57 protein-coding genes and 1 pseudogene are annotated in these 49,097 nt (G+C 58.2%); 30 read left to right on the top strand and 28 right to left on the bottom strand.

Annotated features, from left to right (window positions below):
• A partial coding sequence (locus tag GOB87_RS10605; RefSeq protein WP_166316404.1) for a transposase occupies window positions 1–207 on the bottom strand: 207 nt, incomplete at its 3' end.
• Between the two features lie 162 nt (window positions 208–369).
• Here GOB87_RS10605 and GOB87_RS10610 point away from each other — a divergent pair.
• Together GOB87_RS10610 and GOB87_RS10615 are read left to right on the top strand one after the other, a co-directional pair.
• Window positions 370–1,110 (top strand): glycosyltransferase family 2 protein, encoded by a 741-nt coding sequence (locus tag GOB87_RS10610; RefSeq protein WP_166316407.1) that lies wholly within the window; start codon window positions 370–372, stop codon window positions 1,108–1,110.
• Window positions 1,107–1,856 carry a TVP38/TMEM64 family protein gene (locus GOB87_RS10615; RefSeq protein ID WP_129552042.1) on the top strand — a complete coding sequence of 250 codons (750 nt, stop codon included), beginning with the start codon at window positions 1,107–1,109 and terminating at the stop codon, window positions 1,854–1,856. Before GOB87_RS10610 ends, GOB87_RS10615 begins: the two co-directional genes overlap by 4 nt.
• Window positions 1,857–1,977: 121 nt before the next feature.
• Here the strand turns inward: GOB87_RS10615 and rfbA are convergent, their stop codons facing one another.
• A complete protein-coding gene (rfbA, locus tag GOB87_RS10620) occupies window positions 1,978–2,895 on the bottom strand; it encodes a glucose-1-phosphate thymidylyltransferase RfbA (RefSeq protein WP_129552041.1) in 918 nt (305 codons plus the stop codon).
• Window positions 2,892–3,947: a dTDP-glucose 4,6-dehydratase gene (gene rfbB, locus GOB87_RS10625; RefSeq protein ID WP_129552040.1), complete on the bottom strand. Its 1,056-nt coding sequence runs from the start codon at window positions 3,945–3,947 to the stop codon at window positions 2,892–2,894. The genes rfbA and rfbB overlap by 4 nt, the downstream gene beginning before the upstream one ends.
• Before the next feature lie 535 nt (window positions 3,948–4,482).
• On the opposite strand from rfbB, the gene GOB87_RS10630 reads away from it, so the two are divergent.
• The gene (locus GOB87_RS10630) at window positions 4,483–5,766 is read left to right on the top strand and encodes a hypothetical protein (protein ID WP_242006318.1); all 1,284 of its coding nucleotides are present in this window, start codon (window positions 4,483–4,485) and stop codon (window positions 5,764–5,766) included.
• 33 nt (window positions 5,767–5,799) lie between these two features.
• A protein-coding gene (locus tag GOB87_RS10635) for an IS5-like element IS1031A family transposase (protein ID WP_408737134.1) occupies window positions 5,800–6,634 on the top strand; the annotation gives its coding sequence in 2 pieces (ribosomal slippage) (window positions 5,800–6,195 and window positions 6,197–6,634; 834 coding nt in all).
• A gap of 110 nt (window positions 6,635–6,744) precedes the next feature.
• Here GOB87_RS10635 and GOB87_RS10640 read toward each other — a convergent pair.
• The gene (locus tag GOB87_RS10640) at window positions 6,745–7,005 is read right to left on the bottom strand and encodes a helix-turn-helix domain-containing transcriptional regulator (protein WP_035367658.1); all 261 of its coding nucleotides are present in this window, start codon (window positions 7,003–7,005) and stop codon (window positions 6,745–6,747) included.
• A 47-nt stretch (window positions 7,006–7,052) separates the two neighbouring features.
• Complete coding sequence (locus tag GOB87_RS10645) at window positions 7,053–7,721, bottom strand: hypothetical protein (protein ID WP_035367659.1); 669 nt, start codon at window positions 7,719–7,721, stop codon at window positions 7,053–7,055.
• A gap of 632 nt (window positions 7,722–8,353) precedes the next feature.
• On the opposite strand from GOB87_RS10645, the gene GOB87_RS10655 reads away from it, so the two are divergent.
• From GOB87_RS10655 to GOB87_RS10700, 9 genes are all read left to right on the top strand, one after another.
• On the top strand, window positions 8,354–9,229 hold the full coding sequence (locus tag GOB87_RS10655) for a DUF932 domain-containing protein (protein ID WP_035367761.1): 876 nt from the start codon (window positions 8,354–8,356) through the stop codon (window positions 9,227–9,229).
• A 63-nt stretch (window positions 9,230–9,292) separates the two neighbouring features.
• Entirely contained in the window at window positions 9,293–9,613 is a 321-nt protein-coding gene (locus GOB87_RS10660; protein ID WP_035367763.1) for a hypothetical protein, read from the top strand.
• A gap of 770 nt (window positions 9,614–10,383) precedes the next feature.
• Window positions 10,384–10,926, top strand: a complete 543-nt coding sequence (locus GOB87_RS10670) for a hypothetical protein (RefSeq protein ID WP_035367704.1) — start codon at window positions 10,384–10,386, stop codon at window positions 10,924–10,926.
• 182 nt (window positions 10,927–11,108) lie between these two features.
• Complete coding sequence (locus GOB87_RS10675; protein ID WP_035367697.1) at window positions 11,109–11,504, top strand: hypothetical protein; 396 nt, start codon at window positions 11,109–11,111, stop codon at window positions 11,502–11,504.
• A 97-nt stretch (window positions 11,505–11,601) separates the two neighbouring features.
• The gene (locus tag GOB87_RS10680; RefSeq protein WP_228120936.1) at window positions 11,602–12,087 is read left to right on the top strand and encodes a hypothetical protein; all 486 of its coding nucleotides are present in this window, start codon (window positions 11,602–11,604) and stop codon (window positions 12,085–12,087) included.
• 71 nt (window positions 12,088–12,158) lie between these two features.
• Window positions 12,159–12,422: a hypothetical protein gene (locus GOB87_RS10685; RefSeq protein WP_228120939.1), complete on the top strand. Its 264-nt coding sequence runs from the start codon at window positions 12,159–12,161 to the stop codon at window positions 12,420–12,422.
• A complete protein-coding gene (locus tag GOB87_RS10690) occupies window positions 12,419–12,652 on the top strand; it encodes a hypothetical protein (protein ID WP_035367701.1) in 234 nt (77 codons plus the stop codon). The genes GOB87_RS10685 and GOB87_RS10690 overlap by 4 nt, the downstream gene beginning before the upstream one ends.
• On the top strand, window positions 12,645–13,157 hold the full coding sequence (locus GOB87_RS10695) for a hypothetical protein (protein ID WP_242006319.1): 513 nt from the start codon (window positions 12,645–12,647) through the stop codon (window positions 13,155–13,157). Before GOB87_RS10690 ends, GOB87_RS10695 begins: the two co-directional genes overlap by 8 nt.
• 46 nt (window positions 13,158–13,203) lie before the next feature.
• Window positions 13,204–13,524: a DUF7673 family protein gene (locus GOB87_RS10700; RefSeq protein ID WP_075595226.1), complete on the top strand. Its 321-nt coding sequence runs from the start codon at window positions 13,204–13,206 to the stop codon at window positions 13,522–13,524.
• Between the two features lie 59 nt (window positions 13,525–13,583).
• Here the strand turns inward: GOB87_RS10700 and GOB87_RS10705 are convergent, their stop codons facing one another.
• The 4 genes from GOB87_RS10705 to GOB87_RS10725 all read right to left on the bottom strand — a co-directional run bounded on the left by GOB87_RS10705 (window position 13,584) and on the right by GOB87_RS10725 (window position 16,860).
• On the bottom strand, window positions 13,584–14,555 hold the full coding sequence (locus GOB87_RS10705; protein ID WP_075595225.1) for an LLM class oxidoreductase: 972 nt from the start codon (window positions 14,553–14,555) through the stop codon (window positions 13,584–13,586).
• Window positions 14,556–14,585: 30 nt separating this feature from the next.
• A complete protein-coding gene (locus tag GOB87_RS10710) occupies window positions 14,586–14,714 on the bottom strand; it encodes a hypothetical protein (RefSeq protein ID WP_198911712.1) in 129 nt (42 codons plus the stop codon).
• Between the two features lie 183 nt (window positions 14,715–14,897).
• Entirely contained in the window at window positions 14,898–16,391 is a 1,494-nt protein-coding gene (locus GOB87_RS10720; protein WP_166316416.1) for an aldehyde dehydrogenase family protein, read from the bottom strand.
• A gap of 247 nt (window positions 16,392–16,638) precedes the next feature.
• Window positions 16,639–16,860 (bottom strand): hypothetical protein, encoded by a 222-nt coding sequence (locus GOB87_RS10725; RefSeq protein ID WP_155116683.1) that lies wholly within the window; start codon window positions 16,858–16,860, stop codon window positions 16,639–16,641.
• 285 nt (window positions 16,861–17,145) lie between these two features.
• Between GOB87_RS10725 and GOB87_RS10730 the strand changes: the two genes are divergently transcribed.
• From GOB87_RS10730 to GOB87_RS10755, 5 genes are all read left to right on the top strand, one after another.
• Window positions 17,146–17,571, top strand: a complete 426-nt coding sequence (locus tag GOB87_RS10730) for a hypothetical protein (RefSeq protein ID WP_035367714.1) — start codon at window positions 17,146–17,148, stop codon at window positions 17,569–17,571.
• A gap of 667 nt (window positions 17,572–18,238) precedes the next feature.
• Complete coding sequence (locus tag GOB87_RS10740) at window positions 18,239–18,448, top strand: hypothetical protein (protein WP_007284577.1); 210 nt, start codon at window positions 18,239–18,241, stop codon at window positions 18,446–18,448.
• A gap of 12 nt (window positions 18,449–18,460) precedes the next feature.
• Window positions 18,461–18,880: a single-stranded DNA-binding protein gene (locus tag GOB87_RS10745; RefSeq protein WP_035367547.1), complete on the top strand. Its 420-nt coding sequence runs from the start codon at window positions 18,461–18,463 to the stop codon at window positions 18,878–18,880.
• Window positions 18,881–19,087: 207 nt separating this feature from the next.
• Window positions 19,088–19,297 (top strand): antitoxin VbhA family protein, encoded by a 210-nt coding sequence (locus GOB87_RS10750; RefSeq protein ID WP_035367548.1) that lies wholly within the window; start codon window positions 19,088–19,090, stop codon window positions 19,295–19,297.
• A gap of 12 nt (window positions 19,298–19,309) precedes the next feature.
• The gene (locus GOB87_RS10755; RefSeq protein ID WP_166316419.1) at window positions 19,310–20,377 is read left to right on the top strand and encodes a Fic/DOC family protein; all 1,068 of its coding nucleotides are present in this window, start codon (window positions 19,310–19,312) and stop codon (window positions 20,375–20,377) included.
• 341 nt (window positions 20,378–20,718) lie between these two features.
• Here GOB87_RS10755 and GOB87_RS10760 read toward each other — a convergent pair whose 3' ends face one another.
• From GOB87_RS10760 to GOB87_RS10800, 9 genes are all read right to left on the bottom strand, one after another.
• Window positions 20,719–21,168 (bottom strand): DUF4019 domain-containing protein, encoded by a 450-nt coding sequence (locus GOB87_RS10760; protein ID WP_166316422.1) that lies wholly within the window; start codon window positions 21,166–21,168, stop codon window positions 20,719–20,721.
• Between the two features lie 187 nt (window positions 21,169–21,355).
• A complete protein-coding gene (locus GOB87_RS10765) occupies window positions 21,356–21,547 on the bottom strand; it encodes a hypothetical protein (RefSeq protein ID WP_010516191.1) in 192 nt (63 codons plus the stop codon).
• Window positions 21,548–21,588: 41 nt separating this feature from the next.
• Window positions 21,589–22,851 (bottom strand): cbb3-type cytochrome c oxidase subunit II, encoded by a 1,263-nt coding sequence (locus GOB87_RS10770; RefSeq protein ID WP_010516192.1) that lies wholly within the window; start codon window positions 22,849–22,851, stop codon window positions 21,589–21,591.
• Window positions 22,848–24,278 carry a cbb3-type cytochrome c oxidase subunit I gene (locus GOB87_RS10775; RefSeq protein ID WP_010516195.1) on the bottom strand — a complete coding sequence of 477 codons (1,431 nt, stop codon included), beginning with the start codon at window positions 24,276–24,278 and terminating at the stop codon, window positions 22,848–22,850. Before GOB87_RS10775 ends, GOB87_RS10770 begins: the two co-directional genes overlap by 4 nt.
• Window positions 24,275–25,258, bottom strand: a complete 984-nt coding sequence (locus GOB87_RS10780) for a c-type cytochrome (protein WP_010516197.1) — start codon at window positions 25,256–25,258, stop codon at window positions 24,275–24,277. The genes GOB87_RS10775 and GOB87_RS10780 overlap by 4 nt, the downstream gene beginning before the upstream one ends.
• A complete protein-coding gene (locus GOB87_RS10785; protein ID WP_198133931.1) occupies window positions 25,255–25,935 on the bottom strand; it encodes a c-type cytochrome in 681 nt (226 codons plus the stop codon). The genes GOB87_RS10780 and GOB87_RS10785 overlap by 4 nt, the downstream gene beginning before the upstream one ends.
• Entirely contained in the window at window positions 25,919–26,689 is a 771-nt protein-coding gene (locus GOB87_RS10790) for a substrate-binding domain-containing protein (protein ID WP_010516201.1), read from the bottom strand. Before GOB87_RS10790 ends, GOB87_RS10785 begins: the two co-directional genes overlap by 17 nt.
• Window positions 26,690–26,728: 39 nt before the next feature.
• The gene (locus GOB87_RS10795; protein ID WP_010516202.1) at window positions 26,729–27,724 is read right to left on the bottom strand and encodes a substrate-binding domain-containing protein; all 996 of its coding nucleotides are present in this window, start codon (window positions 27,722–27,724) and stop codon (window positions 26,729–26,731) included.
• Window positions 27,725–27,779: 55 nt separating this feature from the next.
• A complete protein-coding gene (locus tag GOB87_RS10800; protein ID WP_010516204.1) occupies window positions 27,780–28,343 on the bottom strand; it encodes a DsrE family protein in 564 nt (187 codons plus the stop codon).
• Between the two features lie 631 nt (window positions 28,344–28,974).
• Between GOB87_RS10800 and GOB87_RS10805 the strand changes: the two genes are divergently transcribed.
• Window positions 28,975–29,247 (top strand): uracil-DNA glycosylase family protein, encoded by a 273-nt coding sequence (locus GOB87_RS10805; protein WP_166316425.1) that lies wholly within the window; start codon window positions 28,975–28,977, stop codon window positions 29,245–29,247.
• Between the two features lie 101 nt (window positions 29,248–29,348).
• Here the strand turns inward: GOB87_RS10805 and GOB87_RS10810 are convergent, their stop codons facing one another.
• Window positions 29,349–30,128 (bottom strand): helix-turn-helix domain-containing protein, encoded by a 780-nt coding sequence (locus GOB87_RS10810; RefSeq protein WP_081500012.1) that lies wholly within the window; start codon window positions 30,126–30,128, stop codon window positions 29,349–29,351.
• On the bottom strand, window positions 30,125–30,784 hold the full coding sequence (locus GOB87_RS10815; RefSeq protein ID WP_231869367.1) for a recombinase family protein: 660 nt from the start codon (window positions 30,782–30,784) through the stop codon (window positions 30,125–30,127). The genes GOB87_RS10810 and GOB87_RS10815 overlap by 4 nt, the downstream gene beginning before the upstream one ends.
• A gap of 64 nt (window positions 30,785–30,848) precedes the next feature.
• Here GOB87_RS10815 and GOB87_RS10820 point away from each other — a divergent pair, with 64 nt between their 5' ends.
• Window positions 30,849–33,824, top strand: a complete 2,976-nt coding sequence (locus tag GOB87_RS10820; protein ID WP_029605691.1) for a Tn3 family transposase — start codon at window positions 30,849–30,851, stop codon at window positions 33,822–33,824.
• On the top strand, window positions 33,814–34,290 hold the full coding sequence (locus GOB87_RS10825) for a DUF2726 domain-containing protein (RefSeq protein WP_338421435.1): 477 nt from the start codon (window positions 33,814–33,816) through the stop codon (window positions 34,288–34,290). The genes GOB87_RS10820 and GOB87_RS10825 overlap by 11 nt, the downstream gene beginning before the upstream one ends.
• Here the strand turns inward: GOB87_RS10825 and GOB87_RS10830 are convergent.
• The 3 genes from GOB87_RS10830 to GOB87_RS10840 are packed head-to-tail and all read right to left on the bottom strand — an operon-like array spanning window position 34,255 to window position 36,073.
• Window positions 34,255–34,491 carry a hypothetical protein gene (locus GOB87_RS10830; RefSeq protein WP_228120920.1) on the bottom strand — a complete coding sequence of 79 codons (237 nt, stop codon included), beginning with the start codon at window positions 34,489–34,491 and terminating at the stop codon, window positions 34,255–34,257. The two genes, GOB87_RS10825 and GOB87_RS10830, sit on opposite strands and share 36 nt — an antisense overlap.
• A gap of 35 nt (window positions 34,492–34,526) precedes the next feature.
• Window positions 34,527–35,186, bottom strand: a complete 660-nt coding sequence (locus GOB87_RS10835) for a hypothetical protein (RefSeq protein ID WP_007284571.1) — start codon at window positions 35,184–35,186, stop codon at window positions 34,527–34,529.
• A complete protein-coding gene (locus tag GOB87_RS10840) occupies window positions 35,174–36,073 on the bottom strand; it encodes a P-loop NTPase family protein (protein WP_166316428.1) in 900 nt (299 codons plus the stop codon). Before GOB87_RS10840 ends, GOB87_RS10835 begins: the two co-directional genes overlap by 13 nt.
• 144 nt (window positions 36,074–36,217) lie before the next feature.
• On the opposite strand from GOB87_RS10840, the gene GOB87_RS16575 reads away from it, so the two are divergent.
• From GOB87_RS16575 to GOB87_RS10865, 4 genes are all read left to right on the top strand, one after another.
• Window positions 36,218–36,532 (top strand): hypothetical protein, encoded by a 315-nt coding sequence (locus GOB87_RS16575; protein WP_194303322.1) that lies wholly within the window; start codon window positions 36,218–36,220, stop codon window positions 36,530–36,532.
• A gap of 454 nt (window positions 36,533–36,986) precedes the next feature.
• Entirely contained in the window at window positions 36,987–37,307 is a 321-nt protein-coding gene (locus GOB87_RS10850) for a hypothetical protein (RefSeq protein ID WP_035367557.1), read from the top strand.
• Window positions 37,307–40,969, top strand: coding sequence for a MobF family relaxase (gene mobF, locus GOB87_RS10855; RefSeq protein ID WP_035367558.1), 3,663 nt, complete (start codon window positions 37,307–37,309; stop codon window positions 40,967–40,969). Before GOB87_RS10850 ends, mobF begins: the two co-directional genes overlap by 1 nt.
• A gap of 355 nt (window positions 40,970–41,324) precedes the next feature.
• A protein-coding gene (locus tag GOB87_RS10865; protein ID WP_099046885.1) for an IS5 family transposase occupies window positions 41,325–42,082 on the top strand; the annotation gives its coding sequence in 2 pieces (ribosomal slippage) (window positions 41,325–41,646 and window positions 41,646–42,082; 759 coding nt in all).
• Here the strand turns inward: GOB87_RS10865 and GOB87_RS10870 are convergent.
• Both GOB87_RS10870 and GOB87_RS10875 read right to left on the bottom strand, forming a co-directional pair.
• Window positions 42,082–42,516 (bottom strand): annotated as a pseudogene (locus tag GOB87_RS10870) (MFS transporter); the annotation flags it as partial. The gene GOB87_RS10865 and the pseudogene GOB87_RS10870 sit on opposite strands and share 1 nt — an antisense overlap.
• A gap of 57 nt (window positions 42,517–42,573) precedes the next feature.
• The gene (locus GOB87_RS10875; RefSeq protein WP_007400745.1) at window positions 42,574–43,143 is read right to left on the bottom strand and encodes a hydrolase; all 570 of its coding nucleotides are present in this window, start codon (window positions 43,141–43,143) and stop codon (window positions 42,574–42,576) included.
• Between the two features lie 104 nt (window positions 43,144–43,247).
• On the opposite strand from GOB87_RS10875, the gene GOB87_RS10880 reads away from it, so the two are divergent.
• Entirely contained in the window at window positions 43,248–43,907 is a 660-nt protein-coding gene (locus tag GOB87_RS10880) for a TetR/AcrR family transcriptional regulator (protein WP_048851956.1), read from the top strand.
• 4 nt (window positions 43,908–43,911) lie between these two features.
• Here the strand turns inward: GOB87_RS10880 and GOB87_RS10885 are convergent, their stop codons facing one another.
• Window positions 43,912–44,799, bottom strand: coding sequence for an AraC family transcriptional regulator (locus tag GOB87_RS10885; protein ID WP_198911713.1), 888 nt, complete (start codon window positions 44,797–44,799; stop codon window positions 43,912–43,914).
• A gap of 69 nt (window positions 44,800–44,868) precedes the next feature.
• On the opposite strand from GOB87_RS10885, the gene GOB87_RS10890 reads away from it, so the two are divergent.
• The 4 genes from GOB87_RS10890 to GOB87_RS10905 all read left to right on the top strand — a co-directional run bounded on the left by GOB87_RS10890 (window position 44,869) and on the right by GOB87_RS10905 (window position 47,425).
• Window positions 44,869–45,564, top strand: coding sequence for an O-methyltransferase (locus GOB87_RS10890; protein WP_010512209.1), 696 nt, complete (start codon window positions 44,869–44,871; stop codon window positions 45,562–45,564).
• A gap of 106 nt (window positions 45,565–45,670) precedes the next feature.
• Window positions 45,671–45,808 (top strand): hypothetical protein, encoded by a 138-nt coding sequence (locus GOB87_RS10895; RefSeq protein ID WP_010512211.1) that lies wholly within the window; start codon window positions 45,671–45,673, stop codon window positions 45,806–45,808.
• Between the two features lie 68 nt (window positions 45,809–45,876).
• On the top strand, window positions 45,877–47,001 hold the full coding sequence (locus GOB87_RS10900) for an alkene reductase (RefSeq protein WP_035367506.1): 1,125 nt from the start codon (window positions 45,877–45,879) through the stop codon (window positions 46,999–47,001).
• A gap of 118 nt (window positions 47,002–47,119) precedes the next feature.
• A complete protein-coding gene (locus GOB87_RS10905) occupies window positions 47,120–47,425 on the top strand; it encodes an ArsR/SmtB family transcription factor (protein WP_166316431.1) in 306 nt (101 codons plus the stop codon).
• Between the two features lie 31 nt (window positions 47,426–47,456).
• Here the strand turns inward: GOB87_RS10905 and acuI are convergent, their stop codons facing one another.
• Both acuI and GOB87_RS10915 read right to left on the bottom strand, forming a co-directional pair.
• Window positions 47,457–48,449 carry an acrylyl-CoA reductase (NADPH) gene (acuI, locus tag GOB87_RS10910; protein ID WP_010512215.1) on the bottom strand — a complete coding sequence of 331 codons (993 nt, stop codon included), beginning with the start codon at window positions 48,447–48,449 and terminating at the stop codon, window positions 47,457–47,459.
• Window positions 48,450–48,506: 57 nt separating this feature from the next.
• Window positions 48,507–49,097 (bottom strand): TetR family transcriptional regulator C-terminal domain-containing protein (locus tag GOB87_RS10915; RefSeq protein ID WP_198911714.1); only part of this gene is annotated, 591 nt, incomplete at its 5' end.

The following is a 49,097-nucleotide window of genomic DNA, read 5'->3' on the forward strand; positions in this document are numbered from 1 at the left end:
AGGGCTGACTGAAGGTTCCGTTACTGACTTACCAGAAAAAAGGCTTGCCATGCCTTCGATCGCCTGGCGCTTCCATTGGGCGATCATCGTCTGATGCACGCCATGTTTCGACGCCAACTCCGCCAGCGTCAGTTCCCCACGGATCGCCTCCAGGGCAACCCGTGATTTGAACTCCGCCGCATACCGTTTCCGCGTAACCTTGCCCATAAAACACGTCCTCGTTCAGGCCAGATGATAGCTTATCGCCCTGTCCGAAAAATGGGGACCACTTCTAAATGGCCAACCCGACAGACTGCTAGGAAATTTACGATAAACCGTGTATCTGATTGCGCGGTTTATGTAGTTTACTGACAGAAAGCTCTAACTTTTATGATGGATGGCAAGCGGATTGCAGTGGTTCTGCCAGCGTATAACGCAGCGAAAACCCTGCAACAGACATATGACGAAATTCCGATGGATATCGTGGATGATGTCATTTTGACTGATGACGCCAGTAAAGATAACACGGCAGAGCTTGCGCGTTCACTCGGAATCCATGTTATAGAACATAACAGAAACCGTGGTTACGGCGGCAACCAGAAGACATGCTATGAAAGCGCCTTGGCACGGGGTGCTGACATCATCATCATGCTTCATCCTGACTATCAGTATTCTCCACGCCTGATCCGGGCCATGGCAGCCATGCTGACATCAGGCCATTATGGTGTCGTCATTGCCTCACGCATATTGGGCAAGGGCGCGCTGAAAGGTGGCATGCCGCTATATAAATACGTGGCAAACCGTGCCCTGACCTTGACGCAAAACATCCTCATGAATGCCAAGCTGTCAGAATATCATACCGGCTACCGGGGCTGGCGCAAGGAAGTGCTTGAAGCACTGCCGCTGGACCTGTGCTCGGATGATTTTGTTTTCGACAACCAGATGTTGGCGCAGGTTGTCAATGCAGGCTTTACGATTGGCGAAATTTCATGTCCGACACGTTACTTTGCTGAAGCATCCTCCATTAATTTCCGCCGTAGTGTCAAATATGGCCTTGGCGTTTTGAAAACGTCGGCTGCCTACCGGTTAAACCGTCTGGGTATTTACCGCGATAAAATTTTCAGAAAATGATCATACACCCCAGAAAAAATTATAAGTTCAACAATATTTCCAGAAAAAGCAGCGATTTTAATCGCAAGCTTTTTCTTTTATGTTTTTCTTTTATAATAATTTTTTCTGGTATTATTTTTTTACGGTATGATGATATTTCATATACTGTTCATACTATGCTTGCCCTTGCCAATAGTAACAGTATATATCATAGCTGGATAACCTATGAACTTATCCAGATCATAGTGGCGTTGTGCGGCATCCTGCCCGCTTCAGCCACGGCAATGGGAATTGGCGCCGCCTATGGTATCGTAGACGGCTTTCTCCTTGCCGCGCCCGCAACCATGATCGGGGCGCTGATTTCCTTCGGACTTTCCCGGACTTTCCTGCGCGGCTTCATTCACCGCATCCTGCGTAAAAGCGCCAAACTAGACAAGCTTGATCAAGTTCTCTCAGCAGAAGGGTGGAAAATTGCCTGTCTTTTCCGTCTTTCCCCTATTATGCCCTTTTCCATTACCAGTTATGCACTGGGCATGAGCGCCCTGTCCCTTCGGGCTTATGTAATCGGTACGCTCGCCTCACTTCCGGCGCTGCTGGGGTACATCACCATAGGGGCATTAACGGTACAAGGCTTCAGCTCTGCTACCGATGCAAGCGTTTCATGGGTGCATACTGCCATTCTCGTGATGGGAGGCATAGGTACGGTTGTATTAGTCGGGCACCTTAGCCGTGTCATCTCAAGAATTCTGTCTAAGCATATTGAGTGATCTGGCATTCAGTCGCCTGAACACAAAGGTGACACCTGTCCCATCGACCGGATAACAAAGGCATGAAAGCAGACCGACATCACGAATGTCCAGACGTTCAACTTTCATGCGCCTTTTTCTTTCAGCCCTGCTGTTGTCCAACAAGGCGCAGCATGTAGCCCAGTTCGGTCTTGCTCATCTTCTTTGCCTGCGCCAGCAGGGCGTCACGGTCAATATACCCCATGCGGAACGCAACCTCAGTAGGTGACCCGACCAGCATGCCCTGCCGGGACTGAATGGTCTGCACGAAATTGCCCGCCTGCATCAGGCTGTCGGGCATGCCGGCATCCAGCCAGGCGCAGCCGCGTCCCAACCGGTCAACATGCAGCGTGCCTTCTTCCAGGTACATCTTGTTCAGGTCGGTGATTTCCAGTTCACCGCGTGCACTTGGCCTGACCTGCCGTGCAAACTCCGTCACGCGTTGATCATAGAAATACAATCCGGTCACGGCCCAGCTGGATTCGGGCTGCTCAGGTTTTTCGACAATACTCAATGCACGGCCATGCGCATCGAAAGAGACCACGCCATACCGTTCCGGGTCACGTACCTGATAGGCAAAGACGGTGGCACCTTTCGCCTGCTGGACCCGCTGTGCCGCAGCCTGCAGCAGGCCACTCAGGTGATCGGCAAAGATCAGGTTGTCACCCAGCGCCAGCGCGCAGGGCGCACCATCTATCCAATCTTCCCCGATCAGGAAGGCCTGTGCCAGCCCATCGGGCGAAGACTGGATACGATAGGTGAAACGGACCCCGAACTGCGATCCATTGCCCAGAAGCCGTTGGAACTGCGGCATATCCTGCGGTGTGGTGATGATCAGGATATCCTGGATGCCCGCCAGCATGAGGGTCGTGAGGGGATAGTAGATCATCGGCTTGTCATAGACGGGCAGCAACTGCTTGGATGTTGCAAGCGTCATCGGATGCAGGCGCGTTCCAGACCCACCGGCCAGCAAAATGCCCTTTATCGGCTTGGCTTGTGTCGTAGCGGATGCGGTTGTCATGCTTGGGTTCCCAGCCTCTGGCCTGTATAGCGTTGGGCGCGGATGCCTTCCCACCAGACCCGGTTGTCTAGATACCATTGGACCGTGCGCCGTATGCCGGTTTCGAAATCATGCCGCGCTTTCCACCCCAGCGCCTGTTCTGCGTGGGTGGGATCAATTTCATACCGGAAATCGTGGCCCGGACGGTCGTTGACAAACTGGATCAGGCGTTCACGCGGACCTTTGGGGTCAGGCGCAAGTTCATCCAGCACAGCACAGATGGTTTTGACCACCTGCAGGTTGGTACGGGGCTGGCGCGCGCCAATGGCGTAGGTTTCACCGGGCTGGCCGTGTTCGATGGCCCGCACAAGCGCCTCGGCATGGTCTTCGACAAACAGCCAGTCGCGGATGTTCTCACCCGTGCCGTAAACCGGCAGGTTCTTGCCCTCGATGGCGTTGATGGTGGCCAACGGGATAAGTTTTTCGGGGAAATGCCAGATACCGTAATTATTCGTCGTGTTGGTCACGAAGGTGGGCAGGCCATAGGTATGGTGCCAGGCCCGCACGATATGGTCGGACGCCGCCTTGGATGCGGAATAGGGGCTGCGGGGATCATAGGGCGTGGTTTCGGTAAAGGGCGGGTCGCCAGCACCCAGATGGCCGAAAACCTCATCGGTTGAAATATGATGAAAACGGAAAGCTTTCTGCCGGGCGGCATCCAGTCCCTTCCAGTAGGTGTGCGCCGCTTCGAGTAACGTATAGGTACCAATCACGTTGCTCTGCATGAACACGCCCGGCCCATCTATGGAACGGTCCACATGGCTTTCCGCCGCAAGGTGCATGACGGCATCGGGCTGATAGGTTTCAAACACGTGTTTCATCGCCGGAGCATCAAGGATATTGGCGGCAACGTGGCGGTAAGAGCTGCTGGATGCGACTTCCGCCACGGCCTCGGGCGATGCCGCATAGGTCATGCAGTCGACATTAAGGACACTATGTTCTGTTTTGTGAATGAGGTGTCTTACCACGGCGGAACCGATAAACCCGCACCCTCCACTCAGCACTATCCTCATTGTGTCTATCTAATTCCAAATACTTATTGATTGTTTTACGAAATAAATACAGATCAGTCGATTGCCTTTGCCTCAATTCACCTCATTTGGTCCTCAACTTACCCATAACAAAGACGGAACCATTCGACCTGCCCTGTCACACTGCCATTGTGGCGGCATTTCCGCCAACCATCGGAACCTAAAGTTAAAACTCCGAACCCGATGGTGCCAAGGTTTCATGATACACTTCATTGAGCGTAAGTCCAACCGGCGCCGTACGCGGGCATTGCGGGTTGTGGAAGGCCCACTTCACGATAGCCGTATGAAGCCCTGCCCTGCTTCTAAACACATGCAGATAAACGCATTCGTATTTCAATGAACTGCTACAGACGCCGCGATTTTACATCCGGGACACAGCACGCACTGCTACATTCTGTGACCATGCGGTCGGCGTGACATTAACGGGCAACAAGCTTATCATAAGTGCCATTATTGCCTTATGGGAAAGGAAAAATTCACTGTGGCAGAGCGGCTTGCAAGGCTGGTATTTCCAGCAATGATTGGCACGGCATTCTTCCTTGTCATGGTGGCGCTGTACTGCCTTGGTTTCATGCCGCTCTATCATGAGATCATACAATTCTGGGGAATCAAGCCTTTCGATTTCCCATTCGTTGACACGGATACAGTGCTTTCCGCGATCCGCTGTATCAACAAGGGAGTGGATGTTTATGCCGCCAATCCCTGCGATGTCCTCAATCGTGTATACGACTATTCACCACTGTGGACTGTGCTGAGAGTGTTTCCCATGACACGGGCATGGCTACCTCCGATTGGCATGGGCGTGGATATTATTTTTCTCCTTTCGCTTTCGCTCCTGCCGGTTGGACGGTCGTGGCGGAATGCAAGGTGGATTACGGCGGGCATCGTATCAAGCGCAACCGTGTTTGCAATGGAGCGCGGGAATAATGATCTCGTGCTGTTCGTGCTTGCCGTGGGGGCTGCGACACTGGTGTGCCAGTCCGACAGATGGCGCCTGCTGGGGTATGGGTGTGCCCTGCTGGCCGGGCTGCTCAAATACTACCCCATGACCCTAATGCTGATTGCCACGCGCGAGCGCCCCGGCCGGTTCATGGCAGTTGCCGCCGCAAGTATAATGGCCGTTGCCCTGTTTTCCATTGTGACCTGGCATGATCTGGTCCGGGCATTATCACTGATTCCAACCGGTTCGTATTTTGGAGACATGTTTGGCTCGGTCACGCTGGGCGGTGGCCTGACCGAACGGCTGGGCCTGCCGCCTGTCGCCCTAAAAATCATTCGGCTTGCCCTGTCCCTTTTGGCAATCAGTATTGGGGTACGGCTTGGAACGCGTTCGCATGAATGTGGCGCGCTCACCGTATTGAACGAGCGGGAACGCGCGTTCCTGCTGGTCGGTGCACTGCTGATCCTGAGTTGCTTCTTTACGGCGCAGAATATCGGCTACCGTGCCGTGCATCTCATCCTCGTGCTGCCCGCCCTGTCTGTGCTGCGCGATACCAGCAATATCCGCATTTTCCGGTATGCCCTGCCTCTGGCAATCGGCCTGTTATGGTCAGGCGCATGGTACCATGACATCGTGGCCGTGGCTGCCGCCACAATCCGGCACCATGGTTACAGCCTTGTGCAGACAGGGTTATGGCTTGTGCGAGAGGCAATGTGGTGGTCACTCGTCACACTCCTTGTATCCTGCGTGACAGATCTTCTCCTTGCATCGAATACTGTCAGTGCATGCCTTCGTTATGTTAACAGGCACGCTTATAAGAGCCTGATCCGAAAGTTTTTGAACAATACCAGCCTGTTGTGATTCATCCGTCTTTACGAAGAGATGGAGTGAATGATGACATGGACTGGTATTGCCCGACGTGAACATAGCCGGGAAGGACTGCGATATCCATCGGATATGATGGACGGGGAATGGGCTTTGATCGTGCCATTTGTGCCCCCTGCGAAACGGGGCGGTCGCCCTCGCACGACGGATATGCGCGAGGTGGTCAACGCGATGCTCTACATAGCCTCGGCCGGGTGCGCGTGGCGCCTGCTGCCGAAATGCTTTCCGCCGGTCTCGACCGTCAGGCGCTATTTTTACGCCTGGCGTGATACCGGGCTGTTCGAGGTCATGAATACGGTGCTGGTCATGAGCCTGCGCGAGATCGAGGGGCGTGAAGCCTCCCCGAGCGCGGGCGTGATTGACAGCCAGTCGGTGAAAACTACGGAAAGCGGCGGGCTTTCGGGCTTATGACGCGGGCAGGAAGGTCAAGGGCCGCAAGCGCCATATCGTGACTGATACCTGCGGCTTCCTGATCTTTCTCCTCGTTCATGCCGCCGATATCCAGGATCGTGATGGGGCCGTTGATGTCCTGGCGGCAATACGCAGGCGCTTTCCCTGGCTGCGCCACATCTTCGCTGATGGCGGCTATGCTGGCGAGAAATTGCGATCCGCGCTCGCCTCCATGGGAAAATGGACGGTCGAAATCATCAGGCGGTCCGATACGGTGAAAGGCTTTCAGATCCTGCCGCGCCGCTGGGTGGTTGAACGGACATTCGCCTGGCTGGGACGGTGCAGGCGGCTCGCCAAAGATTGGGAACAATCCATTGCGTCCTCAACCGCATGGGCATTGATCGCCTCGATCCGCATGCTCACACGACGGACAGCAAGGCATTGTCAAGCTTGAAAAACTTTCGGATCGGGCTCTAAGCGGACACTTGAAACTGAAGCCCCCTCGCGGGGGCTGACTGCTCTGTGGCGGCCCGACAGGCCGCCATCCCTTCGGCGTGTGCCGCATCAGTCCGCCGCATGAAACGTCACCTTTATGCCGAACGCCGACATGATGCGGAACAGGCTGGTCAGGTCGAGATCGCCTTTTCCAGACAGGGCTTCCTTCGCAATATCGTCCGCTCCCTGCGCGCGCGCTATGACCGAAAGAGCATGAGCAAACGCCGCTGCGTCGCCATCTGCCCATGCCATGTTCAGAAGTTCCTCCTGCATCCGAGGATCTTGTGCCGCCTTGACGCTATCAAACACATCCAGTCCAGAAGTCTTCATCGGGTATTCCAAGTCCTTGCTATTGGGGCGCGGCAGTAGCTGGTTTTCTATGGTGCCATGCGAGATTTTCTGATTTCCTTCTGTGCTGTGCGGGCGTATCCAGCAGCCCGCAGCGACCAGCTTTTCTCTTGGCTGGTAACGCCATAAGCCGTCAGAAGGGGCAGGGCGACTTCAGGATAGGGAATGATTCTGGCTGGTTCATCCTGATAAGCCAATCCGTAAGCGCCGAACGGGGAAAACCGCACGATCGTCAGATCCGATGGAGCCGGAAAGGCTACCGGCGTGATAAAGGCCCGCATCGGGCGCTGATGACGCTTGAACAAAGTCACCCGGTTCTTGCCTTCGAGAGCCACGTAAAGCGGCATCGTTCCGATACGGGCATATCTCGGGGCCTCTGAGCAATATTTGTCGTTATCGCTCACAATACCATCAGACCATTCCATGATCTCGTGATCGTAATCTCTCCCCTGATCCGGTCGGTCCCGATACTGCCCCGAGATGACAAGCGTCGGGTCGATAGTCTCTGGAACCATGTCATCATAGCTGTAAAACGCATCGGAAAAGGGAAGCGCGTCGCGTAGAAATTTCTTCGGAAAAATCGCCCTGCGTTCGTAGAAGCGTTCATACGGATCATCGACTTCCGTCAGGCTTTCATCCAGTCGGTCCTTGAACGATACAAAAGCTCGACATGCTGAAATCAGTTGAGTGTCAGACAAGATTTTTCTCTTTTTGTGATTGCCATGAAATTCTTTCGGTCATCGGAATGTGGGAGAGCTATCTTTCGGGGGCTTGATCTCCGCTCTAGTTCGTAAGGCCGCGAGCCAGGTGCGCTGCCCCTGTCTCCCGACCAACTCACCGGAGCCAGCCGCCGCCCTGCGCTGCGCTGCGGTCGCCATCTGTCTCCGCCCATCCGGGTAACGATCGGAAGCCCGGTATATCCCCCCGATGCTCGCCCCCCCCAAGGGGGCTGCGCTGATGCCAGCAGCCTCGCTCCGGTCTAGGGGATCATCCACCCCATCTTCCTGCGCTCCCTTTGGTCGCTCCGTGCAGACGGGTCCCCTGAGATGACCCCTAGACCTGCGCTGCGTTGCCGGCGGATCTGAAGGTGTCGGGACGAAAGGCGTCGCTGCGCTGCCTTTCGCCCTGCCGCTGGCAGGTCGAACGAAAGGCTGGGGCTTTGATCCGGTTTTTGGCAAGCGGTTTTTTCGTGCTGAACGGGAATTTTTTCGGAGAATTTTTGCATTTTTCTCTTGCCAGACCCTTATTATATCGCGTATATAATAAGGGCACCGGACGAAAAGGAGGGAGACGGTCTCCCCCATCACCGGGGCCACGGGAGGGTAAACCCATGAATCATTTCGTTTCTTCTCGCTTTTCCCGCAATCTCGGCCGCGATCCGCTGTCCGACGAAGCCCTGCGCCATCTGGCGAAGTCCATCTTCGCGGAAGACAAGCACGAGAGCCGCAGCGACCGATACGCCTACATCCCCACTTATGAAGTGCTCGCGGGAATGCGGAAAGAAGGCTTCGAGCCGGTCTATGCCAAGCAGGGCGGTTCGCGCGTGCCGGGTAAGGCGGATTTTACCAAGCACCTGATCCGCTTCCGTCACAAGGGCGAAGCCGGGACCGTCCGCAAGGTCGGCGGCATCTATCCGGAAGTCGTGCTGGTCAACAGCCATGACGGCACGAGCGCCTATAAGGTCATGGCCGGGCTGATGCGTCTGGTCTGCCTTAACGGGCTGATGGTGTCAGATCGGGAGCTTGCTTCCGTGTCCGTCCACCACAAGGGCGACGTGATGGCGCAGGTCATCGAGGGCAGCTTCAAGGTGCTGTCCGAGAGCTGCCGCGCGGTTGAAGCCGCAGACGCTTGGTCCGGTGTCAGCCTGAACCATGACGAACAGATGATCCTTGCCGGGGCGGCCCATGAAATCCGCTTCGGGGAGGAAGCCGAAACCCCGATCGAGCCGCGCCAGCTTCTGGCCCCGCGCCGCCGTGATGATCTCGGTTCCGATCTGTGGACCGTCGGAAACGTGGTGCAGGAAAACGTCATCCGGGGCGGTCTCCGGGCATGGGGGCGCGATGCCAACGGCCGCCGCCGTCGCGTGTCCACCCGCGAAGTCAAAGCCATTGATGCGGACGTGAAGATCAACCGCGCCCTGTGGCGTCTCAACGAGGAAATGGCCCGGCTGAAAGGAGGCGGAGCATTCATGCAGGACGCCGCCTGATCCCGTCATCCGGCACGCCTCACCCGAGGCGTGCCCCCTGCCCTTCAGGATGGAACGTAACCCATGAGCGAAGCATTCGAAATTGCGCAGACCATTCCCACCGAGCGCCCCTTGAGCTTCGACGAAGCCGCCGCCCTTGTCCGCTCACACGTCGGGACACCGCAGGATGTCGGCTATCAGATGTTCGACAATATCGCCTCGGCCATCAAAGCCCTCTCGCACCAGAGCAGACTTGCCGGGGCCGATTATGATTGCCTGTCATGTGGCAATGGCTGGACCTATGAAGGCATCGACCCCGCACCCGACCCGGCCACCTGCCCCTTTTGCGGAAGGGAGGGCAACTCGCCGTTGAGGGCATGGGAGGGCGAACGCAAAGACATCTGACTCCGGGGGCGATATGCCCCCATTTCCGCGCGCGCCGAACCGGAAGCCCGCTTCGCGGGCTAAGAGTAGCCGGGCGGCCTACCGGCCGCCGTATCCTCTAGCGTAGCCTCTAACGTGTCCTGTTCCGTATCCTCTGGTGTATCCTGAATCGGCCAATTTTCGCACTGATGCCGCGCAAGCTGGGTGCTCGTGCGGGCTTTTTCGGGGGCTTGATTTCCGCTCTAGTTCGTAAGGCCGCGAGCCAGGTGCGCGCACCTGTCTCCCGACCAACTCACCGGAGCCAGCCGCCGCCCTGCGCTGCGCTGCGGTCGCCATCTGTCTCCGCCCATCCGGGTAACGATCGGAAGCCCGGTATATCCCCCCGATGCTCGCCCCCCCAAGGGGGCTGCGCTGATGCCAGCAGCCTCGCTCCGGTCTAGGGGATCATCCACCCCATCTTCCTGCGCTCCCTTTGGTCGCTCCGTGCAGACGGGTCCCCTGAGATGCCCCCTAGACCTGCGCTGCGTTGCCGGCGGATCTGAAGGTGTCGGGACGAAAGGCGTCGCTGCGCTGCCTTTCGCCCTGCCGCTGGCAGGTCGAACGAAAGGCTGGGGCTTTGAGGGGGCGGATACAAGGGTAATTTTTGTCGGGAAACCGCCATTTTCTGTGTGAAAAACTGCATTTTTCTCTTGCCTCTCTATTATTATATCGTGTATATAATAAGAACACCGGGCGGGAAAACGTGGGGGGATGGTCCTCCCTCCCCGCCCGGTGCAGGGAGGGTAAACCCTATGTCACTTCTTTCCGGTCTGGTGGGCTTCCTGTTCCGCTCTAAAAAGATGCCACCTCGCCCCAATCCAGCGGACGTTCTTGATCGCGCCATCACCGATACGAAGGCATGGTACAGCCGCCTGTCCGACCGGCTGGCTGATACCTCGGAAGATTCCTATGCGACCCGAAACGAACTGCGTGACCGGATGTATTATGTCCAGCACTTTGAAGAGGCGATGAAACAGGCCCGGGCCAGCAGTTCCATGACCGTCGATTTCAGCGTCAGGTATGGCGTCTATGATGACGCCGAGGACGACGCGATCGCCCGTTATGAAGCCGCATCATGTGGCCTGGAATATGTCCCAGACGAGCAGCGCGAAGAGGCCGAGTATGCGAGTGCCCTATGGGGTATCACCGACGTACAACAGGCGCTGGAAGCGGCGGGCTTTACCGTCCTCACCGGCTTTCATGCCTACCTGATCGACCCTGAAGAAAGCCAGCGCGCGATGGAAGCCTTCCATGCTGAGATACTGGCCGAGCAAGAGCAGGCAGCCTGCGCCTGAATCCGGGAGAGAGGCCGTCTTGCCGGCCTCTCCACCATTCGCGAGAAAAATTGCATTTTTCTCTTGAACCCTCTTTATTATATCTCGTATATATTAGAGGCGGGCCGGGAGGATAAAATCGTTCGATCCGTCGCACAGGGAGGATAAAATCGTTCGATCCGTCGCACAGGGAGGATAGCCCTATGTCCAAGGAAGACCACGCCGAAAAACAGGTATCGCCTCTTCACAATACCTTGCCGCTGATCCGGCTGGATCGCGACGAATACAGCACGATTTCGGCGATGAAGACAAAGCCGGATCTGATGGCCTACTGGACCCGTAAGGGCCGCGTTCGCGCCTGCGAAGCCGCCGTCCTGCCGGATCTGTGGGTCACGACCATCGGCAGCGACGGCACCGAGATCGAGGGCTTGGTGCTGTCATGCCTGTGGGAAGGTCCACGGGATCAGCGCACCAGCTACGATCTGGACTCTGTTTATACCGTCCTGGTCCCGTTCATCGGCTTCGGTCGGGTGGCGGGCTGGATGACAACAGATACCGTTCTCTCCCGTATCGACAGCACGGGGCTGCGTATCGACTGAAGCGATTCAAAAAACAAACGGGTTTTTGTTGTGATTTCGGCAGGAGGACCGCAGCATGAATGCCATATCGTCAATAAATATGGGCCGGAAGCGGAGCATGACGCAGACAAATGACAGTCCTGCGAATGGCAAGCGAACCGGACCGGTAGCCGATGCGGTTCTTGCCCTGCGCATCATGGTCGATGCACGGACCGAAGCGAAAATGGTCCTGATGGATCTCACGAGCTATGTCGATGCCGTGTCCCATCTGGAAGCCAAACTGGCAGAGGAAGCAGAACGCCAGAATATTTCGGCGGATTTTGAAAAACTCGCCGAGTACAGTCTCGAAGATGCCTTACGGGTTGTCGAGTTCGAGCTGGATGAGCTGATGGCCCATCTCATGAGCCTGGCCGTGGCGATGAAAGCAGAGAATGCGCCAGTCGAGCGCATCCGATCATGGGTGCAAAGCGCGGCCGATACCTACGGCATGGCCTTCCGGATCATGGTGCCCGTGTCACGGCTCAGATCACTGGTCGATGCCGCCCTACGGGAGCCGCCCCCTGATGACGCCGAGCCAGCCGGGGAAGCTCACCTGGACGACTAGGCCAGCAGGCACGGACGATCGTGGTAAACGTCCGTGTCTCTATTATATCGCGGATATAAAAGGATGAAGCGATGACTGATCGCGTGAGATACGAAGCTCTCGTCCGCCGCTATGAGCGGATGTCTGTTGCTCGGCCGGGATACCCGGTCGGCGCCGATGGCCCCTTCCCCGCACATATCCGCGTGGGATCGGTTCGTTTGCCCGTCCAGATGGAGGGCGGCCGGATCGTGGCGCTTGGCACCCATCCCCTGCCCCGCCAGGTCCTCGCGGATCTTCTGGTCGGGCTAGAGCGTGCGTGTCGGGTGTCATCGCGTATGGGAGGGCTGGCGTCATGACCTACCTCGCATCGCGACGGGTGGCGAAGCATCGCCATGTCTATCTGGCCGGCCCGGACCTGTCGGTCCTGGCTGTCAAGGAAAGCCGGGACACGGCAGCACGGTCGGCCGTGCAGCTCGCGCGCAGGCGCGGCATGTCGGTTTCCCTGTGGGCAATGGACCTGAAATTGAGGCCCGGATCGAAGATCCGGCCCCGCTATGGCATCTATCTCGGAGAAGCGCATGTTTGACCCTGCCCACGGCAGCGGGCGGCCGGCTCTCTCGTTATTATATCCGATATATGTTAAAGGAGAGGATCTGTGCCTTGAAAGAGTTTCGATGTCTGAATCCGCGTCTGCTGTCCCTGTCCTTGATCGCACCCCGCGCCTGACGCTGTTCCGCGTCAAGCCCGCAGTGCGCCGGCAGCTCGAAGAGTATGTAAACGATAACGACACCTCCATGCGCTGCGCCATCCTTCAGGCGCTGAACACGATCGGCGTGCATGTGGAGCGCGAGGATCTGGTGCCCGAACGCAAGCGGCGTCTCAAACCGCACACGGGCGACGACACGGGCGAGCTGGTCGGGCTCTCTGTCAGCCTGCCGGTCTATGTCCGCGTTGCGGCAGAACTTTGGATGCGCGAGCACCCAGGAATGCGCCTCGTGAACATGGTCCTGACCGGACTGAAGGAAATGGGCTTCGAGATTGATGACGAAGACCTGACTGCAAAATGGACCTGGAAACCCTTTGTGGGGTGACGCTCACAGCCCGCCAGCTCAAACCAACAAACCACGGAAAAAACCCATGACCGCGAAACAGGACAATCAACGGGCGGCACTGGCACGCCTGATTAAAATTGCAAAGGGTGATACGGGACAATCGCGACGTGTCGCGGATTTCCTGCTGGCATGGTGGAATGCAGGATCGTGCGGATCGTTTGATCTCACGTCGCTATGGGCGCTCGATAGGGCCATCGTGGAAGATATGACAGTCGTTTTCGGTCTAATTGGTCAGGCCGGCAATTACCCCGATCAGCTCGATCCTACCCTTGGCCCGGAATTCGCCGCGATCATCGCGCAATGGCGACCGGCACTGGCCGATCATAACCAGATGACGATGCGTTGACCGCAAGGTGCTGGCCCCAAGGGCCGCGCCACCCCATAACGAGTTGATCTCTTGCGGCCTCATGGCGAGTGTGCGCTAAACCGCGGCACGATATAAGAGCCAAGTTCATCAATGACTTCTGATGCCGGACGATGGCCATACTTGAGATTGAGAATTACATGATCGACGCCAATCGACTCAAGCGACTCCAATAGCGCCATCAGATGATTTCGACCCAGCCGGTAGCCCAGATGGATTGACACCGGCGGTGCGTCCGGACGTACGTCCAGGTCAATGTAAAGCGACTGGAGGAAAGGTTTGTAGACGTCCCCAACTTGGGCTTTGACCGCCTCTCGCCATTTCGCCACCATCGTCTTCTGCAATTGGGGTGCCCGTGGATAGGTGATCCACCCAGAACTCTCCCGCGCGATCCATTCTATGGACTGGCGACTGTTGCCCGTCACGAAAAATGGGATCTCGTCCGTAGTCGGCTTCGGAATCAGGTCCGCACTCTCCAATCGGCCGCTACTCCATTGCAGCGGCTCGAAGCTGGTTCGCTGAGCTTTGCGGATCACTTCCAGATGTTCTTGGAAAATGTTGCCTCGTTGATCCGGGTCAACGTCAAATGCAGGGAACTCCACAGGTCTGTCGCCCGAGGCGACGCCCATTAGGAAGCGGCCACCACTCAACTGGTCCACGCTTGCAGCCGCCTTGGCCGTGTGCAGTGGGTTGCGCAGCGGGATCGCTATCGACGCAGTTCCCAGCGCAATTGTGGACGTCTGTGCTGCGATGAAGCCCAAGTAGACCCAGGGATCAAAAACCTGGCCTACATCGCCGAAGCTGGGATCGCGCAACGGCACGTCCCGGAACCAGAGCGCGGAGAAGCCCAGTGCTTCCGCACGACGGCCCAACTCGACCTGGTTGCACATCGTCGGCGTATCGCCCTGGAAGGCCTCGATGGGAAAAAACAGCCCCAGTCTCAAGTGGCCGGCCTTGAAGGCTCGACCGAACCCCCGGTGCTGCTGATAAGGGGTTGTACTTGGCTGATACATTTTCAGGCTCCTCTGGCCTCAAGGTTTCCATCATCCGCGCGCAGCGTCACTGCCGCGTCGAAGCTGCGAACGCGGCCAGTCCTGAGTGATGCGCTCAGGCAAATCCGGGTTGGTGATGAAGGGACGACCGAACGCGATCAGATCGCCCCCATCCCGCACCTGCTCGCTGACGGAAGGGGGCGGCCATAAGGTCGTTCGGAATGGGCGGGAGCACGATACGGTTTTTCAGGGTGGAAGGTCCCAACAGTGTGCTTCCAAACAGTATTTCCCCGCCCATTCCAATATTCCTAAATATCCAGAAACCTCGATGTTGTTAGGGAAAATCTTGGCGATGAATTGAACTCAAAACACGCCGAGCGGCGCTTCGTTCAGGCTGATATAGATGTTCTTCTTCTCACTGTACGCGTCCAACATGGACTTGTGAGTTTCACGACCGAGACCGGACTTCTTGTATCCACCGAACGGGGCATGGGCCGGAATTTCGTGGTAGGTGTTGACCCACATACGACCGGTTTCGATGGCCCGTGCCACACGGATTGCACGGTTGATGTCCTGGGTCCAGACAGCGCCAGCTAGGCCATAGTCGGAAGCATTGGCCAGCGCCACCACTTCGTCTTCATCCTTGAACGGCAGCACGGTGACGACCGGTCCGAATATCTCCTCTTGGGCGATGCGCATGTCATTGCGCACGTCGACGATGATCGTCGGCTTGATGAAGAAGCCGGCATCGTATTCACCGCCAGTCAGTCGCTCACCACCCGTCAGGATGCGGGCACCTTCTTCCTTGGCCAGCTCGATGTAGCCCATGATGCGGTCGGTCTGGATCTGGCTGACCTGGGCACCCATCTGTGTATTAGGGTCGAGTGGATTGCCCACGCGAACCTTTTCAAAGCGCTCCTTGAGCTCGGCGACGAAGCGCTCATAGATTGACTCATGCACGAACAGGCGAGAGCCGGACTCGCATACTTCGCCCTGGTTCCAAAGAATGCCAAGTGCAGCCGCCTCGACAGCCCGATCCCAATTGGCATCAGGAAATATGATGTTGGCTGACTTCCCGCCAAGCTCTAGCGTGGCGGGAATGATCCTCTTGGCTGCCGCAGCCGCCACGACTTCGCCGATACGCGTCGAGCCGGTGAAAGCGAGCTTGGCGATCTGGGGATGATCGAGAATCGCTTGGCCAACCTCTGTGCCCAGACCAGTGACGACGTTGACCACGCCGGCCGGAAGAACCTTGGCGAAAATCTTTGCCAACTCCAGGATCGTGACCGGTGTCATTTCCGATGGCTTGATTACCACCGTGTTGCCCATGGCGATCGCTGGGGCGATTTTCCAGGCAGCCATCAGAAGAGGGAAGTTCCAAGGGATGACCTGACCGACTACGCCGAGTGGTTCGCTCAGCGTCAAACTCATCGTCTGGTGGTCAAGCATGGAAGCTTCATCCGAATGGCTGCGTATCGCACCGGCGAAGTAGCGAAAATGGTCGATGGCCAGCGGCACATCCACTCGGGCCTCGCGGACCGGCTTGCCGACATCCATGCTCTCAAACGCCACGAAACGCTCGGCATCGGCTTCGAGCAGATCGGCAATCTTCAACAGCGCGTTGGCACGTTCAGCCGGAGAAGTCTTGCCCCAGGACTTGAATGCGTGGGCAGCCGCCTGGACAGCACGGTCTACGTCTCCAGCCGTGCCGAGCGGAATCTTGGTGAGGAATGCACCGTTAGCCGGGTTGATACTGTCGATGGTCTCGCCACTTTCACTGTCAACCCATTGGTTGTCGATGAAATGACCGTAGTGGCTATCAGGGGCATGGTTTGGAGTGGTCTGGTTGTGTGTCAACGCGGTGAACTCCTGTGACCTGTGTGAATGACATAGCCAACATAGCTACATATCGCGATATGTCTATATCTGGATTTATAGATGCATGGTGTCGTACTGTGTCGTGTGCGCAAGTGCGCTCGCTGTTTTGCCCCGCTAAACTAAGCCTTCATGCTTAACTGTGCGTCCGCCTACTGCTTAATCCGATAAGAGAACACGTTTCGATTGAAATCTGAGACATCGATTTTTTGTCGGTTTAGCGCGGTTTTCATTGAGAAAAATGTGAATTTCTGCGAAATTCCTGTTCCCACGAATAGGGAATCACAGCCATGAAGAGACTGCTTATTGCAATCGGGGCAGCAATGGTCGGCGTCGCTGTTTCGTACTCGCCCGCGGCCCACGCAGAGCCTTGCGCGACCTTGTTGTGCATGTCGGGCATGCCCGCATCTGGTGCTGGATGTGGCGGACCTATCAGCGACTTCTTCAGCATTCAGGTATGGGGCTTTTGGGGATACGAGCCAGGAGCAACGGCGACGAAGCGAGCGGCCTATTTGAACTCGTGCGCTGGCGCCGCAGAGAACGAGGCGATCGTGCAGCGGATTATCGGATCATACGGAACGCTGCTCGCAGCCCCATAATAGATGATATGGTTCCTATCTCTGCGCCTTGGTAAAATATCGGGAAGAGGGTTCCGGGAATGATATTTTACCAGTCATTCGCTATAGTATTTTGGACGAGTGGGACTGGCCTGCTCACTTATTAAAGGAAGTCCATCATGGTCGATGACAGCGAAGACTTGCCCGAATGCGAACCTGCACCGATTGCCTCCCAACCTGCACCTGAAGACCCCCATAGGGCTACGATGCTGCTGTTTCACCAACTACTGTTTCGAGTAATGAGCTGGGCAGGAGAAGGGTATCGTATTCCTCGGGTCAATCTGGAAGGGGAAGCCATCGCGAATTTGAAAAAATTTGTGGTGGATAATGGATGGGGCTCGATCGCTATCCGAGAGAACATCAAAAACGCGGTTGTCAGGATAATTGGCGCGCGCGTTGAACAATATTGCAAGGATCATCCCGAGACAAAATTGGTTGATGAGCGCTCACGTATGATGAGTGAAGTGATGGACTATACTGCCCGCGCGAACATGATCAGTGATTTTATCCTGGCCAAGCCGGCAAAGCCACTCCGTCGGCGATAAGATCGCGTGGTCATCCAAGTATTCCGCACTGCACGTCAGTCTTGTCTTGGCGAACAAGACTAGAGTTTTACGATAACGGATGATGCGTGCGGGCTTTTTTCGGGGGCTTGATCTCCGCTCTAGTTCGTAAGGCCGCGAGCCAGGTGCGCTGCACCTGTCTCCCGGCCAACTCACCGGAGCCAGCCGCCGCCCTGCGCTGCGCTGCGCTGCGGTCGCCATCTGTCTCCGCCCATCCGGGTAACGATCGGAAGCCCGGTATATCCCCCCGATGCTCGCCCCCCCAAGGGGGCTGCGCTGATGCCAGCAGCCTCGCTCCGGTCTAGGGGATCATCCACCCCATCTTCCTGCGCTCCCTTTGGTCGCTCCGTGCAGACGGGTCCCCTGAGATGCCCCCTAGACCTGCGCTGCGTTGCCGGCGGATCTGAAGGTGTCGGGACGAAAGGCGTCGCTGCGCTGCCTTTCGCCCTGCCGCTGGCAGGTCGAACGAAAGGCTGGGGTTTTGAGGGGGCGGATACAAGGGTAATTTTTGTCGGGAAACCGCCATTTTCTGTGTGAAAGACTGCATTTTTCTCTTGCCTCTCTCTTATTATATCGTGTATATAATAAGAACACCGGGCGGGAAGGCGGGACCAATCCCCAGCCGCCCGGTGGAGGGAGGGTAAACCCTATGTCAGATGTTTATCTGTCTGTTTTCGCCGGAGTATTCGGTGTTTTAACCTTTGTTTTCTTTGCCGCCGCGTATCTGTCGGAAGTCCCAGAGGCTCCATCAGAAGGCGTTCTGGAAAACCCGCGCTGTCTTCTTTGTGGCGCTCTTGCCTGTTGCTGTTTTGGCAGCTTCGTCGCGCTGATGTTCTGCCTCACACTTATCAATCATTGAAGGAGCTCAACCATGTTCCCATCCATCAATCTCTCTGGTCGTGTCGGCAAGGATGCGACGCGCAAGACGTTCGGTAACGGCGGCGGATATGTGGTTTTCCGCGTAGCGTGCTCGAAGAATGTTCGTTCGCAGCAGTCCGAAACCGGCTGGCGCGAGCTGACCGAATGGGTCGAAGTCCGCGTCGATCTCCGGCAGGAAAAGCGCGCCGAGTATGTCGAAAAAAATGCGACACAGGGGCGGCAGGTTGAGGTCCGGGGTGATCTGCGTTCAGCCACGTTCCGGCCGCAGGGCGCAACCAATGATGTCACGATCTGGTACGTCGATCCGATGGATTTCGAATTCAAGGGCCGTCCCGTACAGCAGCGCGGGCAGGGGGCCGATGCTCCACCGGCCGACCAGTGGGAGGGTGAAGATCCGTTCGACCGGAAATAAGCAGGGGAGGGGAGCCGTCTTCGGGCGGCTCTTCGCTTGATTTTTCAGGCCTGTTCGCGCACATGCTATCGTGTCGTCGCGTGACGGGTTTACCCTCCCATATTTGCTTCGCAAGATGCAGACACGCGGCGACACCATCCCCATAAATTCTTGGTTCCGCTTGCAAAAGCGGCTATTATGACCGCTTACCAGTCAGGAGTGAGCGTGATGGGACAGACCCTTTCCGCCAGACCGATCAGCGCAGACGAATCCGCGCAGCGTCGTCGCGCCGTCGAGGAAGCCCGGGCGGCAAACTACCGGCAGGGATATGTCCATGATCCGGTTCTCGAAGAGGCGAACGAACGCTATATCCGGGGCGTAATTTCGCTCGAAGACCTGCGCCGCGAGATGCGCGACGCCATCCGGGCCGGTCGCTAATTCGCGGCCGCCATGAGTGCCGGCGATCCGGGGCGCGGTTATACCTATCCCACCAATTCCAACGATCCGGATCAGCAGGATGTCTTGCGCAACCGGCTGGACCTGCGGTCGCGCGCGGCACTCAATCGGGCCGAATACAGGATCACCAGTGACCGCATGATCGACATCCGGCTGGGCTCAGGCCCGGCCGGTAATTTCGATGCGGCGCACCTGAAAGCCATTCATCAGCACCTCTTCGGCGAGATTTACGAATGGGCCGGACATACGCGCAACGAACGGCCCGTTGTGGATGGACGGCCGGTCGAGCCTATCGAATTCATGACCAAGGGCAGCACGACTTTCCTGCCGGGTTCGAGGCTCGATCGCGGACTGGCCGAGGCATTCCGGCCGATCCGTGATCCCGATGTCCTGAAGGGCTCTAACGTCGAGCAGTTTTCCGCCGTGGCCGGTCGCGTCATGTCCGAGCTTAATTTTGTCCATCCTTTCCGCGAGGGAAATGGGCGGGTTCAGGAAGCCTTCATCGCCACGCTTGGACAGAAGTATGGGCATGATGTCGATTTCTCCGTTATCACCAAGCCGCGAATGCTGGCCGCCTCCATCGCGGGTGCTGATGACCCTGCCAACCCGGCCATGCGTCATCTGGTCGAGGACGCGACGGACCGCGGAAGGGTGGCTGCCCTTCGGACAGCGTTCGAGCATCTGCGACAGCAGGGTGCGGAGCCTTTGGCCCAAGACGTACGGACCGCGCGTCCCGGCGAACAGATCACGGGCGTACTGCTCGCCACAGATACGCACAGCAGCAGCGTGAACACGGGCAAGGGCATCATCGTCGTACCGACGCAGGATCTCGGCCGCCAGAGGGCGGCCTCAGGCGACGATGTGACCGTGACTGTCAAATCCGGGTTCTCCGCAGCTGCGGCAGACCGTACAGCGCAGGAAAAGCCCGCCGCCAGCCAGCGCGCTGCAAGCTACTGGTCCGGCCAGGTGCAGAAAGGGCAGGGCGCGCGATCCAGCCCCGCAGGCGTTATGAAGGAACCGGACGCGCCCGCAGCCAAGCCGCGAGGCCCGAAGCTCCGCTAACCAGAAGGACCGCGCCCTGTTTCTTTCTCCCGAAACGCTCTGGTTGATTGGCGGCTCCTGCGTAATTGGTGCGGTCGTATGGCATGTCCGCCGCCGGCCGCTTGGCGAGGCAACGCTGGCGACGCTCTCGCCCGGCACGCCGGCCGAGAGCGTGCAGGAACTGCCCGAGCAGAACCAGACAGGGCGGGAAGCTATCCTGCGCAAACGCTATCAGAGGCCATCGTGTGGAAAGTACGCTAAACAACGTTTAGCATGAACAGTAGAAGAACGTCTGGGTAGCGTGATCTTGTCTGAGGGCAAGTCGCTGTTTCTTTGTTGAACAACGGCAAGCAGCACGGAAGTTAGCGGATGAAATATTCGCTAACGCGCCAATATGGCTGTTCACGAGAAAGTACGACGGTTTCAACCGCGTTGGGTTTGTTAGCGAAACGCGTCTGGAACTGAATGATCTGATAGTCACCCGCCGGCGTGCCCGGCAGCGTTTTTGTCTGCATCACGCTTTGGAAGGTGCGTGATGACGGGCGTCCCAACGGTTGTCGTACAGACTGGATCGTAGTGGCCCACTGCGCCGAGGTGATCTTTGCCTTGAACAGTGTGCCTGCGGCTTGCCAGCTTGCATCCCACTGCCCTTCATCAAGCAATTCGACCCATTTGCGGGCATCCGCCGATGCCTTTGTTTCGGCAGGACGGGCAATGCTTGTCGAAATATTCTGGGCGGAAACCCGGGCGTCGTCCTGCCCGCTGATGGTCAAAAGCGCTGCGGCCGCAATGATAAGAGACATGATAAGCATTCCTCCGGTAAGCCTGTTCTGAAAAGCATAGATTGGCCCGATTGGCCAGTTTATGATGTTTTGAAAGCATAAATGGGCCGGCTGCTCGTGATCACTTCAGCATAAGTTGGCTGCAGAAGGCAGCTTGTCACAGCTGCATGGTTGGGTCGCCGCCTCCCGGCGCTACATATAGGCGGGTGCTTTAGGGCTACTTTTCGGCTGGCGGTTTTGTCGACTGCTCGGGAAGCCTCGTGTGGGGTTGATCGAAAAATTCACGTTGCATTTCAAGAAACCGGTACTTCGGTTCTTCCACCCGCTTGCGATAAGCCGGCGAAAGACACCACACCAGCACCACGGCGAGGACACATACGAGCAAGGCAATGACGATGAAGGCAAACATGCAGCGGTCCCTCGATCAGGTAACGATGGTGACATTCGCCATCAGGGCTTGTTCACTGGCGCCGCGGCTTTCAGCGAACCCTGTTCGGCTGCCTGCCCGTATAGCGAGCGCACATAAGCGGCCAGCGCTTGGCGGTCCGGTTCGCTGAGCGTTGGAAAAGCAAGCATGGCCGTTCCGGGAACACCCACGCGGAGTACGCGGTCAATCTCGCTCACGTCGGGCTGGAGATGCCGGAAGTTGTAGGGCCGCGGTTTGAACGCAAGCGATGCCGGACCGTCGCCACCGCCGCCGACGCCGTGACATGCCGTGCAGTTTTGCGCATACAGTTCTACACCCCGCGAGACGCCGCCGGGCTCGGACGTTGCCGGTTCTGCGGCCGCATGTAGTGTCGACACGAAGGCCCCAAGGTCAGCGACCTGCTGTGCGGTCAGGTCTCGCCAGGCCGGCATCGAGCTACCAACGACTCCATCATGCAAAATGCCGGCAAAAGCGCCTTCGCTGTAACGGAACACGGTGAGGTTGGTAGGGTGTGGCAGCAACGATGCGCTAGCCACCGACGCGCCATTGCCCAGCGCACCGTGGCAGCCTGCACAATTCTGTGCGAACAGCGTTGCCCCCCGATTGGCGACCCCTGTTGGAGAAAGCGTCCGTGGCAGTTCCCTGCCAGGACTCGCCAAATGCGCGCGTGCGCCATTCGCGTCCAGCGATGCATCGCTGTCAGGCTGCATGCCCGGCATGGCTTCATTGGGCGCATCGTGCGCGGCGCTCCCCGCCTGCATGCGTGCGCGGCCCAAGGTTTTCATATAGGCCAGCAGATCCTTGGCCACGTCGGTTGGCTGGTTGGGGCTGCCTTTGAACATCCAGGCAAAGCCGGGCATCACCGAGCCCGGAACGATGAGCCGTGGATTGTAGAGGTGGGTCAACTGCCAGTCGTCGCTGCGGACTCCGGATTCACGCGCGAGGTCGGGCCCGATTCGTCGGGTGCCCCACAGCTGCGGCGACTCGAACTTGGTTTCCCATGGTGTGGTCGGCGGTCCCCAGCGACGCACGTCCTCGGGCGTGCTGCGCACCTGCTCGCTATGGCAGTACGCGCAGCCCTGGGTGCCATAGGTAATACGGCCTCTGGCCTCGGCCGGCGTGAAGGGAGCCAGCGTCAACGGCGCATGATCATGGATCGATTTCTCCAGCCGTAAACCAGGCAGGATCCCGAGCGCCACGACAGACAATACGAAGAAGCCGATGCCTGCCACAAAAAGAATCATCTGGGCGGCGCCAAACCAGCGTTTGCGCGGCAGCAGGCTCATGCTGGCACCCGCGCCGCGGCGGTAACACGTGGGCCGCTCAGCATGGCAGCAATCAGGAAACCGAAGCCGGCCAGAATAGGGACGGCCGAAACAACGCGCCACCACCAATACGGCATCGATGCACGCACCGAATCCATCCACGGCACGTGCTCGCCCCACAGCTCGCCCTGCACCAGTCCAGCCATCGTCAGGTCGGCGACCATCAGCGTCAGTCCACCCAGAATCAGCCAGAACGCGGCATTGGCACGACCATTGTGATAGCGCGCGCCGGGCGTGCGCTGCCACGCATGCAGCAGGGCACCGATAGCAATGAAGCTGGCAAAGCCGAGCATCGCCAGATGCGAGTGGCCGATTACCCAGTCACTGAAATGAATCAGCCGCTGCACAGGCATTGCGGCCTGTCCCGCACCCTGGATGCTCACCAGCAGGTAAAACACCACGCCCACCGTCACAAAACGCAGAGGTACGTCGCGCATCGCCATGGCGCCGGATCCGCGTAGCGACATCAGCTGATTGAACACCACCATGATGACGTCGACGCCCAGCAGCATCGAAGCAGCAATCGCTGCGCGCTGGGTATCCATCGGAATGGCCGAGTACACGTAGTGATGTGTGCCATTGAGAGGGTAGACAAAAAACAGCACCCAGAACCCGAGAATCGACAGAAAGTGGCTGTAGACCGGCTTGCCGGTCACGGCGGGGATGACGTAATACGACATGGACAGGATAAAAGGCGTCACCAGCAGGCCGACCGCGTCGTGGATCCACAAGCCGCTGAACGCCGCTCCCACGGCGCCGGGAGTGAACTCGGGAATCAGGCTGCCCATCGGAAACGACAGCAGGGTAAACACGCCGCCACCCAGCGCATACCACGCCGAAATGTACAGTCGATCGCGCTCAGGCCCGCGCACGATCGGCCAAAGAAACTGGACCCCGAGCAACACCAGGCACAGTTCCGTCATCGCATTGATGAGCAGCGGAAACTCGGTCCATTCCAGTGGTTTGATCGCCAAGAGCCAGTGCGGCAGGTTCGCCTCGACTAGCGCCCAGCCCGGCAGCACCATGCCGAAATTCCACAGCACGAACAGCGTCCAGCCCAGGCCTCGGCTGGTCACCGCACGTCCCGACAATCGCGGCGTGGCGAAATACAGAAAAGCCAGAAACGCGTTACCCAGCCAGCCGAACATGATGCCCTGCGTATGGTTGTAACGCAGCAGACCCCAGGTCGCCCACGGTTCGCTACCAAGAAAATTCGGCAGCACGAACTTGATCGCGACGACGGTGCCGAAGACCGCTGACAGGATCAGCGTAGTCAGGGCCGCAAGCCCATGCGCACGCAGCAGCCCGTGTTCGGTGCCGGCCAACGTCCCGGTGATCGGCAGATCGAGTTCGCTGTCGCCGTGTGTATCTATCGCCACACTGCTCATGGATTGGGCGCGCCTTTCATGGTCGTACCGCCGGATGGCACCGATGCGCTGCCGAGCACATGACCGTTGACCGTCTTGCCGTACATCGAACTGGCCGAATCATGAAACTTGGCGCGGGTTGCCTCCACGGTTCCCAGATAGCGCGGATCCTGTGGACGATCCTGACTATTCATATAGGTCGCCACGTCCCAGGCGTCCTGATCAGAGAGGGTGTTACCGCGACTGAGCGGCATGTTCGCCTTGATGAAGGCTGCTGCGTTCTTGATGCTGCCCATGCCGGCGCCCCAGTTGAACGACCCTGGCCCCCACAGGGCAGGAAATGCCATGCTGCCATCGGCGGCGATCTGACCGCCTCCGTCCTTGGCATGGCAAAGCGCGCATTTGGCCTCGTAGACGGTCTGCCCGCGGGCGTAGTCGGCAGGCAGCGGAGGTTTGTCGAGTTTCGGATAGCCACGGCCGGGAAGCTTGTCATCCACCGGCGCGCCTTTCGCCAGCCAGTAGGCGTAGGTCTCCAATGCCACGAGTGTCTTGTCACCCAACGGCGGCGCCTTCCCGTTCATGCTGAACTTGAAGCAGCCCTGCAGGCGTTCTTCGAATGTATTGACGTGACCATTCTTGGCTCGGTAAGCAGGATACGCCACGTACGCGGCCCACATCGGCGCCGCGCCGGCCTTACGGCCAGCGTCCAGGTGACAGCTGCTGCAGTGCAGCTGATTGCCGACAAACTCGGGCGCGTTCTCTTTCGGGTGCTCGAAAATCTGTTCGCCCAGGCTCACCATCTTGCCGAAATCGTCCTTTGGCATGGATGCCTCCGAAGGCGGCGCAAAGGGCTTCTTCTCGGGCTTCGGCGCCGCCGGTTTGGCAACGACGACCGCGACCGGCTTTGGTTCGTCGGCCTCGTGGTAACCCGAAATGAAAATGGTGCCACCGGCGATAGCCAGTACACCGACAACGGCGGCGATAACGTAAGAGGTTTTCATGGCTTTTCCCCGGGTGTGGCAGGTGTCTGCTCACTGAAGTAATCGGCCACGGCCTGGACTTCGGCATCGGACAGTTTTTTCGCGATGCCGCCCATCAGGCCCAGCGGACCGGCATCGCGTGTACCCTTGCGCCACGCCTGTAGCTGGTTCACCAGATACAACGATGACTGCCCGGCGAGTGCTGGGAAGTTCGCGCCCACGCCCACGCCGCCCTGACCATGGCACGAGCTGCAAGCGGGCACGCCATCGGACCAGCGCCCGCGGTTAGCCAGCTGCTCGCCTATGCTGGAAGCAGTATTACCTGCAGTCCCGGAAGCAAGCGGCGTGACCTTGGTCGGAACCGGCAATTGCGTGTAATACGCTGCCAGTGATGCCATCTCGTCGGCCGACAGAGCTTTGGCGATAGGCGTCATCATGGCGTTTTGCCGCTGTCCGCTGGCGAAATCGGTCAGCTGGTTCTGCAAGTACTCAGGCGGCAAACCGACTAGCCGGGGGAAGCCTGCCACCGCGTTGCCTTCGCCCATAACGCCGTGGCAGCTCGCACAGGGCGGAGCGCCATGGCCGTTGCCAGCATTTGCAATTTGCGCGCCCTGAGTCATGTTAGCCGCCGCGACGCTGCTAGTCATCAGAAGGACGAGAATCAGCAGGCAGGCGCGCAGTTCAATGGGCAGGCGCATGATCGCTCCAGCCATAGCGGGCAAAGATTTTATATCCTTCGGGGCTTTTCAGAAACGCCACGAAACCGGTGGTCGCCGCATCCTTCTGGCCCTTGGCCGTCAGCGCTACGCCGCAGTCGCGGTAAATGGCGTGGTCGGCATCCAGCGGTACGACGTCGGCAATGCCCGGATTGGCCTTGGCCCAGATTGCATAGATGATCCACGCATCTACGCTCGCATCCTGCGTCCAGCGCGCCTTCGCTTTGGCGCTGTTCGGCGCGTAGAAAACAATGTTGTGACGCAACGCCTGCAACGTGCGGATGTCGCCGTCACGTCCGGCGATGTCTTCCCACATGCCGACCTGACCGGCACCGTTGACCACCATGACGCGCATACCCGGCTTGAGCAGGTCAGTGAAGCCACCGACATGCCGCGGGTTGCCGGGACGAACCAGAATAGCCGCTGGTCGCAGATACAGTGATTCGATGGTCCCGTCGAGCATCGCGCCACCGAACTGCGTGACGAAGTCACTCATCATCGCTTCCGAGCCGCTGTAGATCAGGTCGCCATCCTTTTTGAAATCGTCGGCCCAGGCGTCGGTGGGGCCAGCCGTGACGATGACCTCCACGCCGTGCGCATCGCCATAGGCTTTGGCAGCGGCTTTCATGGCAGGCGCCGGACCACCCGGGCCATAGATGTGGATGACTTCCGCCGCATGGGCGCTGCCCAGTGATACAGCGAAACAGAAGACTGCAGCGATGGCCCGTTTGATCATGCCGTGTACCCCTACGTTAATGCAGCGTCAACACCCGAATTATTTTTTGCCGCCGCCCGCGTAGGCCTTGAAGCCATAGCGTTCGAAGATGGCCAGCCCTTCGGGTGAGCGGACAAACTGCAGCCACTCACGGCCGGCTTCCTTATGCGCCGCGTCTTTCACCACCGCACCGCCGTAGATCGCCGTGCTGTTTTCTGATGCCGGAATATCCACGTGCGAAATGGGATGCCCGGCCTGCTCCTGGAATATCGCTTCCGATTGCCAGGTCACGCCGGCTTCGGCCCTTCCCTGCATGATCCACAGCGGCGTCTGACGATGGTGGATGTGCGTCAGCACGGTACTGCCGTCCTTCCGCTTCGTTTCGTAGACCATGGTTGCCAGCGATGGACCGCCCGCCTTGGTCAGCGCATCGGTGATCTGGCGAGAAATGCCCTCGAACTCCGGGTTCGGCATGGCCAGCTTGATATTAGGCTTGGCCAGATCAGCCAGCTTGGTAATGTGCTCGGGGTTGCCCTTTGCAACCATGATGGTGAGCGTGTTGGTGACGTAGGGCACAGCCGGCGCGTCGAGCGTGCCGTCGGCGACAAACTGCTGAACCTTCTTCAGACCTGCCAGATAGACATCCGGCTTGACCGTCCAGGTCATGTTACCGACAGTAACCGTGCCGCCGGCCTTCAGCTGTTTCATCAGCAAACCGGGGGGAATGGTCTCCCAGTAGATACGGCCCTTGAACTCGGGATGCAGTTTTTCGAACGCCTGCACTAGCGGCGCCATCGCAAAAAAATAGTTGCCACCGACGTACAGCGCAAGTTTGGGGTTAACCGGGTCACCGTGGAAATCGGCGAGATTGTCCGCATCAGGCACGGTAAAGTCGAAGCCGCGATCCGTGGCGTCGTCGTTGGCGCCGTTCTGCCAGGGCGGCGACAACGCCTCGTTGAAACGTTGCGAAGAAGCGTCCTGCGCCATGGATGGACTGGCGAGCGAGGTAAACAGTGCGCACAACAGACCGGCAGCCAGAGTCGACTGTTTCAACATGATGTATCTCCAAAGAAACGCATTCGAATTGGACAAGGAAATGGCGGACCGATCCTTACATCGGCATCAGGTCGTAACCCTCGTGCTCCAGCGTGGTAATCGTGGTCAGCCCGGACAGCGCGGTGGTGACCGACTTGTCCACATCTGCGTAAGTGAACTGATGCTCTGCGACGGCCTGGCCACAGACCGCCACATCCACGCCAGCCTTGCGCAGCGAGGCAATCAACGGCAGGTTGGGATTGGCACTGCCGAACTTGGCCCGATACGCTTCGTCACTCAGGGCCAGCGACGTCGCTTCGCCATAAGCAATGGCCACAAATTTCAGGTGCGAAACCGGCACGCCTGATGCGACATACAGATTGACGGTGCGGGCCACGTGATCCAGCGACGGATTCACGTCGGCCGGCGTCTTTGAGCCCTTGGTCAGCGAAAACACGATCTTGTAGGTCGCATCTTTTTCGGGCTTGTAGGCCGCGTTGGGCAGCATGTGCATCTTGCCGTAACTCTGGATGGTCGGCGTGGTCCAGAAACCTGGGTCTGAAAAGTTATGCTGGGCAAACGCAGTGGAGGCGGCAAGTGCGAGATTGACAAGGACGAAGATCTTGGCAAAACGGCGCATGGTCGATAATCCTGTTGGTGGGTGAGTAGGATGCCCCAATCTGAAATGCAACTAATCTGAAATGCAAGTTACTGCGTAGTGCCATATCATTTTGATATGAATGACGTTCATCGCTTATTCTCTTTTGCGCGATAATTGCGGCTGACAACCTCATTAAGGTCGCCAGGCACGCCTTCATTTCCCAGCCGGCGCTTTTGTAGCAAAGACCTACTTGGCGTAGTGTTGCTCGAACGGCTATTTGCGGCATACCGATGACGCATTCGGGAGATATGATGCGCAACTACGCCACCCGCTTATTCGCCATGGAGCGCACCGCTTAGGCGGCCGAACGCGGAATTGTCGACGTGGGTAGGCCAGCCTATAATCAGGCCCAGAAACACTATAGGCACCTATATCCTGCTGGTGATTCTCGCCATCTATCGGTTACGCCTTTTTGCTAGCGCGATCGCGCTGTTTGGCGCGACGCACCGGGCACTGTCAATAAGAGAAAAAGCATTTGGGTAAACTCGGGGCCAGAACGCGCCGGTTAGACGACTCCAAGGCCGTGAACGCGAGGGTGCTTGGGCTCCACGCCGCCCATATTTCATCGTTGACGCGTTACGTGGAGGCACAGTCCCGGCCAGGAGAATCCTTGCCTTACTTTGACCCCCTCGACGGCGGCGTCCATGCCTCCATGCTCGTTCTCCTTGAACGGCCCGCTCGGCATCCGATGCGACCGCGGTTTGTGTCTCGGGACAATCCTGGTCCGGCTCAGCAGAATCTCAAACGGTTTTTGCTGGAGGCCAACGTGCCGCGCAAGATGACGGTGCTTTGGAACCTGATCCCCTGGCTTCCGCCGGACGATCATCCGGTCAGCTCGGTTCGCCGGGCAGACATTGAGGCCATCGTGTGGAAAGTACGCTAAACAACGTTTAGCATGAACAGTAGAAGAACGTCTGGGTAGCGTGATCTTGTCTGAGGGCAAGTCGCTGTTTCTTTGTTGAACAACGGCAAGCAGCACGGAAGTTAGCGGATGAAATATCCGCTAACGCGCCAATATGGCTGTTCACGAGAAAGTACGACGGTTTCAACCGCGTTGGGTTTGTTAGCGAAACGCGTCTGGAACTGAATGATCTGATAGTCACCCGCTGGCGCGCCCGGCAGCGTTTTTGTCTGCATCACGCTTTGGAAAGTGCGTGATGACGGGCGTCCCAACGGTTGTCGTACAGACTGGATCGTAGTGGCCCACTGCGCCGGGGTGATCTTTGCCTTGAACAGTGTGCCTGCGGCTTGCCAGCTTGCATCCCACTGCCCTTCATCAAGCAATTCGACCCATTTGCGGGCATCGGCCGATGCCTTTGTTTCGGCAGGACGGGCAATGCTTGTCGAAATATTCTGGGCGGAAACCCGGGCGTCGTCCTGCCCGCTGATGGTCAAAAGCGCTGCGGCCGCAATGATAAGAGACATGATAAGCATTCCTCCGGTAAGCCACGCCAGGCGATGCCCCGACGATCGCGGCGGTGCTGGCTCTTTGGCTCTATCCACCGAAGAAGTTGCTTCGGCACCCCCAATTTCTTTGGGGCCGACATTATTGGGGGTGCCCCCATCCATCTCGGCGAGACGTCGGGCAGCTTCACGGCTGCTCGAAACGCCCAGCTTGCGCCGCGCATCGCGTAGGCGGTCATTTATTGTGTGCACCGACAGACCAAGCGTATTGGCGATGGATTTCGCGTCATGGCCGACCAGAAGCAGACGTAGAGCTTCTTTCTCGCGCGCGCTGAGAACCACTTGATCGTCTGTTGTCATGATACAGCCGATGGTGTCGGCCGCGCGACGCCAAGACGCTTCATCTCGCGATAGACAGTCGATCGCCCGATCCCGAGCTGACGCGCCGCTTCAGTCGGCGACACGCTCGCCGCGATAAGTTTTAGCGCCGCGCTGATCTTGTCGTTGTCGAGCGGCTGCCGCCCCGGCAGCCTGCCCTTTGCTCTCGCCGCTGCAATCCCGTCGCGTGTACGTTCTGAGATCAGTCGCCGCTCAAAATGCGCAATGGCGCCGAAGACGTGGAAGATCAGCTCTCCGGCTGCGGAGGAAGTGTCGATTTTCTCCTCCAGGCTGAGCAACGCTATTCCGCGTGAGCGGAGCATGGTCACCGTTGTCAGCAACTCTCCCAGTGAACGACCGAGGCGGTCGAGCCGCACAACCGCAAGCGTATCGCCCTTGCGTGCGTATTCCAGCAGCTCGTCCAGTCCTGGTCGCTCCATGCTCTTGCCCGACATCACATCGGTGAACACACGGATCGTACCGGCTTCTTCCAATCGCATACGCTGCCCGGCCACATCCTGATCACCGGTACTGACACGCGCGTATCCCAGAATGCCGCCCATGGCACCGTCTCCCAAACGACCGTTCTGTGGACACTGAGTGAATGACCATTCCGGATCGACAATATCCGTCCACATAATGCGTCTCTTTACTCTCCGCTGTCCATAGCCGAGACTGACCTTTTGTGGACGGAATGACAGCGTGACCAGGCTCAAACATCACCTGCTGACAGCCCAGGAACGGGATCAGATGCTCGCCATCCCGACAGACCGGGACAGTCTGGTCCGCCTTTACACTTTCGAGCCATCGGATCTGGATATCATCGGTTCCCGGCGCAGGCGACGCACCCAGATGGGCGTTGCCGTGCAACTGGCGTTACTCAGGCACCCGGGAACAACACTGGCTCAGTTTGTGCAGGACGTCGGATCGACGCCATCCGCGTTGGTCGCCTTCGTGGCAGACCAACTTGAGCTTTCCGGCAGCGACCTCGCCGATTACGCCGCGCGGGAGCAGACGATGACCGATCATGCCCGCGATCTGATGACGATCCTTGGCCTGCGCGCGCCCCAGAGAGTCGATATCCCGTTCATGATCGAGGCTGCGGCAAACGCAGCCTGGGCCACGGACAGCGGCATCGTAATCGTCCGGGCCGTGATGGACGCGCTACGCCATGCCAAAATCGCACTCCCTTCGATTTCAACCATCGAACGCGCCAGCATTGCGGGACGGGCGCGGGCCCGACGGAAGACCGCGCAGGCGTTAACGCAGGGCCTCACAGGCGATCAGGTCACGGCGCTGGATCGGCTTTTCGCCACAACGCCTGAAGGGAGCATCAGCCAACTTGCCTCGCTCAAGACCATACCGGTTGCCGTCAAGCCGGATCACATCAAGCGCATTCTGGAATTGTTGAGACAGGTTCGACAGATCGGGATTGATCCCGTCGTCGCCAAGCGCATTCACATCGACCGCTTTCACCAATACGTCCGGGAAGGCCGGATATCTCCGGCCTCGATGATCGAGCGCTACACGCCATCACGCCGTTACGCCACGCTCGTCGCTTTCCTGATCGATGCCGAGGAACGTCTGACGGACAGCGCCCTGGACATGGCTGACAAGCTGGTCGGCAGCATCTTTACCCGGGCACGGAACACAAAGGCCCGCAGCTTTTCGGCAACGTCGAAGAACGTCGCACGCCTGATGCGCCTGTTTCAGGCGACCATCGATGCCTTGGCCGAGGCGGCCAGCGACGGCAGAGATCCCATGGAAACTCTGGATGCCACGGTCGGATGGGCGACCCTGTTGAAAGCAAGGTCAGAGGTTGGGGCGATCGCCAGGACTGCCGACCTCGATCCTCTGACAGCCGCTGCGGAGCGTTATATTACCCTTCGAAAATTCGCGCCCGATCTGCTGGAAACGCTGGAATTCCAGGCAGGAAGAGGAGGCGCCAAGACCCTGGCTGCGATCACGTTGTTGCGGAACCTCAACAGAGCAGGCAAACGCGATTTACCTGGCGACGCACCGATGCCGTTTCGCAAGGAATGGCAGAAGATCGTTATCGATCAGGATGACAAGCCCAACCGGCGTCTGTGGGAAATCGCGACGCTCGCGCATTTGCGCAACAAGCTGCGTTCCGGTGATGTGTGGATCGAGCGGTCGGCCAATTATCGTCGCTTCGACAGCTACATGCTCAGTACGGAGCAGGCAAAACCGTTCATTGCCGAACTTGACCTTCCCCTGTCGGCGGATGAATGGCTGGATCAGCGCGCTCGCGAATTGGATAAACGCCTGAAGAAGTTTGCGCAAAGCCTGAAACGCGACGCTTTGCAAGGCGTACGATTCCGAGACGGGCACCTCCAGATATCGCCGATACGCGCAACAACGCCTCCCAAGGCGGAAGACCTGGCGCAACAGCTCAACGCCCTGATGCCGCCAATCCGCATCACGGAGCTGCTGCACGAGGTGGCGCAGGCCACCGGTTTTTTGAACGCCTTTACCAACCTGCGCACGGGCGAAGCCTGCCCCCACGAGAACGCGTTGCTTGCTGCCATTCTGGCGGACGCTACCAATCTGGGGCTGTCACGCATGGCTGCCGCGAGTCACGGCGTTACCCGTGATCAGCTCTTCTGGACCCACGACGCTTACGTCCGCGACGAAAATTACCGCAAGGCGCTGGCTATCCTCATCGACTCTCACCATCGTCTGCCATTTTCCCGCATCTGGGGTGAGGGTTCGAGTTCAAGCTCCGATGGACAGTTCTTTCGCGGGGCCAAGCGCGGTGCCTCAGGCGGAGACGTCAATGCCCGCTATGGCGTCGACCATGGGTTCAGCTTTTACACGCATGTGTCTGATCAGCGCGCCCCATACCATGTGAAGGTCATCTCGGCTGCGACACACGAAGCGCCATACGTGCTCGACGGCCTGACCAATCATGGAACGGGGCTTAAAATCACCGAGCATTATACCGACACGGGTGGTGCCACCGACCATGTCTTCGCGCTCTGCGCCCTGTTGGGTTTTCGCTTTTGCCCACGCCTGCGCGACTTTCCGGATAGACGCCTGGCGTCCATCGCACCGGCCAGTTCCTATCCCTCCATCAGCCCGCTGCTTGGCAAAACCATCCGCACCGACATCATTCGGGAACAATGGGAGGACGTGCTGCGGCTTGTCGGATCAATCAAGGCCGGGCATGTCGCGCCCTCCAGGATGTTGCGCAAGCTTGCTGCCTATGAGCGCCAGAATCGGCTCGACGTCGCACTCCAGGAAATCGGCAAGATCGAGCGCACTCTGTTCATGCTCGACTGGCTCGAAACCCCTGATCTGCGGCAAAGATGTCAGGCAGGGCTCAACAACAGCGAGCAGCGGCATGTGCTGACCCAGGCAATCCATACCTTCCGCCAGGGACGGATCATCGACCGCAGCCATGAAGCCCAGCAATACCGGGCGTCGGGCCTCAATCTCGTCATCGCGGCGATCGTCTACTGGAATACAGTCTATCTGCAAACCGCCGTCACACATCTGCGCTCAACATCGGCGGTCGTCCCGGAGGACCTGCTGGCGCATACTTCCCCGGTGGGATGGGAGCACATCGCCTTTTCCGGAGACTTCCTCTGGGACAAAGCCGCAGCTTCTGCGGGCCGCAAGACGCTCAATCTGTCGAAACAGGCTCGTGCCGCCTGATCGTTCCTTTATTGTTCATGCCAAACGTTGTTTAGCGTACCATCCACACGATGGCCTCTATCAGCCTAAAGCCCTTCTATCGGATTGGGAGCGCCGTGCCCTTCTTGCCTTTCGGTCGCAGATTCCAGCCGGACACTATGTTTGCCCGCAGGTGCGGCTTGCGGAGTTGGTAAGCATCGTGGTCGATCCACGCCGCTTTCCCGAGGCGTTGAATCGGGTGGCCGGTAAAAGTCTTGATTTCGTGGTGATCGAACTGGCGACGGGGCGGCCGGTCCTTGCCATCGAACTCGATGACAGAAGCCACCAGCAGCGACAGCGGCAGGACCGCGACCGCTTCGTCAACGACCTGATGGAAGCCCTCAACATTCCGTTGCAACGCTTTACGCCATCGATGTCGCTCGACGTTTCCGGGCACTTCGTGCCCGGTCCGTCAGCGCGTCAGGTACTTGCGCGGCCAGCGCGCTAAGGCAGCCAGCGCCGCACACACTCCGCCCGCGATGAATGTCTTGTACGCGATGAGGATTCCAGCCGACCAGAGCAGCGATGAACCATGAATGAAGCAGAGCACCGCCAATATGGCGGCCGGAAGGCCGACGACAAAAGCCAGAAGGGAGGCAAACGGGCGAAGCGCAAGCCGCAGGCCCGGATTGAGTGACATTCTCCGCATAGTCTGCCCTCCCTTATGATGACGTGTCCCTGACCTTATTTGTTGTCCTGTGCAGCAGGAGGCCGAGGCGGCTCAAGCCAGAGCGGCGCAGCACAGGCCTGTCGCCCGCCCTGATCGAAAGCATGAGCACGGCAGGCTGATAGGACAGCCGGAATGTCGTTATTCCGGACCAGTTCAATCAGGGCCGTCTCCGCGCCCGGGCCATGCTCCTGTAGCGCCGCGAACAGCGCACCCTTGTCGTAAAGACCGTTCGTCCTGCCGTTTTTCCAGCCCGTGCCGTATCCGACACAGGCCGCCGTGATGGCAAGCACTCCGGCAATGCCGCCCGCCATGAGCAGCGTCTTGAGCTTGACCGTGCGTTCCTGAACCTTCACCTGCGAAGCAGTCAGCTTCAGGAGTTGGGGAGCCAGTTCTTGAACGATTCCGGCTTTCTGGCCTTCAAGTTCCAGCCGTCCAGCTTCGACCGCATCGCTTCGCGCGCGATCGAGGTCCGCGCTGATGTCGCGATACTTGTTGAACGTCGCCTTGTAGAGCGCGGCCTGAGCACCCAGCGTCTCGGACATCGCGTGCAGGGCAACACCCAACGGATCATCCGTCAGGTGCGCCTTGGCAATCGCCAACTGTAGATCCTGTCTCGCGCTGGCGATCGCGCCTTCAAAATCGTCTGCCGGTTCGTCCTGGCTTACGGAAGCCATGACGTGATCCCAGCAAACCGGCGGTCCATCGCTTCGAGCCATGTCCGGACCTTCGAGCGGTCGAACATCCCGAGGGGAGGCGTGGTCAGGCCGTCGCGTGCGGCGCTGAACAAGCTCCGGCGGCTTTCGACGGCTGCCGCCGCATTGAGCCGGGGCATCCACAGCGGAACCGCGCCGTCCGTGACTTCATCCACGACCACGGCGCTTGTCAGCAGACGACCGAACGACTGGTCGCGGGTATGACCGATTTCCTTGGAGGTCTCGTTGAACACGATTGCCCGCGCGTCCGGTGAAAAACCACGCTCACGCAGCGTCGCGATCGGGGCCAGATCATCGACCTGCGATCCGACCAGCGAGATCAGGACGGGGACCGCACCGGCCTCGGCAATCGCTGACGCGAAACCCGGCATTTCGGCTGCCGTCTCGCGCAGTGTGGTATCGCCGCCGCCAAGATCGAGAACCGCTGTCGTCTGGTTCTCGACAGCGTATTCGATGAACCGCTGCATCCACTGCGCAACGCCTGCGGGATCGTCCGTGTTCGGTCGCGCCACGTCCTGAAAATACGACGAGAACGACGCATTGGTCGGGTCCAGGTCCGCCATAAGGATCGGCCGGTTGCCCAGCAGCGCACGTTCGGCCGCCCAACGTAGGAATGTGGTCTTGCCGGTCTTGCCGCGTCCGTTGACGAAGACGATTTTCGTCTTGCCGCTCAGGTCCATACCCTCGGCAATCATCGGCTCGGCTTCTTCGACCTTACGCGGCGTGAAGGGTTTCACGTCAAAGACGGGTTCCTGCGCGAGCGTCTGGTTCAGATCGAACTTCGCAGGCTGGACCGGCTTCTTGGCAGCAGGCGCAGGGTTTTTGTTGCCTGATTTCGTGTCGCTCATTATGATTCCTCAGTCTTTACAGGACGATTAGTTAGCATTGCTAAAGCATCGGCTCTTGAGCGTTTCGGCCGCTCAGGAGCCGTTTGCGTTTTTACCGCCTTTGGTTCGGCTGTCGGGGGTAAAGGGGTTCGCAGCGAGATCGGCTTGAACTCCGGTTCGCCTTCCATCCTTTCCGGGGCCTGTTCCAACCACGCTGGCGAGGGGTCCGCTGATGGGCTGATGGACGAGGCAGCAGGAGCCGGTTTCACGCCTCCCGGGACAACTGGCGTTCTCGCGGGAACCGCTCGAACTGTCGTCGCCTCTGACCTGTCCTTTCGCGCCTTGTACGCTTTCGCGCGCAAGATCGACCCCTTCATGGGCACCGCGGTTTTATACGTGATGCGCGCACGAGCCATCGCCCGGCCGACATCATCCCAAGACCAGCCCGCACTCACCATCGCACTAAGCTCCGGCTCATGAGCGCGTATCCACGGCATCACTTGATCCTGTGGGGTCCAGTCCTGGCTGAACCGATCCGCAGCCTCCTGCAATTCCTCTTCAGTGCGAGGACGTTTGCTCGGAACTCCACGGATGGTCTGTCTGTTGGCGTTTTTCATGGCTTGAGAAAAATTGCATTTTTCTTCCCGTCCGTCACCTTATTTTTTTATTCCGTAGCCTCTAGCGTGCCCTCTTTTGTAGCCTCTGCCGTATCCTCTTTTGTGTCCTGAGACGTGGCCTCTTTCGTGTCCTCTATCGTATCCTTCCGTGAGAGGTAGGAAGGTGAAGGGTGAGTGGCTTTTTTTCTACAGACCAAGTCATGCTAGACGCATGGGGTGAAAAGGTGCGAAAAGAGGGCACTGATTCCGGCGCATCGCCTTCCGATTCATTGCTCACGTTTTCGTGATAATGCCGGGAATAAGGAGCCCGAACCCTCATGGCGAAAGACACCGACGGGGCCTATCTCGCCCATGTTTCCGATACGCTGGAAGAGCACGGCAAGCAGCTCTCGGCCATTCAGACCGTCCTCGGGATGATGCTCGACACGCTTCAGGCGCAGACCGAAATGTTGACCGAAGTGCTGGCAGCCGCCAGAGACGAGCCGGGTGATTCTCCGGTTGCGCAGGCCCTCACCAACCTGACAGCCGCCGTGAGCGAGAACACCCAGGCCGTCAACACGATGGCCGAAAGCATGAACGATATGGCGTCTCAGCTTGTCGCTTCCGGTCACGAGGCGCCTGACACCCCGGCACCCTGATGCTGACCTATCGGACAGGCGCGGCCGGGGCCACGTCCGCCGCCAAGGCCATGAGTGAGCACCTGCTTCAGCAGACCCTTCCGCCCGAGATGGCCGTGATGGCGGAGTACTACGCGCAGGGTGTAAGACCCCCGACCCCGGCCGAGGCCGCTGCCACCCGCTATGCTGGCACCACGAGCGGGATGGATGACCTGGCCGACACGCTGGCAATGGAAATCGACCGCCTGCGAGAAGCCACGTCCGATTCGGACGACGTGCTGGCAGTCCGCGCAGCCGGAACCTTCGTGGCGGCCAATCTGATCGACCGGGCCAAAGCCGAGGAATTGTTGCAGCAACGCGCCGTGCCCTTCACTGCCGACGCACTTGATAGCGAGATCCGCAATGCCAGCGCCGCACGCGACTACAGCAGTGCGACAGCCGTCCCACGCCGGGACATGAATCCCGAACTGGCCGCGCGACTTGGGGTCGACCCCACGAAGGGCCTGACACCCGCCGAGGTCGCTCACCTTCTGAACGGGCAGCGAGCAGACGGACAGGATATTCCGGGGAAGACGAAAAGATCGGCCACGGAAGCAATCGGCAAAATCTTCGAGATGGATGAAAGCCGATTGCCCACGAGAACCGAACTGGAAGCCGTTCTGGCGGGCAAGACGGTTTCTGGCGGCGAGATACCTACCAAGAAAGCCGAACGGGCTGTACGGCGTTTTACGGCCGTCCTTGGTGCCGATGCGGCCAGCCTGACCAATGACCAACGCGAAAACATCCTGTCCGGGCGTATGGCCGACGGGCAGGAGTTGAGTGTGTCCGAATATCACGAGCGCATGGACACCAGTCGCGCCCGGATCGGGTATGTGGATTTCACCTTTTCCGCCCCCAAATCGGTTTCCGTTGCATGGGCATTCGCCCCGACGGAAGCCGAGCGCGGAATCATCCTTCAGGCACATCACGACGCGATCGCCTCGACCATGCAGGAAGTGGAAAAGGTGATTGGACGAGCGCGGAAAGGCGACGCCGGAAAAGATGGCTGGGACCCCGCATCCATCGGCTGGGTGTCCTTCGATCATTATACGGCACGGCCGACCGTTGAGATCATCCGGACAGATGACCAGGGCGAGGTCTTTACCGAGCTGCATACGCTCCGTCAGGGAGGGGGCCGGGTGCCAGGAGATATGCAGCTCCACACGCATACTGCCATTCTGAACGCGGCACTGACCGACGAGGGCCGCATGGGCGGTCTGTGGCTCGATCAGCTTAACGGCAAGGTCAAGGAGTGGGGAGCGGTCTATCAGGCCCACCTAGCGACGAACCTGCGCAAGCAGGGGGTCGATATGGTGCTGGACGAGCGCACGGAAATGGGCAGGGTTGCGGCCATTCCCGAGAGTGTCTGTGAACAGTTCAGCCGCCGCACGCTTTCAGGAACGGCCGCCGCGCGCGCCTATGCGGCAGGGCAGGGTCTTGATTGGGATACCCTCGATGCCAAGCGCAAAATCGGTCTTATCAAGCAGGGGGTGCAAGATCCACGCGGCGCGAAGTCGGACGATCTTACCGACATGGCCTCATGGCAGCACACAGCCGCAGAGATCGGATACAAGCACCGGAGTGTTCTCCGGCCCGATGAAATCGCACCCGAACGCGAACGGGCCGAGCGCCTGGAACACGCCTATGAAGCCGCGCAGCATGTCTTTGACAAGCAGCTTCAGCAGCGCGCATCTCTTGATGGTTCTGATGCCCGGATCGCCGCCGCCAAAGGATTGATCGCAGCGGGGATCGACACAGCGGCCGACATCAACGCCGTGACCGCAGCCATGCGCAACCGCGGCGTCCGCCAGCATGGACGGCAAACCTCCCTGATCTGGGGAGAAGTCAAAGACCCGGAAGGCAGAGAGCGGGTCGGAATCACGACCGCCCTTCACGAAAGCGAAGAGCACGACCTGATCCGCATGACGCGCGCGGCCGCGAAGGATCGCAGAGGCGCACTCACGGACAAGCAGATTGACCAAGCCGTGAAGGCCCATCCCGAACTCAGTTTCGAGAACGCGCACGGGCAGGCCCAACGCGCGATGATGGAAGATCTAGGGAAGGGCGGTCAGGTCGTTGTCGGAATCGGCGTTGCTGGTTCAGGAAAAACCACACTCCTGAAGCCGCTCGTAACCGCGTGGAAGCAGCAGGGTCGGGACGTTCACGGCATTGCCTTGGCCTGGCGACAGTCCGACGATCTGTCTGCTACGGGTATGGAAGTCGCCAAGACCCGCGCTCTGGAATCCTTCCTGCGCCGGATCGATAGCGGCAAGCTCAAACTCACCAAGAAATCCGTCGTCGTCGTTGACGAACTCAGCCTCTTGGGCACACGCCAGCTCAATGACATCCTCAGGAAGCGAGAGGACATCGGCTTCAAGTTGGTGATGATCGGTGACCCGAAACAGATGCAGTCCGTTGAGGCCGGCGCGGTTATCGAATTACTGCAACGAGGGCTGGGCAAGGAAAACATACCCCTCTTGGGGACATCCACGCGCCAGATTCAGCAGGAAGAGCGCGAAACCACCCTCATGTTTCGCAACGGGCAAACCGAGGAAGCCGTCAAGCGGAAGGCGGAAAATGGAACCCTGCATGTCGCACCGGGAGGCTACGAGGAAGCCATCAAGGCCGTGGTCGATCTCTGGGAGCAACGCCGCACGGAGAATGCCGAGCGCGACAAATACACCCTTTCGATCTCCACCCCGACGAATGCTGACGCCCACAACATTAGCCGCGCGATCCGCGATCGCCGGCGTGAGCTTGGGGAAATCGGCGCGGATCTGATTACCATCAAGGCACAGGCTACCGGAGAAAATACCTCTTATGACCTGCCTCTGGCACGCGGCGACAAGGTTCGCCTGTTCCAGCGGACGAATGCCCGCTTCCTCGACACCAATTCGGGCGGAAATCTCGGCCGCAACGGCACTGTGGTTGAAGTCCGCGACATACGCGAAGAGGGGCTGGTTCTGCGAGGGGCCAATGGCCGGAATGGGCTGGTGAAATGGGACTCCCTCAAGGATAAGGAAACCGGTCGGTTTCTGCTATCCTATGGGGACGCGATGACCACCAATACCAGCCAGGGAGTCACCGTCACCGAGCATATTTTTGCTATTCCGGCCGGGTCACGAAATGTCACGGCGTTCGGTGCTTACACTTCGTCCAGCCGACACCGGGAGCAGACCTTTATCGTCACATCGGATGGCGCTGAACGGAGCGAGATTGCCGGCAGACGGCCTCTCGGGGATCAGCGCACAATTACCGCAACCGATGTCCAGAAAAATATCATCCGGAACTTCGAGCGGCAGCCGGAAAAAGAGACAGCACACGCCCTTTTGGAACGAGCAGAGAATATCCGGCGTGGCACCGTACGCGCCATGCAGCAGACAAAACAGGGTCTGGAAGTGCGGGAAGGAGAGGGCAAACAACGTGCTACCTTGGCAGGCCGTTTCTCAACCCGCCGCCACGAACACCAGGCATCCGAGGGCCTTAAAAACACGGCTGAAGCCATGAAGAACCGAAAGGGTATGATGGATCGGTTGCGTGAAATGACGGAAGCCTTGAAAGCGAAGGTCAGAACCATTCTCGCGCGCAAAACCGATGCCAAGGCACAGGAAAAGCAAAAAAAGCGGCGTAGTGCGCGCCTATAAGGTAGGGTCATGTCTGCAAATTATGAGCGTCCCAAGCCGATTGACACGATCCATTACCGGAAAGACTGTATCTTCCGCATTCATTGTGGCTGCGGTCATTTCATTATTGAACCTCTCGGACAGTTTGCTGCTGCCCGTGGCATTCCAATAACTACTCGGATTTATAAGGTCATCGACCGCCTCAAATGTACAAAATGTGGCGGACGCCCAACAGCAGAAGTGACACGCTACTGACAATCTGGACCAAACTGCCTCGCAGGCGTATTGCCGCATTACGCTAAATATTAAAGCCTAGGCTCAGGACCCATTGATTTGATTGCGGAAATCTGATTCAGCCTCTGTGAGGAGACTGAAGATGAGTGACCTGTATTGGCTGACCGAGGAACAGATGGATCGTCTGCGGCCCTTTTTCCCGAAGAGCCATGGCAAACCTCGCGTTGATGACCGTCGTGTGTTGAGTGGGATCATTTTCGTGAACAGAAATGGTCTGCGCTGGCGTGATGCCCCCCGGGAATACGGTCCACACAAGACGCTCTACAACCGCTGGAAGCGCTGGAGTGCTATGGGGATCTTCATCCGCATGATGGAGGGATTGGCTACTGGCAAGGCAGAGCCTCAGACAATCATGATTGATGCGACCTATCTCAAGGCCCATCGCACGGCTTCGAGCCTGCGGTTAAAAAAGGGGGCCCAGGCCGTTTGATCGGGCGGACCAAAGGCGGGATGAATACGAAGCTGCATGCTGTCACTGACCGGAACGGACGTCCGCTCAACTTCTTCATGACAGCAGGTCAGATCAGTGATTATACTGGTGCCGCTGCCCTTCTGGACAGTCTCCCATCAGCCGAATGGATGCTGGCAGACCGGGGCTACGACGCTGACTGGTTCAGAGAGGCCCTGGAGGAGAAAGGGATCAAACCCTGTATTCCTGGTCGAAAATCTCGCGCAAAACCGGTCAAATACGACAAACGGAAATACAAAAGACGCAACCGTATCGAGATCATGTTCGGCAGGCTCAAGGACTGGAGACGGGTCGCAACACGCTATGACAGATGCCCGACCGTCTTCTTCTCCGCAGTCTGCCTCGCCGCAACCGTCTTGTTCTGGCTATGAGTCCTGAGCCTAGCCACTTTTGGCAAATGGCTGCCCGCTGCGCGGGCAACCATCATCTGCGCCATCGGTGCAAGCAATCCCCCCGCCATCCCTTGTAAGAGGCGGAATATGATGAGTGACGAAGCAGACCATGCCAGGGCACAGAGACCTGAAGTAATCGTAAAAGCACCGAAACACCCCAGATAAACCGCCCTGCCGCCGATACGGCCAACAAGCCAGCCACTCAACGGCAGTGTCAGGGCCAGTGCCAGCAGATAGCCGCTCACTACCCATTGGATGACCGAAAATGGTGCGTGCAGTGTCGTGACGAGATCCGGTAGCGAGACATTCACGATCGTCGCATCCAGTTGCGACATGAAAGACCCGATCGCCGCGACACTGACGATTTTCCAAATACCCGCCGGAAGTCGGGCGGGCTCTTGCGATTGCGGCAAAGCTGTTGCTTTCAGATTTATGTCACGGCGTTAAAGAGCCGCGAGCAGCTATTTTGCTCAGGGCTCCAGAGTGATGGCGTCACTGGTCGTGACGCGGCCGAGCATCGGGAAAACATGGTCACAGGCAAAGCGCTGCATTTCTTCGGCGAAAGTGGATGTCAGATCTTCCGCAATCACCACGCCGTAACCATGCTCATGTGCGGCGCGGGCGGTGGACTCGACACCCATATTCGTTGCGATGCCACCCAGCACGATCGTCGTGATTCCGCGCCGCCGAAGCTGAAGATCCAGGTCGGTTCCATAGAAGGCACCCCACTGTTTCTTTGTGACAAGCAGGTCTGTCGGCTCGGCCAGCCCCTCGACCAGTTCGGTCCAGTCAGGGGCAAATCCACCCGGGGGCGGCGCAAAAGGACGATCGACCTCGGTATGCACGGCATCGGCGAAATCGGGAGCAAAGGCGACATTGACCAGAATGACGGGCGAGCCTGCGGCCCGAAACCGGGATGCAAGCTTTTTGGAGCGTTCGACAACCGCCTCTCCCGTGAAAGGAGCCAGCGTCCGATCGACAATACCTTTCTGGAGATCAATCAGGATCAGGGCGGTCCGGGGCGCTGAAAGAGAAATCATGACGGTTCTTCCCTGTATGCTCATACGACTTACGGACTCGTTGTCCGATAGGCGCAGAGTTGATAGAAATTGAGTTAACACTCAAACAGGAGCATTATTTGAGCATGAACTCAACTTCGTCAAGAGGAAAGCGGGCGGCGCTTCAGCCGCGCCGTGCAGTCGGCAGGCAGAGAGTGGCGGAGTTGCTAGCGGCTGCGTCCGATCTCATGGCGGAGCATGGGTACGAAGCCACAACAATGGCGGAGATCGCCAGCAAGGCCGGCGCGAAGATCGGTTCGCTCTACCGTTTCTTCCCCAACAAGGAGGCAGTCGGGGAAGCACTCTTGCAGCAACACATGGCGATCGTGCATGACGAATATGAAGCGCTGGAAAAGCGTGCAGCGGATCTTTCGCCTGAAGAACTGGCTGACATCCTGATTGACCTGCTGGCGGTGCTTTATCCGCGTGTAAAATCCCTTCCGGCGCTGATGGAGGCGCATACTGACCGGACGGAAATCCGTGACCGATCACGCCAGCAGGCTCTGGCCGGTATTTCGGCCGCCCTGCGGGTGTGTGCGCCTGGACTGGACGAGCAGACGGCCGGCGATATTGCGGCGGTTGTCCTGAACAATATGAAGGTCATGCTGGGTATGACCCTGAAGGACGCTCCGACAACACCTGGTGCTCCGGATGAACTGCGCCGCATGAATCGGCTCTATCTTTCCGCCCGACTTGGTCCCTGCCAGAGAAAACAAATGGCCAAAAATTCAACAAAGACACGCTGATCCATTATCCAGAATATCGCTCGGCCATATAACGTCCCGGAGACATACCCAGCACTTTGCGGAACATCGTCACGAAACTCGGTACACTCTCATAGCCTAGATGCCCCGCAACCTGCTGGATCGTCGCACCATCTGCCAGCCATTGAACAGCAAGCATGACGTTCAACTGCTGCCGCCAGCGTCCGAAACTCATGCCGGTCTCCTGGCTGATCAGGCGCGACAGGGTGCGCTCGCTGACTCCGGCCTGTCTGGCCCAGGTATCGAGCGTTTTTCGCTCACCTGGCGCCCCAGTCATAATGCTGACAATCCCTCGAAGACGCCTATCGACAGGCATGGGAAGATGGAGATCCTCGACCCTGGCCCGTGCAAGTTCATCAAGAAGCACGTCCAGCAGGCGTGAGTTTGCGCCGTTTTCTTCATAGTAGAGTGGCAGTTCGGATGCCCGAACCAGCAGCTCGCGAAGCAGCGGCGTTACGGCGACCGCACAGCAGGTTTCAGGCAAGGGAGGACCAAGCGCGGGATCAATGAATGCATTATACCCCTCAAGCGCACCGCTTATCCTGATGGCATGGCGTGCCCCGCCTGGTATCCAGATGGCACTACGCGGCGGAACAACCCATAATCCGCTATCCCCTTCGCAGGTAAGCGCGCCGCGTTGCACCAGCATAATCTGGCTTTTGGCATGACTGTGAAAGTCCAGTTCCATGCTCTCAGCCTGCCCGGCCGCATAACCGTAGGTTACGATCGCCCGGGGAACGTCATCCGGTTCGATCCAGTCTTCCGTCTTCGACAATTCGTTCAGCATGGGCATAGACGTATTTTTGACGGCAAGGATCAGTTTGGCAAGATTGAATAATAATCTGACCTGATATCTGAATGACGCCATATCCATGCAGGGCTATTCCTGAGCAGACAATCAATCAAAATTTTCAAGATCCTGACATCTGCGAAAGGACGCCCCGTGAACACATTGACCACCAGCCCAGTCATTACCCTCCTGGAAACGCTGCACAGGAATGCAGAAACGTCCGACCGCGAACTCATGGAAACCATGATGGCGCGCTTTAACGCACCGGAAACATCGGCTGAACAGGTGATGGCAGAACTACTTGCCCAAGAAAGAGCCGACTATCGGAGCGTCTATCACGACTATGCCGACAATTTTCTCGCCGTCTCGCCGCGCTACGGTCAGTTTCTCTACATGATGACACGAGCCTGCAAAGCCCGTCGGGTCGTAGAATTCGGCACGTCGATGGGAATCTCGACCATTTATCTGGCCACGGCCCTTCGTGATAATGGTGGCGGGCAGTTGATCGGTAGCGAAATGGAACGCACCAAGGTGGCACAGGCGCGGGCAAATCTTGATGCAGCAGGCTTAGCTGATCTGGTGGATATTCGTGAAGGCGATGCGCTTGAAACGCTCCGCGATATTGATGGACCGGTTGATCTTCTTCTACTCGACGGTGCGTTCTCGCTCTATCTGCCAGTTCTGAAACTGATCGAACCCCGGCTGGCACCCGGCGCAGCGATCTTCGGCGAAAATGCGTTTGATCCAGACTACATCGCTTACCTGAACAACCCGGCGAATGGATATTTGTCCCAGACGCTGCCGCTGGACGAAGGCCGAGGCAACGGGTTCGCTGTCAGGGTCGGGTGATGGCACACGGAGAGTAGCCAGATTAAATCTTAAAACCTAGGTATTGACATATCTCGATGTGTAGTTATGTTTGGCAGTGTCACTCACCCACAGAAGGAGACGCCCGGTGAAGTTTGCCAATCAGCTCGATACCGACGCCGAGCGCCTCGGTGGTTACAAAAGGTCAGGCATTGAACGCAAAACCCAAAAATTAGCGCTTGATGCCCGCAGCCGGCTCAACGAGGCTTCTGCCGGACTGTTCTGATCCCGAGTGGATATGAGGCCTTTCACGCTCTCATATATTGATGTTTCCCAATATCTAGGATTAGCAAAATGCAAAACTCGGTTCTCTTCGACAGTCTGACCCTGGGTCCGTATACCCTCAGAAATCGGATCGTTCTCCCCCCGCTCACACGTTCTCGCAGCTCCCAGCCGGGAAACATCCCCAATGATCTGATGGCGACCTACTACCGCCAACGCTCCAGTGCAGGGTTCATGGTGACCGAGGGGACACAGATCGAACCGCGCGGACAGGGATATGCGTGGACACCCGGCATCTACAGTCCCGAACAGGTAGAGGGCTGGCGCAAGATCACCGATGCCGTTCACGCCGAGGGAGGAACCATCTTCTTGCAATTATGGCATGTGGGGCGCGTATCTCACACCTCCCTCCAGCCTGGTGGAGCCGCTCCGGTCGCGCCATCGGCGATCCCGGCCGAAAATGTCAAAGTGTTCGTTGAAACCGGCCCGGGCCAGGGTGCTCTCACACTACCGTCCGCACCACGCGCCCTGACCACCGCAGAGGTCAAGGAACTCGTCCAGCTCTATGCCAAAGCAGCGCGCAATGCTCTTGATGCGGGCTTTGACGGCGTGGAGATCCACAGCGCCAACGGCTATCTGATAAACCAGTTCATCTCTACCCACACCAACCAGCGCGAGGATGAATATGGCGGCTCACTGGAAAACCGACTGAGATTCCTGGCCGAAGTGACGCAGGCGGTTGCCGATGTCGTCGGTAAAGAGCGAATGGGAGTCCGCTTTTCTCCCCTGTTCGCTTCCACCAACGAGGACCGCGTCTATCTTGGTCTTGTCGAGGAAGACCCCCACACGACCTACATTGAGGCCATAAAGGTTCTCGAAAAAGTTGGGGTCGCTTACGTCTCGATTGCCGAGGCGGATTGGGATAACGCGCCGGAACTGCCTGAATCCTTCCGTGCGGACGTACGGAAAAACTTCAGCGGCCGGGTTCTCTATGCTGGCAGGTACACTCCCGAGCGTGGCGTGCGCGTGGTCAAGGCAGGCTGGGGCGATCTGATTGCCTTCGGGCGTCCCTTCATCGCAAACCCCGATTTGCCGGAACGCATCGCTCATGGTTGGCCGCTCAATCCAGTAGATCCTACGACCATGTATGGCGGCACCGACAAAGGATATACTGACTATCCCACCTATCAGCGTTAGGGATTTCAGGCCGTGTCCAGACATCTGGACACGGCTTCTGACACTTCCAGCGTAATTAGGTCCATCCCAAAGGAAACGAGATATTGCTATATTGGCATTTCTCGCTATATGGAGGATCATGAGCATCGATATCAACGACGCACTGAAGGCCTTGGACAACCCCGCCCGGCTGGCAATCTTGGCGAAGCTCAAGGACTCTCGCAAGAATTACCCTGAACAGGAAGTCGATCCTGAGCAGGTAGGTGTCTGCGTGAGCATCATACAGGAGCGGGCCGGCCTGTCTCAGTCGACCATTTCGCTGTATCTGACAGCACTACAACGCGCCAAGCTCGTCACGTCGCAGCGCATAGGCCCCTGGACCTATTACAAGCGCGATGAGGCGAACATCGCGGAATTCCTGAAACAGTTGCAGGATCTGATTTGAGCGGCGATCGCAATCGCCGCTCCATCTCCTTTCAACTTTTCTGAATCTCGACAACCAGTCGGCCTCGCACTTTTCCGGCAATGATATCTTGGCCGGCTGTGATGACGTCCTCAAGATGGATCGTCGCGGTGATCTCGCCTAATTTCTCGCGATCGAGATCCGTTGCAAGACGCGCCCAGGCTTCAAGGCGACGCGGCTTCGGACACATTACCGAATCAATACCAAGCAGCGAGACGCCGCGCAGGATGAACGGTGCTACCGATGCAGGCAGGTCCATTCCCTGCGCCAAGCCACAAGCCGTAACTGCACCGCCGTATCGGGTCATCGACAGCACATTAGCGAGCGTATGTGAGCCCACAGCATCGATGCCCGCGATCCACCGTTCCTTGCCGAGCGGACGCATGGGGCCGGAAAGTTCGTTACGATCAATGATTTCGGCCGCTCCGAGGCTCCTGAGATAATCTGCTTCCTCTGCCCGCCCGGTCGAAGCGATGACGTGCCAGCCAGCCTTCGCCAACAGGGCAATCGCGACTGAACCCACGCCGCCAGCAGCACCTGTGACGATTACCGGCCCATCAGACGGCTGCAATCCATGCTTTTCCAGCGCCAGAACGCTGAGCATTGCAGTGTAGCCCGCAGTGCCGATCGCCATAGCCTCGGCTGGCGTCAGCCCGGCAGGCAAGGGTACGAGCCAATCCCCTTTGACACGGCTTTTCTCGGCATAAGAACCGAGATGTGTTTCACCCGTTCCCCAGCCGTTCAGGATGACTTGGTCGCCGACGCGGAAATCCGGATGACCTGATGCTTCAACTACGCCAGCACCATCAATGCCCGGGATCATGGGAAAGCGCCGGACGACCGGAGCCTTGCCTGTCAGAGCCAGGCCATCCTTATAGTTGACCGTGGAATGCGTCACTCGAAACGTGACGTCTCCGTCCATCAAATCCGCCTCGCTGAAATCTTTCAGTCCAACGATCTGACTCGTGTCGTTTTTCTCGATCACGATCGCCCGAAATGTGCTCATAGTGCCGTGCCTCCTTTATAATTAGACCGATCGTCTAGTGTTGCCGAAAAAAAGGGATCAGGTGCGGAGCATCGCAAGAAATCCCTCTGCGAAGGTTCTAAGTGGGGTACTGTTGCGTTCGAGCTTGGCGCGGAGAACTGCTCCTTCCCAGCCGATCCAAAAAAACGCGGCAAGATGATCGGCATCATGATGGTTGCGGATCTCACCTGCTGCCTGCGCTGCGCGCAAACACAGGGCCGTGCACCGTTGCCAGTCTGCAAAAATATCACTCAGTTTCTGACGAAAGGCTTCTGGAAGCGCACCCATCTCCTGCCCCAGATTGCCAACAAGACAGCCGCGCGAAAACGCAAAGCGCTCCATTGCTGCCTCTGCATCGACCATGAAAGCTTTCAGCCGATCCAACGGCGAGAGGCCATCATCGGCAAAGAACCGATCCAGCTTGCGTGCGAAATAATGACCATAGTGATCAATCAGTTCGGCGCCAAAAGCCTCCTTGCTTTCAAAATAGTAATAGAACGAGCCTTTAGGTACCCCGACCACCTGGAGGGTTCTAAAAACCCCCTGGTTTTGAGGTCTTCTGTATGATTCTATTTCTTCTGCGTTGATTGAGGGAATGGCGATATGAAGCAGTCTGGTTTCTTTGATGTT

Source organism: Acetobacter estunensis (genome assembly GCF_011516945.1).
Classification (GTDB): domain Bacteria; phylum Pseudomonadota; class Alphaproteobacteria; order Acetobacterales; family Acetobacteraceae; genus Acetobacter; species Acetobacter estunensis.

Coding starts and splice junctions, on each gene's coding strand:
- GOB87_RS10750 (WP_035367548.1), top strand. CDS start 19,088: ATGGGACAGACCCTTTCCGCCAGACCGATCAGCGCAGACGAATCCGCG.
- GOB87_RS10680 (WP_228120936.1), top strand. CDS start 11,602: ATGACGCAGACAAATGACAGTCCTGCGAATGGCAAGCGAACCGGACCG.
- GOB87_RS10830 (WP_228120920.1), bottom strand. CDS start 34,491: ATGCGGAGAATGTCACTCAATCCGGGCCTGCGGCTTGCGCTTCGCCCG.
- GOB87_RS10795 (WP_010516202.1), bottom strand. CDS start 27,724: ATGTTGAAACAGTCGACTCTGGCTGCCGGTCTGTTGTGCGCACTGTTT.
- acuI (WP_010512215.1), bottom strand. CDS start 48,449: ATGAGCACATTTCGGGCGATCGTGATCGAGAAAAACGACACGAGTCAG.
- GOB87_RS10815 (WP_231869367.1), bottom strand. CDS start 30,784: ATGTGGACGGATATTGTCGATCCGGAATGGTCATTCACTCAGTGTCCA.
- rfbA (WP_129552041.1), bottom strand. CDS start 2,895: ATGACAACCGCATCCGCTACGACACAAGCCAAGCCGATAAAGGGCATT.
- GOB87_RS10765 (WP_010516191.1), bottom strand. CDS start 21,547: ATGTTTGCCTTCATCGTCATTGCCTTGCTCGTATGTGTCCTCGCCGTG.
- GOB87_RS10685 (WP_228120939.1), top strand. CDS start 12,159: ATGACTGATCGCGTGAGATACGAAGCTCTCGTCCGCCGCTATGAGCGG.
- rfbB (WP_129552040.1), bottom strand. CDS start 3,947: ATGAGGATAGTGCTGAGTGGAGGGTGCGGGTTTATCGGTTCCGCCGTG.
- GOB87_RS10790 (WP_010516201.1), bottom strand. CDS start 26,689: ATGATCAAACGGGCCATCGCTGCAGTCTTCTGTTTCGCTGTATCACTG.
- GOB87_RS10800 (WP_010516204.1), bottom strand. CDS start 28,343: ATGCGCCGTTTTGCCAAGATCTTCGTCCTTGTCAATCTCGCACTTGCC.
- GOB87_RS10880 (WP_048851956.1), top strand. CDS start 43,248: ATGAACTCAACTTCGTCAAGAGGAAAGCGGGCGGCGCTTCAGCCGCGC.
- GOB87_RS10610 (WP_166316407.1), top strand. CDS start 370: ATGATGGATGGCAAGCGGATTGCAGTGGTTCTGCCAGCGTATAACGCA.
- GOB87_RS10695 (WP_242006319.1), top strand. CDS start 12,645: ATGTTTGACCCTGCCCACGGCAGCGGGCGGCCGGCTCTCTCGTTATTA.
- GOB87_RS10840 (WP_166316428.1), bottom strand. CDS start 36,073: ATGAGCGACACGAAATCAGGCAACAAAAACCCTGCGCCTGCTGCCAAG.
- GOB87_RS10850 (WP_035367557.1), top strand. CDS start 36,987: ATGGCGAAAGACACCGACGGGGCCTATCTCGCCCATGTTTCCGATACG.
- GOB87_RS10675 (WP_035367697.1), top strand. CDS start 11,109: ATGTCCAAGGAAGACCACGCCGAAAAACAGGTATCGCCTCTTCACAAT.
- GOB87_RS10900 (WP_035367506.1), top strand. CDS start 45,877: ATGCAAAACTCGGTTCTCTTCGACAGTCTGACCCTGGGTCCGTATACC.
- GOB87_RS10810 (WP_081500012.1), bottom strand. CDS start 30,128: ATGACAACAGACGATCAAGTGGTTCTCAGCGCGCGCGAGAAAGAAGCT.
- GOB87_RS10775 (WP_010516195.1), bottom strand. CDS start 24,278: ATGAGCAGTGTGGCGATAGATACACACGGCGACAGCGAACTCGATCTG.
- GOB87_RS10640 (WP_035367658.1), bottom strand. CDS start 7,005: ATGAAGACTTCTGGACTGGATGTGTTTGATAGCGTCAAGGCGGCACAA.
- GOB87_RS10760 (WP_166316422.1), bottom strand. CDS start 21,168: ATGCTTATCATGTCTCTTATCATTGCGGCCGCAGCGCTTTTGACCATC.
- GOB87_RS10745 (WP_035367547.1), top strand. CDS start 18,461: ATGTTCCCATCCATCAATCTCTCTGGTCGTGTCGGCAAGGATGCGACG.
- GOB87_RS10690 (WP_035367701.1), top strand. CDS start 12,419: ATGACCTACCTCGCATCGCGACGGGTGGCGAAGCATCGCCATGTCTAT.
- GOB87_RS10705 (WP_075595225.1), bottom strand. CDS start 14,555: ATGTATCAGCCAAGTACAACCCCTTATCAGCAGCACCGGGGGTTCGGT.
- GOB87_RS10700 (WP_075595226.1), top strand. CDS start 13,204: ATGACCGCGAAACAGGACAATCAACGGGCGGCACTGGCACGCCTGATT.
- GOB87_RS10670 (WP_035367704.1), top strand. CDS start 10,384: ATGTCACTTCTTTCCGGTCTGGTGGGCTTCCTGTTCCGCTCTAAAAAG.
- GOB87_RS10885 (WP_198911713.1), bottom strand. CDS start 44,799: ATGGATATGGCGTCATTCAGATATCAGGTCAGATTATTATTCAATCTT.
- GOB87_RS10655 (WP_035367761.1), top strand. CDS start 8,354: ATGAATCATTTCGTTTCTTCTCGCTTTTCCCGCAATCTCGGCCGCGAT.
- GOB87_RS10785 (WP_198133931.1), bottom strand. CDS start 25,935: ATGCGCCTGCCCATTGAACTGCGCGCCTGCCTGCTGATTCTCGTCCTT.
- GOB87_RS10875 (WP_007400745.1), bottom strand. CDS start 43,143: ATGATTTCTCTTTCAGCGCCCCGGACCGCCCTGATCCTGATTGATCTC.
- GOB87_RS10615 (WP_129552042.1), top strand. CDS start 1,107: ATGATCATACACCCCAGAAAAAATTATAAGTTCAACAATATTTCCAGA.
- GOB87_RS10755 (WP_166316419.1), top strand. CDS start 19,310: ATGAGTGCCGGCGATCCGGGGCGCGGTTATACCTATCCCACCAATTCC.
- GOB87_RS10780 (WP_010516197.1), bottom strand. CDS start 25,258: ATGAAAACCTCTTACGTTATCGCCGCCGTTGTCGGTGTACTGGCTATC.
- mobF (WP_035367558.1), top strand. CDS start 37,307: ATGCTGACCTATCGGACAGGCGCGGCCGGGGCCACGTCCGCCGCCAAG.
- GOB87_RS10835 (WP_007284571.1), bottom strand. CDS start 35,186: ATGGCTTCCGTAAGCCAGGACGAACCGGCAGACGATTTTGAAGGCGCG.
- GOB87_RS10905 (WP_166316431.1), top strand. CDS start 47,120: ATGAGCATCGATATCAACGACGCACTGAAGGCCTTGGACAACCCCGCC.
- GOB87_RS10660 (WP_035367763.1), top strand. CDS start 9,293: ATGAGCGAAGCATTCGAAATTGCGCAGACCATTCCCACCGAGCGCCCC.
- GOB87_RS10630 (WP_242006318.1), top strand. CDS start 4,483: ATGATTGGCACGGCATTCTTCCTTGTCATGGTGGCGCTGTACTGCCTT.
- GOB87_RS10725 (WP_155116683.1), bottom strand. CDS start 16,860: ATGCTGAAGAAGTCGCTGATAGGTCCGCCACATCCAGCACCAGATGCG.
- GOB87_RS10730 (WP_035367714.1), top strand. CDS start 17,146: ATGGTCGATGACAGCGAAGACTTGCCCGAATGCGAACCTGCACCGATT.
- GOB87_RS10770 (WP_010516192.1), bottom strand. CDS start 22,851: ATGAGCCTGCTGCCGCGCAAACGCTGGTTTGGCGCCGCCCAGATGATT.
- GOB87_RS10740 (WP_007284577.1), top strand. CDS start 18,239: ATGTCAGATGTTTATCTGTCTGTTTTCGCCGGAGTATTCGGTGTTTTA.